At 70.4% G+C, this 56,498-nt stretch carries 53 protein-coding genes and 2 pseudogenes (1 of these 55 only partly in view); 41 read left to right on the top strand and 14 right to left on the bottom strand.

Annotated elements, in window-relative coordinates; all coding sequences use genetic code 11:
• The 6 genes from leuS to QMK30_RS24015 all read left to right on the top strand — a co-directional run.
• Positions 1-1,001, top strand: partial view of a leucine--tRNA ligase gene (leuS, locus tag QMK30_RS24040; RefSeq protein ID WP_283520383.1) — the end only. 1,876 nt of this gene lie to the left of the window's left edge; 1,001 of the gene's 2,877 nt are visible here — the last part of the coding sequence; its start codon lies off the left edge, out of view; it ends in the stop codon at positions 999-1,001.
• A 175-nt stretch (positions 1,002-1,176) separates the two neighbouring features.
• Positions 1,177-1,965, top strand: coding sequence for a hypothetical protein (locus QMK30_RS24035; RefSeq protein ID WP_283520382.1), 789 nt, complete (start codon positions 1,177-1,179; stop codon positions 1,963-1,965).
• A gap of 370 nt (positions 1,966-2,335) precedes the next feature.
• Complete coding sequence (locus tag QMK30_RS24030) at positions 2,336-3,181, top strand: DegV family protein (RefSeq protein ID WP_283520381.1); 846 nt, start codon at positions 2,336-2,338, stop codon at positions 3,179-3,181.
• 151 nt (positions 3,182-3,332) lie between these two features.
• Positions 3,333-4,490: a ComEA family DNA-binding protein gene (locus tag QMK30_RS24025; protein WP_283520380.1), complete on the top strand. Its 1,158-nt coding sequence runs from the start codon at positions 3,333-3,335 to the stop codon at positions 4,488-4,490.
• The gene (locus QMK30_RS24020; protein ID WP_283520379.1) at positions 4,487-7,003 is read left to right on the top strand and encodes a ComEC/Rec2 family competence protein; all 2,517 of its coding nucleotides are present in this window, start codon (positions 4,487-4,489) and stop codon (positions 7,001-7,003) included. Before QMK30_RS24025 ends, QMK30_RS24020 begins: the two co-directional genes overlap by 4 nt.
• A 169-nt stretch (positions 7,004-7,172) precedes the next feature.
• Positions 7,173-7,994, top strand: a complete 822-nt coding sequence (locus QMK30_RS24015) for an arylamine N-acetyltransferase family protein (RefSeq protein WP_283520378.1) — start codon at positions 7,173-7,175, stop codon at positions 7,992-7,994.
• A 42-nt stretch (positions 7,995-8,036) separates the two neighbouring features.
• Here QMK30_RS24015 and QMK30_RS24010 read toward each other — a convergent pair whose 3' ends face one another.
• Complete coding sequence (locus QMK30_RS24010) at positions 8,037-8,282, bottom strand: hypothetical protein (RefSeq protein ID WP_283520377.1); 246 nt, start codon at positions 8,280-8,282, stop codon at positions 8,037-8,039.
• Between the two features lie 180 nt (positions 8,283-8,462).
• Here QMK30_RS24010 and holA point away from each other — a divergent pair, with 180 nt between their 5' ends.
• Positions 8,463-9,446 (top strand): DNA polymerase III subunit delta, encoded by a 984-nt coding sequence (gene holA / locus QMK30_RS24005; RefSeq protein ID WP_283520376.1) that lies wholly within the window; start codon positions 8,463-8,465, stop codon positions 9,444-9,446.
• A gap of 255 nt (positions 9,447-9,701) precedes the next feature.
• Here holA and rpsT read toward each other — a convergent pair whose 3' ends face one another.
• Positions 9,702-9,968: a 30S ribosomal protein S20 gene (gene rpsT / locus QMK30_RS24000; protein WP_283520375.1), complete on the bottom strand. Its 267-nt coding sequence runs from the start codon at positions 9,966-9,968 to the stop codon at positions 9,702-9,704.
• A 215-nt stretch (positions 9,969-10,183) separates the two neighbouring features.
• On the opposite strand from rpsT, the gene lepA reads away from it, so the two are divergent.
• The 4 genes from lepA (at position 10,184) to hemW (ending at position 15,709) form a co-directional block, all read left to right on the top strand.
• On the top strand, positions 10,184-12,058 hold the full coding sequence (gene lepA, locus QMK30_RS23995) for a translation elongation factor 4 (RefSeq protein WP_283520374.1): 1,875 nt from the start codon (positions 10,184-10,186) through the stop codon (positions 12,056-12,058).
• A gap of 281 nt (positions 12,059-12,339) precedes the next feature.
• The gene (locus tag QMK30_RS23990; RefSeq protein WP_283520373.1) at positions 12,340-14,229 is read left to right on the top strand and encodes an AMP-dependent synthetase/ligase; all 1,890 of its coding nucleotides are present in this window, start codon (positions 12,340-12,342) and stop codon (positions 14,227-14,229) included.
• A gap of 10 nt (positions 14,230-14,239) precedes the next feature.
• The gene (locus QMK30_RS23985) at positions 14,240-14,395 is read left to right on the top strand and encodes a hypothetical protein (RefSeq protein ID WP_283520372.1); all 156 of its coding nucleotides are present in this window, start codon (positions 14,240-14,242) and stop codon (positions 14,393-14,395) included.
• An 81-nt stretch (positions 14,396-14,476) separates the two neighbouring features.
• Positions 14,477-15,709, top strand: a complete 1,233-nt coding sequence (hemW, locus tag QMK30_RS23980; RefSeq protein ID WP_283520371.1) for a radical SAM family heme chaperone HemW — start codon at positions 14,477-14,479, stop codon at positions 15,707-15,709.
• 270 nt (positions 15,710-15,979) lie between these two features.
• On the opposite strand, the gene QMK30_RS23975 is transcribed toward hemW, so the two are convergent.
• Positions 15,980-16,813, bottom strand: coding sequence for a DUF3097 domain-containing protein (locus QMK30_RS23975; RefSeq protein WP_283520370.1), 834 nt, complete (start codon positions 16,811-16,813; stop codon positions 15,980-15,982).
• 38 nt (positions 16,814-16,851) lie between these two features.
• On the bottom strand, positions 16,852-17,574 hold the full coding sequence (locus QMK30_RS23970) for an MBL fold metallo-hydrolase (RefSeq protein WP_283520369.1): 723 nt from the start codon (positions 17,572-17,574) through the stop codon (positions 16,852-16,854).
• Positions 17,575-17,759: 185 nt separating this feature from the next.
• Between QMK30_RS23970 and hrcA the strand changes: the two genes are divergently transcribed.
• The 16 genes from hrcA to QMK30_RS23890 all read left to right on the top strand — a co-directional run bounded on the left by hrcA (position 17,760) and on the right by QMK30_RS23890 (position 32,815).
• On the top strand, positions 17,760-18,776 hold the full coding sequence (gene hrcA, locus QMK30_RS23965) for a heat-inducible transcriptional repressor HrcA (RefSeq protein ID WP_283520368.1): 1,017 nt from the start codon (positions 17,760-17,762) through the stop codon (positions 18,774-18,776).
• A complete protein-coding gene (gene dnaJ / locus QMK30_RS23960) occupies positions 18,777-19,910 on the top strand; it encodes a molecular chaperone DnaJ (RefSeq protein WP_283520367.1) in 1,134 nt (377 codons plus the stop codon).
• A 270-nt stretch (positions 19,911-20,180) separates the two neighbouring features.
• Entirely contained in the window at positions 20,181-21,281 is a 1,101-nt protein-coding gene (locus tag QMK30_RS23955) for a nitronate monooxygenase (protein ID WP_283520366.1), read from the top strand.
• Complete coding sequence (locus QMK30_RS23950) at positions 21,278-22,027, top strand: 16S rRNA (uracil(1498)-N(3))-methyltransferase (protein WP_283520365.1); 750 nt, start codon at positions 21,278-21,280, stop codon at positions 22,025-22,027. Before QMK30_RS23955 ends, QMK30_RS23950 begins: the two co-directional genes overlap by 4 nt.
• A gap of 56 nt (positions 22,028-22,083) precedes the next feature.
• Entirely contained in the window at positions 22,084-22,476 is a 393-nt protein-coding gene (locus QMK30_RS23945) for a VOC family protein (RefSeq protein WP_283520364.1), read from the top strand.
• A 102-nt stretch (positions 22,477-22,578) separates the two neighbouring features.
• On the top strand, positions 22,579-23,190 hold the full coding sequence (locus tag QMK30_RS23940) for a hypothetical protein (protein ID WP_283520363.1): 612 nt from the start codon (positions 22,579-22,581) through the stop codon (positions 23,188-23,190).
• Between the two features lie 327 nt (positions 23,191-23,517).
• Positions 23,518-24,318 carry a P-loop NTPase family protein gene (locus QMK30_RS23935; protein WP_283520362.1) on the top strand — a complete coding sequence of 267 codons (801 nt, stop codon included), beginning with the start codon at positions 23,518-23,520 and terminating at the stop codon, positions 24,316-24,318.
• A 119-nt stretch (positions 24,319-24,437) separates the two neighbouring features.
• Entirely contained in the window at positions 24,438-24,797 is a 360-nt protein-coding gene (locus tag QMK30_RS23930; RefSeq protein WP_283520361.1) for a histidine triad nucleotide-binding protein, read from the top strand.
• A 10-nt stretch (positions 24,798-24,807) separates the two neighbouring features.
• Entirely contained in the window at positions 24,808-25,716 is a 909-nt protein-coding gene (locus QMK30_RS23925; RefSeq protein ID WP_283520360.1) for a ribonuclease Z, read from the top strand.
• A gap of 44 nt (positions 25,717-25,760) precedes the next feature.
• A complete protein-coding gene (locus tag QMK30_RS23920; RefSeq protein WP_283520359.1) occupies positions 25,761-26,750 on the top strand; it encodes an adenosine deaminase in 990 nt (329 codons plus the stop codon).
• Positions 26,751-26,870: 120 nt separating this feature from the next.
• A complete protein-coding gene (locus QMK30_RS23915) occupies positions 26,871-28,172 on the top strand; it encodes a glucarate dehydratase family protein (protein ID WP_283520358.1) in 1,302 nt (433 codons plus the stop codon).
• 124 nt (positions 28,173-28,296) lie between these two features.
• Positions 28,297-29,430, top strand: coding sequence for a carbohydrate kinase family protein (locus tag QMK30_RS23910; RefSeq protein WP_283520357.1), 1,134 nt, complete (start codon positions 28,297-28,299; stop codon positions 29,428-29,430).
• Positions 29,431-29,640: 210 nt separating this feature from the next.
• Positions 29,641-30,672: a PhoH family protein gene (locus QMK30_RS23905; RefSeq protein WP_283520356.1), complete on the top strand. Its 1,032-nt coding sequence runs from the start codon at positions 29,641-29,643 to the stop codon at positions 30,670-30,672.
• 12 nt (positions 30,673-30,684) lie between these two features.
• On the top strand, positions 30,685-31,182 hold the full coding sequence (gene ybeY, locus QMK30_RS23900) for an rRNA maturation RNase YbeY (protein WP_283520355.1): 498 nt from the start codon (positions 30,685-30,687) through the stop codon (positions 31,180-31,182).
• Positions 31,179-32,465 carry a hemolysin family protein gene (locus tag QMK30_RS23895; protein WP_283520354.1) on the top strand — a complete coding sequence of 429 codons (1,287 nt, stop codon included), beginning with the start codon at positions 31,179-31,181 and terminating at the stop codon, positions 32,463-32,465. Before ybeY ends, QMK30_RS23895 begins: the two co-directional genes overlap by 4 nt.
• Positions 32,462-32,815 (top strand): MmcQ/YjbR family DNA-binding protein, encoded by a 354-nt coding sequence (locus QMK30_RS23890; RefSeq protein WP_283520353.1) that lies wholly within the window; start codon positions 32,462-32,464, stop codon positions 32,813-32,815. Before QMK30_RS23895 ends, QMK30_RS23890 begins: the two co-directional genes overlap by 4 nt.
• Before the next feature lie 10 nt (positions 32,816-32,825).
• On the opposite strand, the gene QMK30_RS23885 is transcribed toward QMK30_RS23890, so the two are convergent.
• A complete protein-coding gene (locus QMK30_RS23885) occupies positions 32,826-33,023 on the bottom strand; it encodes a hypothetical protein (protein WP_283520389.1) in 198 nt (65 codons plus the stop codon).
• Here QMK30_RS23885 and QMK30_RS23880 point away from each other — a divergent pair.
• The 4 genes and pseudogenes from QMK30_RS23880 to QMK30_RS23865 all read left to right on the top strand — a co-directional run.
• Positions 32,977-33,093: pseudogene (locus QMK30_RS23880) on the top strand (XRE family transcriptional regulator); the annotation flags it as partial. The gene QMK30_RS23885 and the pseudogene QMK30_RS23880 sit on opposite strands and share 47 nt — an antisense overlap.
• A gap of 189 nt (positions 33,094-33,282) precedes the next feature.
• Positions 33,283-33,639 (top strand): cytidine deaminase-like protein, encoded by a 357-nt coding sequence (locus tag QMK30_RS23875; RefSeq protein WP_283520352.1) that lies wholly within the window; start codon positions 33,283-33,285, stop codon positions 33,637-33,639.
• Between the two features lie 426 nt (positions 33,640-34,065).
• Positions 34,066-35,016 carry a GTPase Era gene (era, locus tag QMK30_RS23870; protein ID WP_502963211.1) on the top strand — a complete coding sequence of 317 codons (951 nt, stop codon included), beginning with the start codon at positions 34,066-34,068 and terminating at the stop codon, positions 35,014-35,016.
• Between the two features lie 47 nt (positions 35,017-35,063).
• Entirely contained in the window at positions 35,064-35,513 is a 450-nt protein-coding gene (locus QMK30_RS23865) for a DUF4279 domain-containing protein (protein WP_283520350.1), read from the top strand.
• Between the two features lie 20 nt (positions 35,514-35,533).
• Here the strand turns inward: QMK30_RS23865 and QMK30_RS23860 are convergent, their stop codons facing one another.
• Genes QMK30_RS23860 through QMK30_RS23850 form a run of 3 tightly spaced genes read right to left on the bottom strand, consistent with a single transcriptional unit; the run spans position 35,534 to position 37,754 of the window.
• Positions 35,534-36,373, bottom strand: coding sequence for a GNAT family N-acetyltransferase (locus QMK30_RS23860; RefSeq protein ID WP_283520349.1), 840 nt, complete (start codon positions 36,371-36,373; stop codon positions 35,534-35,536).
• 27 nt (positions 36,374-36,400) lie between these two features.
• Positions 36,401-36,667 carry a protealysin inhibitor emfourin gene (locus QMK30_RS23855; RefSeq protein ID WP_283520348.1) on the bottom strand — a complete coding sequence of 89 codons (267 nt, stop codon included), beginning with the start codon at positions 36,665-36,667 and terminating at the stop codon, positions 36,401-36,403.
• Between the two features lie 25 nt (positions 36,668-36,692).
• Positions 36,693-37,754, bottom strand: a complete 1,062-nt coding sequence (locus tag QMK30_RS23850; RefSeq protein WP_283520347.1) for a M4 family metallopeptidase — start codon at positions 37,752-37,754, stop codon at positions 36,693-36,695.
• 292 nt (positions 37,755-38,046) lie between these two features.
• Here QMK30_RS23850 and leuA point away from each other — a divergent pair, with 292 nt between their 5' ends.
• From leuA to QMK30_RS23835, 3 genes and pseudogenes are all read left to right on the top strand, one after another.
• Positions 38,047-39,813, top strand: a complete 1,767-nt coding sequence (gene leuA, locus QMK30_RS23845; protein WP_283520346.1) for a 2-isopropylmalate synthase — start codon at positions 38,047-38,049, stop codon at positions 39,811-39,813.
• A gap of 238 nt (positions 39,814-40,051) precedes the next feature.
• On the top strand, positions 40,052-40,717 hold the full coding sequence (locus QMK30_RS23840; protein WP_283520388.1) for a TerB family tellurite resistance protein: 666 nt from the start codon (positions 40,052-40,054) through the stop codon (positions 40,715-40,717).
• Between the two features lie 158 nt (positions 40,718-40,875).
• Positions 40,876-41,444: pseudogene (locus QMK30_RS23835) on the top strand (LuxR C-terminal-related transcriptional regulator); the annotation flags it as partial.
• Between the two features lie 10 nt (positions 41,445-41,454).
• Here QMK30_RS23835 and QMK30_RS23830 read toward each other — a convergent pair.
• Positions 41,455-42,822 (bottom strand): FAD-dependent oxidoreductase, encoded by a 1,368-nt coding sequence (locus QMK30_RS23830; protein ID WP_283520345.1) that lies wholly within the window; start codon positions 42,820-42,822, stop codon positions 41,455-41,457.
• Positions 42,823-43,066: 244 nt separating this feature from the next.
• Here QMK30_RS23830 and recO point away from each other — a divergent pair, with 244 nt between their 5' ends.
• Together recO and QMK30_RS23820 are read left to right on the top strand one after the other, a co-directional pair.
• Positions 43,067-43,813: a DNA repair protein RecO gene (recO, locus tag QMK30_RS23825; RefSeq protein WP_283520344.1), complete on the top strand. Its 747-nt coding sequence runs from the start codon at positions 43,067-43,069 to the stop codon at positions 43,811-43,813.
• A 53-nt stretch (positions 43,814-43,866) separates the two neighbouring features.
• A complete protein-coding gene (locus QMK30_RS23820) occupies positions 43,867-44,718 on the top strand; it encodes an isoprenyl transferase (RefSeq protein WP_283520343.1) in 852 nt (283 codons plus the stop codon).
• Between the two features lie 74 nt (positions 44,719-44,792).
• Here QMK30_RS23820 and QMK30_RS23815 read toward each other — a convergent pair whose 3' ends face one another.
• Genes QMK30_RS23815 through QMK30_RS23800 form a run of 4 tightly spaced genes read right to left on the bottom strand, consistent with a single transcriptional unit; the run spans position 44,793 to position 48,008 of the window.
• Positions 44,793-45,260: a Fur family transcriptional regulator gene (locus QMK30_RS23815; RefSeq protein WP_283520342.1), complete on the bottom strand. Its 468-nt coding sequence runs from the start codon at positions 45,258-45,260 to the stop codon at positions 44,793-44,795.
• A gap of 26 nt (positions 45,261-45,286) precedes the next feature.
• On the bottom strand, positions 45,287-46,216 hold the full coding sequence (locus QMK30_RS23810; RefSeq protein ID WP_283520341.1) for a metal ABC transporter permease: 930 nt from the start codon (positions 46,214-46,216) through the stop codon (positions 45,287-45,289).
• Between the two features lie 2 nt (positions 46,217-46,218).
• On the bottom strand, positions 46,219-46,992 hold the full coding sequence (locus tag QMK30_RS23805) for a metal ABC transporter ATP-binding protein (protein WP_283520340.1): 774 nt from the start codon (positions 46,990-46,992) through the stop codon (positions 46,219-46,221).
• A 50-nt stretch (positions 46,993-47,042) separates the two neighbouring features.
• The gene (locus tag QMK30_RS23800) at positions 47,043-48,008 is read right to left on the bottom strand and encodes a metal ABC transporter substrate-binding protein (protein ID WP_283520339.1); all 966 of its coding nucleotides are present in this window, start codon (positions 48,006-48,008) and stop codon (positions 47,043-47,045) included.
• 212 nt (positions 48,009-48,220) lie between these two features.
• Between QMK30_RS23800 and QMK30_RS23795 the strand changes: the two genes are divergently transcribed.
• The 3 genes from QMK30_RS23795 (at position 48,221) to QMK30_RS23785 (ending at position 50,538) form a co-directional block, all read left to right on the top strand.
• Positions 48,221-49,606 (top strand): glycine--tRNA ligase, encoded by a 1,386-nt coding sequence (locus tag QMK30_RS23795; RefSeq protein ID WP_283520338.1) that lies wholly within the window; start codon positions 48,221-48,223, stop codon positions 49,604-49,606.
• Positions 49,607-49,876: 270 nt separating this feature from the next.
• A complete protein-coding gene (locus tag QMK30_RS23790) occupies positions 49,877-50,089 on the top strand; it encodes a hypothetical protein (RefSeq protein WP_283520337.1) in 213 nt (70 codons plus the stop codon).
• A 206-nt stretch (positions 50,090-50,295) separates the two neighbouring features.
• Entirely contained in the window at positions 50,296-50,538 is a 243-nt protein-coding gene (locus tag QMK30_RS23785) for a DUF6243 family protein (protein WP_283520336.1), read from the top strand.
• 39 nt (positions 50,539-50,577) lie between these two features.
• Here QMK30_RS23785 and QMK30_RS23780 read toward each other — a convergent pair whose 3' ends face one another.
• Entirely contained in the window at positions 50,578-52,056 is a 1,479-nt protein-coding gene (locus tag QMK30_RS23780; RefSeq protein ID WP_283520335.1) for an MFS transporter, read from the bottom strand.
• An 84-nt stretch (positions 52,057-52,140) separates the two neighbouring features.
• Between QMK30_RS23780 and dusB the strand changes: the two genes are divergently transcribed.
• Complete coding sequence (gene dusB / locus QMK30_RS23775) at positions 52,141-53,268, top strand: tRNA dihydrouridine synthase DusB (protein ID WP_283520334.1); 1,128 nt, start codon at positions 52,141-52,143, stop codon at positions 53,266-53,268.
• A 411-nt stretch (positions 53,269-53,679) separates the two neighbouring features.
• Complete coding sequence (ppdK, locus tag QMK30_RS23770; protein WP_283520333.1) at positions 53,680-56,397, top strand: pyruvate, phosphate dikinase; 2,718 nt, start codon at positions 53,680-53,682, stop codon at positions 56,395-56,397.
• Positions 56,398-56,498: the final 101 nt, after the last annotated feature.

The following is a 56,498-nucleotide window of genomic DNA, read 5'->3' as shown; positions in this document are numbered from 1 at the left end:
TCGACCCGGCCATCGAGCGGTACTGGATGGGCCCGCGCGAGGGCATGCCGCACGGCGGTGTCGACTTGTACGTCGGCGGCGCCGAGCACGCCGTACTGCACCTGCTGTACGCGCGGTTCTGGTCGAAGGTGCTGTTCGACCTGGGGCACGTCTCGTCGTCCGAGCCGTTCCACAAGCTGTACAACCAGGGCATGATCCAGGCCTTCGTCTACCGGGACAGCCGTGGCATCGCGGTGCCCGCGGCGGAGGTCGAGGAGCGCGACGGCGCGTACTACTTCCAGGGCGAGAAGGTCAGCCGCGTCCTGGGCAAGATGGGCAAGTCCCTGAAGAACGCCGTCACTCCTGACGAGATCTCCGCCGAGTACGGCACGGACACTCTGCGCCTGTACGAGATGGCGATGGGTCCCCTGGACGTCTCGCGGCCGTGGGACACGCGCGCGGTGGTCGGCCAGTACCGGCTGCTGCAGCGGCTGTGGCGCAATGTCGTCGACGAGACGACCGGTGACGTCACCGTCGTGGACTCCGAGCCGGTCGAGGACACGCTGCGTGCCCTGCACAAGGCGATCGACGGCGTCGGCCAGGACCTGGCCGGGCTGCGCTTCAACACCGCCATCGCCAAGATCACCGAGCTGAACAACCACCTGACCAAGGTGGGCGGCCCGGTGTCGCGGTCGGTGGCCGAGCGGCTGGTGCTGCTGGTCGCGCCGCTGGCCCCGCACGTCGCCGAGGAGCTGTGGCGCAAGCTGGGACACACCGATTCCGTGGTGCACCATGACTTCCCGGTGGCCGACCTGGCGTATGTCGTGGACGAGACCGTGACCTGCGTCGTGCAGATCAAGGGCAAGGTCAAGGCGCGCCTGGAGATCTCCCCGTCGATCGGTGACGAGGAGCTGGAGAAGCTGGCCCTTGGCGACCCCGCGGTGGTCGCGGCGCTGGGCGGCGGCGGCATCCGCAAGGTGATCGTGCGGGCGCCCAAGCTGGTCAACATCGTCCCTGCCTAAGGACATCGCCGCCGGGGAAAGGTGGCGGGATTCGCGGGCATGGGTGCTTTCCCCTACGGGCAGGTTGGGGGTTCCGATGGAACCCTCGGCCTGCCCGCTCCGTTTACGGTGGAGAGACACGCATACCGAGTGGATCGACTACCGACTACCGACTACCGAGGACGGAAGGGCGCTCATGGAGGCCGTGATCGTGATCCTGATGCTGCTCTTCGTGTCATTCGTGGTGCTGGGGGTGTACGTGGGGGTGAAGGCCGTCGGTGCGGCGAAGCGCGGCGTCGACCGCACCCTCACCCAGGCCCGGCGCACCGTCGAGGACACCAGCCTGCGGGCGAAGAGCCTCGGGCAGCCCGGCGTCGCCGGGGAGCTGGCGCAGCTGAGGCTCTCACTGCGTACGTCGATGAGGGCCACCCAGGAAGCACTGCGCAGGGGCGTGGCCCAGGACGCCTCGCTCTCGGAGTCGATCGGGCTCTTCGACCGGCTCAGTGAGCACGGGCACGAGCTGGACGATGAGCTGAAGCGCCTGGAGCGCGAGCCGGACAAGGCACGCGTCTCCACGCTGGTGCCGGACCTGCGGGAGCGCACGGAGCGGGTGACGCACGCCGCGGACTCGCTGCGGTGGGCGGCGCGGGACCGGGCGCGCCAGTTCGCCGACGACGACCTTGCGGCGCTGAGCGCGCAGATCGATGTGGAGTCGGGTGCGCTGCGGCACTGGGAGAAGGAGCCCGGCGCGGACACCTCCTGGCCCGCCCCGGAACCGGCTGCGGGGACTGCCCCGGCGCAGACCTGGCAGGACGAGTCCGACGGCAGGGCGGAAGCCGCCGAAGCCGCCGAAGCGGCGGAGGCCGCGGGCTCTGCGGGGGAATCGGGCCGGGCTGCAGGGCCGCAGGCCATCACCGCCCGCGACCCACAGCGGCAGACCACCTACCCGTGGCAGAAGACGGCCCGCCCGGAGGGAACGGTCTGATCCGGCGGAGGATGCGCCCCCTGCCGGTGGAGGCGGCCGCCCTTGATCGGGAAGGCGGAGTGGGGAGTGCCGTCCGATCCGGGAGGGCGCAGCGCCATCCGACTCGCGACGGCGTAGTGCCATCCGATCCGGTGGAGGATGTGTTCTGCGATCCGGTCCGTCAAATGGGGGATTTGCCCTGCGATTCGGTGGGGGATGCGCTCTGTGATCCGCTAGCGGGATGCGCCGTTCGGTCCGACGGTCCGTCGGTCCGTCGGTCCGTCGGACCGGAGCCGGCGGGTCCGGAGCGGTGCGTCTGCGCGCCGCTCGCCCGGACCGCTGCGAGAGGCCGGGCTGCCGCCGGGCGCCCTCGGCGGGTAATCTCCCGCTCATGTCCCGCCATGTCGCGATCGTCACCGATTCAACGGCCTACCTGCCTCCGCAGGCGATGGAGCGGCACAGCATCACCGCGGTGCCGCTGACCGTCGTCCTCGGCGATCAGGCCTACGAGGAGGGCACCGAGATCTCGGCCCGCTCGCTGGCCCTGGCGCTCCAGAAGCGGCGGTCCGTCACGACATCCAGACCGAGCCCGGAGGTCTTTGCCGCCGCCTACCGTGCGGCCGCGGAGGCCGGTGCGACCGCGATCGTCTCGCTTCATCTGTCGGCCGAGTTCTCCGGCACCTACGACGCCGCCGTGCTCGCCGCGCAGGACGCGCCTGTGCCGGTACGGGTGGTGGACACCGGGATGGTCGCGATGGCCCTGGGATTCTGCGCCCTGTCGGCGGCCGAGGTCGCCGACACGGGCGGCTCGGTGGACGAGGCGGTGGCCGCCGCGGAGAAGCGCGCCGAGGAGACCTCCGCGTACTTCTATGTGGACACCCTGGACTACTTGCGCAGGGGTGGCCGCATCGGCGCGGCCCAGGCACTGCTTGGCTCTGCGCTCGCGGTGAAGCCGCTGCTCGAGCTGGACGGTGGGCGGATCGAGATGCTGGAGAAGGTCCGTACGGCGTCCAAGGCCATTGCCCGGCTGGAGGAGATCGTGGTCGAGCGGGCGGGGACGCGGCGCGTCGACATCGCGGTGCATCACCTGGCTGCTCCGGAGCGGGCCGACCGCCTGGCGGAGCGGCTGCGTGAGCGGGTGCCGGGGCTGGCCGACCTGCACGTCAGTGAGGTGGGCGCGGTGATTGGGGCGCACACCGGGCCCGGGCTGCTGGGGGCTGTGGTCTCGCCCCGCTGATGGCCGGAGGGTGATCGCCGGAGCGCGATGGTCGGAGCGTGATGCTCGGCCCCGCTTCGAGCGGTGGCCGAGTTATCCACAACCGGCTGGTTTTCCACCGGAATTGACCTTGATCAGCGGTGTCGACCGGATGTGTCTACCGTCTCGTGGCATGGCTCTTCGATCACACTCCGCAACCAGTGGCCCGGGTCGCGCCCCGGCCTCGGACGTCCGCACCCGACACGGCCACGGACGCCGTCGGCGGCTGCGCCGCCCGGACCTGGAGACTCCCGCCGCGATGGCGCTGCGCCGCCGCGCGGAGGCGCTCTTCGAGGCCGACCCGTCGCCTGCTCCAGGTGCCTCGACGGTGGGTGGTGCGAGTCGTTCGGTGCTTCCCGCGCCGAGTCCTGAGTTCCGGGAGCCGGGTCCTCCCCGTAGGCCCAGTTGGGCGCGTCGGCCCGGGGCGGGGCCGCAGGCGGGCGGCGGCGACTCGGCTTCGCGGGGCAGGGGCGTCCCGTCGGCGGTGCCGGGTCCGGATGCGGCCGACGCGCGGGACGACCGTTCCGACGTGGATCCGGAGGCGGGTGCGGCTGCGGGTGTGGCGCGGGGTGCGCGCCTGCGGATGGCGCTGCGGGAGCGGCTGCCGGTGTGGGTGCAGTCGCGCTGTGGGCTCGAACCTAGGTCGCTGGCCGCTCTGGTCGTCGTTCTCGTCGTGGCGGCGATCTTTGCCGCCCAGCACTTCTGGGCGGGGCGGCCGGACCAGGTAAGGCCGCCGGAAAGGGTGGGGGAGGGACAGTCGGCGGTGGAGCCGGGACCCGCGCCGGGTCTGCCGCCGACTGCCCCCACCGGGGCATCCGGGTCCACCGGGTCATCCGGGCCGCCCGGCACGCGCGTCGTCGTCGATGTCAGTGGCAAGGTCAGGCAGCCGGGCGTGCGCCGGTTGCCTGCGGGGTCACGGGTAGCCGACGCGCTGCGGGCCGCGGGTGGCGCCAAAGACGGCGCGAACACCACGGGGCTCAATCGGGCACGCCTGCTCATCGACGGAGAACAGGTGGTGGTGGGTGCCTCAGCCCCGCCCAGCGCCCCTGCTGCCCCCGGGACCGTCGGCGCACCGGTCGCCGACGGCGCGACCGGGGCCGGTCCGATCACTCTCAGCACCGCCACCGTCGAGCAGCTTGAAACTCTCCCCGGGGTCGGCCCCGTGCTGGCCCAGCACATCGTCGACTACCGCACGCAGCACGGCGGTTTCCGTTCCATCGGCGAGCTGCGCGAGGTCAATGGGATCGGCGACCGCCGGTTCGCGGACATCCAGCCGCTGGTACGACCATGACGCGACCGGCGGCTGACGCCCGACCCGCTGCGCACACCGATTCCGGTCACCGGCTCGGCGCTTCCGACCCCAGGCAGGAGGGCCCCGTCGATCTGAGGCTGGTGCCGCCCGCGCTGGCCGCGTGGGCCGCGGCGGCGGTCGCAGTGGGGGCGTCGGGCCGCTGGGTGGCGGGGTTCGCCGGGGCATGCCTGGCCGTTGGGGGCGTGCTGTTGGCGTTCGGGGCCGTCCGGACGGCTGCCCCGCAACGCAGGCTGAACGCCACCGCCGGCGGCGCGGCGCTCCTGTGCGCGGCAGCAGCCGCCGTCTCGGCCGGGCTGCACGCAGCCGACCTCCACCGGGGCCCGGTCCCGGAGCTGGCACATCGGTACGCCGAGGTGACAGTGGAGCTGACGGTGACATCGGACCCGCGCCCGACCAGGCCGCGGGTACGGGGTGATCACACCGCGGCGAGGCCGCTCATGTTCAATGCCGACCTCACGCGCGTCGTTCGGGCAACCGGCGCGGACCGAGCGGCCACCACAGTTCGTACGCCGGTCCTGGTGATCGCACCTGCCCGCGGGCCCACCGCAAGGTGGCAGCGGCTCCTGCCCTCCACCCAACTCCGGCTGTCCGTACCGCTCGCGCCGCCCTCGCCCGGTGGCGGCGGCGACCGGATCGCCGCCGTTGTGCGAGTGCGGGGCACCGCGCCGCCCGAGGTCATCGGCCCGCCGACTGCCTTGCAGCGCATGGCCGGAGACCTCCGGGCGGGGCTGCGTGAGGCGACCGACGGGCTCGATCCCGACGCGCGGGCGCTGCTGCCGGGGCTGGTCGTCGGGGACACGTCGCGGGTGCCGCCGGAGCTGCACGAGGCTTTCGAAGCCACCGACCTCACACACCTGCTCGCCGTCTCCGGGAGCAACCTCACCATTGTGCTGATCCTCCTGGTTGGGCCGCCCGGCACCGCCCTGCGGGCCGAGCGCGGCGGGCTCGCTCCTCGGCTCGGCATCCCGCTGCGCGCGACCGCGTTGCTCGGCGGAGCGCTCACGCTGGCCTTCGTGGTGGTCTGCCGACCGGAGCCGAGCGTGCTGCGGGCCGCCGCGTGCGGCCTCATCACCCTGCTCGCGATCGGTACGGGCCGGCGCAGGCAGCTGATCCCCGCCCTGGCCGCCGCCGTCCTGCTGCTAGTCCTGTACGACCCGTGGCTCGCCCGCAGCTACGGCTTCGTCCTCTCCGTCCTGGCCACGGGCGCCCTGCTCACGATCGGCCCGCGCTGGAGCGCCGCACTGCTACGCCGTGGCGTACCGCCCCGCCTCGCCGAGGTGCTGGCCGCGGCGGCTGCCGCCCAGGCCGTGTGCGCGCCCGTTGTGGCGATGATGGCGGCACGGGTCAGCCTGGTGGCGATCCCGTGCAATCTGCTCGCCGAGTTCGCGGTGGCGCCGGCCACCGTGCTCGGCTTCGCGGCGCTGGCGGCGGCCCCGCTGGCGATGCCCGTGGCCGAGGCGCTGGCCGGGTGCGCGGGGTGGCCGGCCGGGTGGATCGCCTCCGTCGCCCGCACCGGAGCGGCTCTGCCCGGGGCGGAGGCCGCCTGGCCGGACGGTTGGCGCGGTGGGCTGCTGCTCGCAGCCGTGACGGCCGTCGCTGTGCTTTCCGCACGCCGGGTGTTGAACCGTCCCTGGCTGAACGCCACCATTGTGCTGGTCCTGCTGCTCGTGGTCCTGCGGCCCGCGCCGCTCACCAGGTTCGTCACCGGATGGCCGCCGCCGGGCTGGTCGTTCGCGATGTGCGACATCGGCCAGGGCGATGCCTCGGTCCTCGCGGCCGGTGACGGCACGGCCGTGGTCGTGGACGCGGGCCCCGACCCGCGCCGCGTCGACCGCTGTCTGCGGGAGCTCGGTGTCACCCGCGTTCCTCTCGTCGTACTTACCCACTTTCACGCCGACCACGTGGCGGGGCTGCCCGGCGTGCTGCGCGGCCGGTCTGTGGGGGAGATCCGTACGACCACGCTTCAAGAGCCGCTGGAGCAGAGCGCGTTCGTACGCAGGACGGCAACTGCGGCCCGGGTGCCCGTCCTCACCACCTGGCCGGGTGAGCAGCGCCGTATCGGGGCGCTGTCCTGGCGCACGCTGTGGCCGCCTCCCGCACCGGCCTTGACGCGCGAAGAGGCGAACGACGCCAGCGTCACGCTTCTCGTCCGTTCCGCGGACCTCACGCTGCTGCTCCTCGGCGACCTCGAACCACCCGCTCAACGGGGCCTGTTGAGGAATCATCCGGCACTCCCACCGGTGGATGTACTCAAGGTCGCGCACCACGGCTCGGCACACCAGGACCCGGCCCTGCTCGCCCGCGCGAGCCCCCGGCTGGCTCTGGTCTCCTGCGGGCGTGGAAACACCTACGGGCATCCCTCGCCCCGCACGGTCGCCGCCCTCCGCGCCGGGGGCGCCACCGTCCTGCGCACGGACACGGACGGGGCGATCGCGGTGACCGGCGCAGGTCCGACCCTGCGCGCCATGCCTGCGGGCCCGGACATGCCATGAGGTAAGCCGGACATGCCATGAGGCCCGACACGCGAGGAGGCCCGACACGTCACGAGGCCGGGCACACTGCCTGAGGCAGGCCGGCATGCCATGAGGTCCTATGTCGCTCCGGGCCTGATGACTTACGGCGCTTCATGGTGGAGGGCCGCCTCCGCGCCAGACTTTGGGTATGGACCTTGAACTGACCGACGCCTATCTCCGCCGCATCGGAGCCGCCAGACCGGCGGAGCCTGACGCCGAAGCCCTGCGGGACCTGCAACTTCGGCATTTGCGGAGCGTTCCCTTCGAGAACCTCTCCATCCATCTCGGCGAGGACATCGTGCTCACCGAGAAGCCGCTCATCGACAAGATCGTGACGGCTCGCCGCGGTGGCTTCTGCTACGAAATGAACGGCGCCTTCGCCGCGTTGCTCAGCTCGCTCGGCTTCGGAGTGACCCTGATCCAGGCCCGTGTCATCGGCCCCGAGGGCGAGCTGGGTATCCCGTACGACCACCTGGTCCTGCGCGTCGAAACCAGCGACCGCGTAGCCAGCGCAAGTGCCAGTTCCGGAACCGGTCCCTGGCTCGCCGATGTCGGGTTCGGAGACCACAGCCACCACCCGCTTGCCCTCGACGAGCGGGGCGACCAGCGGGATCCTCGCGGTACGTTCCGGATCGTGGAGGGCCCCGACGGCGACCTCGACGTCTTCCGGGACGGCACGCCGCAGTACCGACTCGACATGCGCCCCCGGGTCCTGGCCGACTTCACGGCGGGTTCCTGGTGGCACCGCACCTCGCCCGCCTCCCACTTCACCCGGTCCCTCGTCTGCTCCCGCCTCGCCGATGACGGGAGTGCCCGCCTCACGCTCAGTGGCCGCAGGCTCGTCACCACCGTGGACGGTGAGCGTACCGAACAGCCCCTCGCCACCGACGCCGAAGTTCTCGCCGCCTACCGCGACCACTTCGGCATCGCCCTCGACCGGGTGCCCGTGGTGCGCACGCCGGCCGATTGACCCCGGGGCCTCGCAGGAAGAGCCGACCGCCGGTGCGGCCGGTCAGGGTGCTTCGAGCCACCCGCCGTACTCCGCGGCGAACGCGTCCAGCGCCCCGGCGTCCAGTCGGCCTCCGGGGTCTTCCACCACGACCAGCCACTGAGCGTCTTCGGCGTCGTCCTCACCGGCGAGCGCGTCCCGTACGAGCTGGGGCTCCTCGCCGACGCCGAAGCGGTCGGCCAGCTCTCCGGCGACCTCGTCGGCGGCGTCGCGGTCGGGCAGGACCAGTACATGGCGCACATCGTTCACCCGCACATTCTCCGGCACGGTTCCCCCGCCCGGTTCTCCGGCACGGTTCCCCCTGCCCGGTTCTCCGGCACGGTTCCCCCTGCCCGGTTCTCCGGCACGGCCCTCCGGGCGAACGACAGCGGACGTGCTGCCGAAGCACCGTCGCAGCGCTGTCAGTGGCTCATGGGATGCTGGACCACGATGGCCACCAGGAAGAATTCGACCGACGATCCGCTCGCCCCCCTGACCCTCGCCGTGGGGCAGGAGGACCTGCTGCTCGACCGCGCCGTGCAGCAGGTGGTGGCGGCGGCCCGCGCCTCCGACGCCGACACCGATGTGCGCGACCTCGCATCCGACCAGCTCCATCCCGGCACCCTGGCCGAGCTGACCAGCCCCTCGCTCTTCGCCGAGCGAAAGGTCGTCATCGTGCGCAATGCGCACGACCTCGCGGCCGACACGATCAAGGACGTGAAGTCCTACCTCGACGCGCCCGCCGAGGAGATCACCCTTGTCCTCCTGCACGCGGGAGGGGTCAAGGGCAAGGGGCTGCTGGACGCCGCCCGCAAGGCGGGCGCCCGCGAGGTGGCCTGCCCCAAGACGACCAAGCCTGCCGAGCGCCTGTCGTTCGTGCGCTCGGAATTCCGCGCTCTGGGCCGTTCGGCGACCCCCGAGGCGGGCCAGGCCCTGGTCGACTCCATCGGCAGCGACCTGCGCGAGCTGGCCGCGGCCGTCTCGCAGCTCGTCGCGGACGTCGAGGGCACGATCGACGAGTCCGTCGTCGCCCGCTACTACACGGGTCGCGCCGAGGCCTCCAGCTTCACGGTCGCCGACCGCGCGGTGGAGGGCAGGGCCGCCGAGGCGCTGGAGGCGCTGCGCTGGTCGCTGTCCACCGGCGTTGCCCCCGTCCTGATCACCAGCGCCCTCGCCCAGGGCGTCAGGGCCATCGGTAAGCTGTCGTCGGCCCGCGGTGGCCGTCCCGCCGACCTCGCGCGTGAGCTGGGCATGCCGCCCTGGAAGATCGACCGCGTCCGGCAGCAGATGCGCGGCTGGACGCCGGACGGTGTCGCCCTGGCGATCAGGGCCATCGCCGAGGCCGACGCGGGCGTCAAGGGCGGCGGTGACGACCCGGAGTACGCGCTGGAGAAGGCCGTGGTCGCGGTCGCCCGAGCCGCCCGCGACACGTAACCCCGAAGGCCCGCAGCACGTAGCCCCGGTAGGGCCCCGCAACACGCAGCGTCTGAACGAAGAGCAAAAAACGACAAAGGCCCCGACCACCGTCCTGTGAAGGACGGGAGGTCGGGGCCTTTGCCGGAAGCCTGTGAAAGCTTGGTGCACCGCACGCGCGTGGCGAACGCGTCCGTGTGCGGCGCGGAGGTGCCGGATCAGGAGCGGAAGAGAGGGCCCGCTGAGTCCCTACCGGCGGTCATGCGAAGAAAGTGCTCAGCCCTGCAGGGTGGCAACCTTGGACGCCAGCGCCGACTTCTTGTTGGCGGCGGCGTTCTTGTGGATGACACCCTTGGAAACGGCCTTGTCGAGCTTCTGCGACGCTTCACGGACGGCCACATTGGCCTTGTCCACGTCACCGGCTACGAGGGCCTCGCGGGCCTTGCGGACAGCGGTCTTGAGCGAAGACTTGACGGCCTTGTTACGCAGGCGCGCCTTCTCGTTCGTCTTGTTCCGCTTGATCTGGGACTTGATGTTCGCCACGAAAGAGCCTCTACAGGTTCGTTGGATCCTCGATGAGTACCTCGCCACCTGAGACGGTCACGAGGCACAGCTGCCCAGAGTACCAGTGGCCCACCAGGCGGCCCAAACCGAGCACCGGCCCCGGTCCGTGGGACCATGGGAGCTACGTATCGATCCCCATCTCGATCCACATCGACCGAGCGAGACGCCCGGCGTCTCAAGAATCAGGACCCTGCGTGCCCGCGACTCCTCTCCACGTGCCCGAGCCGAGCCGTACCGACCCGGCGCTGATCCGCAATTTCTGCATCATCGCGCACATCGATCACGGCAAGTCCACGCTCGCCGACCGGATGCTCCAGCTGACCGGCGTCGTCGATGCGCGGCAGATGCGTGCTCAGTACCTCGACCGGATGGACATCGAGCGCGAGCGTGGCATCACGATCAAGTCCCAGGCCGTACGGCTGCCCTGGGCGACCACCGAGGGTGGGGACATGGGCAAGACCCATGTCCTCAACATGATCGACACCCCCGGCCACGTGGACTTCACGTACGAGGTCTCGCGTTCGCTCGCGGCCTGCGAGGGCACGGTCCTCCTGGTCGACGCCGCGCAGGGCATCGAGGCGCAGACCCTCGCCAACCTCTACCTGGCGATGGAGAACGACCTCACCATCGTCCCGGTGCTCAACAAGATCGACCTGCCGGCCGCCCAGCCCGAGAAGTTCTCCGAGGAGCTGGCGAACCTCATCGGCTGCCAGCCGGAGGACGTCCTGAAGGTCTCCGCGAAGACCGGCGTCGGCGTGGACGCGCTCCTCAACCGTGTGGTGCGTGACGTGCCGGCCCCGATCGGCGACGCCGATGCCCCGGCCCGCGCGATGATCTTCGACTCGGTGTACGACGCGTACCGCGGCGTCGTCACCTATGTCCGAGTCATCGACGGCCAGCTCAACAAGCGTGAGCGCATCAGGATGATGTCGACCAACGCCACCCACGAGCTGCTGGAGATCGGTGTCTCCTCCCCGGAGATGACCCCGTCCGACGGCATCGGCGTCGGCGAGGTGGGCTACATCATCACCGGCGTGAAGGACGTCCGTCAGTCCAAGGTCGGTGACACGATCACCTCCCTGCACAAGGGCGCGACCCAGGCACTCGGCGGGTACAAGGAACCGAAGCCGATGGTCTTCTCGGGCCTGTACCCGATGGACGGCTCGGACTACCCGGAGCTGCGCGAGGCCCTCGACAAGCTCCAGCTCAACGACGCCGCCCTGGTGTACGAGCCGGAGACCTCCGCGGCGCTGGGCTTCGGCTTCCGCGTCGGCTTCCTTGGCCTGCTCCACCTCGACGTGGTCCGCGAGCGTCTTGAGCGCGAGTTCGGCCTTGAGCTCATCGCCACCGCGCCCAACGTGGTGTACCGGGTGGAGATGGAGGACGGCACCGAGTACATCGTCACCAACCCGAGCGAGTTCCCCGAGGGCAAGATCGACAAGGTGCACGAGCCGGTCGTACGGGCCACGGTCCTCGCCCCCAGCGAGTTCATCGGCGCGATCATGGAGCTCTGCCAGAACCGCCGCGGCACGCTGCTCGGCATGGATTACCTCTCCGAGGACCGCGTCGAGATCCGCTACACGCTGCCGCTCGCGGAGATCGTCTTCGACTTCTTCGACAACCTGAAGTCCAAGACCCGCGGCTACGCCTCGCTCGACTACGAGCCCACCGGCGAGCAGGCCGCGTCGCTCGTCAAGGTCGACATCCTGCTGCACGGCGACAAGGTCGACGCCTTCTCCGCCGTCACGCACAAGGACAAGGCCTACGCGTACGGCGTACGACTCGTCGCCAAGCTGCAGAAGCTCATCCCCCGGCAGAACTTCGAGGTGCCGATCCAGGCGGCCATCGGCTCGCGGGTCATCGCCCGTGAGACCGTGCGGGCCATCCGCAAGGACGTCCTCGCCAAGTGCTACGGCGGCGACATCTCCCGTAAGCGCAAGCTGCTGGAGAAGCAGAAGGAAGGCAAGAAGCGGATGAAGATGGTCGGCAACGTGGAGGTCCCGCAGGACGCCTTCATCATGGTGCTGTCGACCGACGACTCCGCGGGGGACAGCAAGGCCAAGAAGTAGCCCCGCCGTCCAGCGGAAGCGCCCTCCGGCTCCGGGGGGCGCTTTTCGCGTGCATGGCGAGGCGGGCGGCATGGCGAATGTCACGGTGTGAGTCACCGTGGCCGCCCATGAGGAGTGCCCCGTGGCGTCGAGCCGCAACGGGTCCGTTCTGTTATGAAAGCTACGACCCGCAGCCTCTTACGCCCCGAACGCGAGCGCCTTACTCTGATCACGACTCGAAGGTTACTCGCCAGTTAAACAAGCCAGCCGTCATGCAAGATGCCGCAGGCCCGGAGGACGTCGTGAGCGACACACAGACCTTGATCGAGAACCGGCCGCCGTCCGTGGCGACCCTCTTCATTGAGCGCGTTGGCGCCACGCCCGACGCCGAGGCCTACAGGTATCCGGTACCTGCCGCTTCCGGGCAGGGGCCGGACAGCTGGAAGTCGCTCAGCTGGGGCCAGGCCGCCGTGCGGGTGTACGCGATCGCGGCCGGGCTGATCGAGCTGGGCGTCGGCCCTGAGGAACGGGTCGCGCTCGCCTCCAACACCCGCGTCGAGTGGATCCTCGCCGACCTCGGCGTAATGTGCGCCGGGGCCGCGACGACGACGGTCTACCCGTCGACCAAGGCCGAGGAGTCGGCGTACGTCCTGGCCGACTCCGAGAGCCGGGTGCTGATCGCTGAGGACGCGACGCAGCTGGCCAAGGCGCGCGAGAAGCGGGCCGACCTGCCGAACCTCGCCCATGTCGTGGTCATCGACGCCGAGGGTGTGGAGCCCGTCGAGGGCGACCCCGACGGCTGGGTGCTCTCGCTCGCGGACCTGGAGGCGCGCGGGGCGGCGTACCTGGAGAAGAACCCGCAGGCCGTCACGGACCGGGTGGCCGCGATCAACGCCGACCAGCTCGCGACGCTCATCTACACCTCGGGCACCACGGGCCGCCCCAAGGGCGTACGGCTGCCGCACGACTGCTGGTCGTACATGGCCAAGGCCACGGTCGCGACCGGCCTGATCACCGCGACGGACGTGCAGTACCTCTGGCTGCCGCTCGCGCACGTCTTCGGCAAGGTGCTGACCTCCGGGCAGATCGAGGTGGGGCACGTCACCGCCGTGGACGGCCGGATCGACAAGATCATCGAGAATCTGCCGATCGTGCAGCCGACGTACATGGCCGCGGTGCCGCGGATCTTCGAGAAGGTCTACAACGGGGTCGCAGCCAAGGCGCGGGCCGGTGGTGGCGCCAAGTACAAGATCTTCCTGTGGGCGGCCGGTGTCGCCCGCGAGTACGCCAAGGTCACCCAGGACAACTTCCGACGTACGGGCACGGCATCGGCGCCCTTCGCGCTGACCGCCAAGCACAAGGTCGCCGACACGCTCGTCTTCGCCAAGATCCGCGAGGCCTTCGGCGGCAATCTGCGCGCCTGCGTCTCGGGCTCGGCGGCGCTCGCGCCCGACATCGGCTTCTTCTTCTCCGGCGCCGGCATCCACATCCTGGAGGGGTACGGGCTCACCGAGACCAGCGCCGCCTCCTTCGTGAATCCGGGCGAGGCGTACCGCACCGGCACGGTCGGCAAGCCGTTGCCCGGCACGGAGGTGCGCATCGCGGACGACGGCGAGATCCTGCTGCGCGGCCCCGGCGTCATGCAGGGCTACCACGGGCTGCCCGAGAAGACCGCCGAAGTGCTTGAGCCCGACGGCTGGTTCCATACGGGGGACATCGGCGAGCTGTCCGTGGACGGGTACCTGAAGATCACGGACCGTAAGAAGGACCTGATCAAGACGTCGGGCGGCAAGTACATCGCGCCGGCCGAGGTCGAGGGCCAGTTCAAGGCGGTGTGTCCGTTCGTCTCCAACATCCTGGTGCACGGCGCCGACCGGAACTTCTGCACCGCGCTGATCTCCCTCGACGAGCCGACGATCCTCGGCTGGGCCGAGGAGAACGGCATGAAGGGCAAGTCGTATGCCGATGTGGTCGCCTCCAAGGAGGTCCTGGAGCTGATCGACGGCTATGTGAAGCGGCTCAACGAGGGCCTGCAGCGCTGGCAGACGATCAAGAAGTTCCGGCTGCTGCCGCGCGACCTGGACATCGAGCACGGCGAACTGACGCCCAGCCTCAAGCTGAAGAGGCCGGTTGTCGAGCGTGAGTACAAGAACCTGATCGAGGACATGTACGCGGGGTCGCGGGAGGCCTGAGGGGCGGCGGATGTTCGACGACGGGGACGGGCTCGCGGCGGCGCTGGGGCGGTGCGCGGGGCTCAGCGCGCAGGGGATCGTCGAGCGGATCATGCGCGAGGTGTACGACTTCTCGCCGGTGCCGCTCGACGACGATGTGGCGCTGCTGGTGCTTCAGGCGCTGTGAGGGACTGCCCCCGGCCTCATGCGCGCCCCCGTCCCTGGCCGGGCGGCGCCGGGACCTGCGGCGGCCTGGGACACTGGGGGAATGCCTTCCGTACTGCCCGATGGTGAGCCCGTGCCCGACGACGGGGCGCTGCCTCTCCATGCCCTGGACGGTGCGCGGGAGCGACCGCTCGGCTTCTACCTGCATGTTCCGTACTGTGCGACCCGCTGCGGCTACTGCGACTTCAACACCTACACGGCGACCGAGCTGCGCGGCTCCGGCGGTGCGCTGGCCTCCCGGGACAACTACGCAGACACGCTGATCGACGAGATCCGCCTCGCCCGGAAGGTGCTGGGCGACGACCCCCGGCCGGTACGGACCCTGTTCGTGGGCGGGGGTACGCCGACCCTGCTGGCGGCGGGTGATCTCGTACGGATGCTGGGGGCAGTCCGGGACGAGTTCGGGCTGGCCGACGACGCCGAGATCACGACCGAGGCGAACCCGGATTCGGTGGACCCGGCGTATCTGGCGGCCCTGCGGGAGGGTGGCTTCAACCGGGTCTCGTTCGGGATGCAGAGCGCGAAGCAGCACGTGCTGAAGGTCCTGGACCGTACGCACACCCCTGGGCGCCCCGAGGCGTGTGTCGCGGAGGCCAGGGCGGCGGGCTTCGAGCATGTGAACCTGGACCTGATCTACGGCACGCCGGGGGAGTCCGACGCGGACTGGCAGGCGTCGCTGGACGCGGCGATCGGGGCCGGGCCCGACCACGTCAGTGCCTACGCGCTGATCGTGGAGGAAGGGACCCAGCTGGCGCGGCGGATCCGCCGGGGTGAGGTCCCCATGACGGACGACGATGTGCACGCCGACCGGTATCTGATGACGGAGTCGGCGCTGTCCGCGGCCGGTTTCGAGTGGTACGAGGTGTCGAACTGGGCCACTTCGGAGGCCGCGCGGTGCCTGCACAACGAGCTGTACTGGCGCGGCGCGGACTGGTGGGGCGCGGGACCCGGCGCGCACAGCCATGTGGGCGGTGTGCGGTGGTGGAACGTCAAGCACCCCGGCGCGTACGCGCAGGCGCTGGGGGAGGGCCGGTCGCCCGGGGCGGGGCGCGAGGTGCTCCCGGCGGAGGACCGGCGCGTCGAGCGGATTCTGCTGGAGCTGCGGCTGGTCGACGGCTGCCCGGTCTCGCTGCTCGCCCCCGCGGGGCTGGCCGCGGCGGAGCGGGCGGTAAGGGACGGGCTCCTGGAGGCCGCCCCTTACACGGCCGGGCGGGCCGTGCTGACGCTCCGGGGGCGGTTGCTGGCGGACGCGGTGGTTCGGGACCTGGTGGACTGACCTCTTCGCGGAGTGCGCGGGTGTGGGGGCCGGTGCCTGCGCTGCGGCGGGGCGAGGTGCGGGGTCGGGGTGCGGGTCGCCTGCGGTGCTGATCCCCTTCCCGCCCCTTCCCCAAACCGGGGGCTCCACCCCCGGACCCCCGCTCCTCAAGCGCCGGAGGGGCTGGATTTTCGGCTCGGCAAGGGCTGGGACGGCAGGGGGTCGGGTGCGCTTCCTGGCCCGTCGCGACGGGCCAGCTGTCCCAGCCGGCCATCCTCGCCGGCTCCGCCCCTACGGCGTGGGCGCCGTGACGAAGTCGATCAGTTCTTCCACTCTGCCCAGCAATTCCGGCTCCAGGTCCCTGTACGAGTGGACCGACGCCAGGATGCGCTGCCACGCCGCCCCCGTGTTCTCCGGCCAGCCCAGCGACCGGCACACGCCCGTCTTCCAGTCCTGGCCGCGCGGCACCCTCGGCCAGGCGGGGATCGCTACCGCGGAGGGCTTCACGGCCTCCCACACGTCGATGTACGGGTGGCCGACGACCAACACGCTCGCGTCCGAGACCTGCGCCGCGATGCGTGACTCCTTCGAACCCGGGACCAGGTGGTCGACCAGGATGCCCAGTCGGGCGTCTGGAGCCGGGGCGAAGGCCTCGACGATTGCCGGGAGGTCGTCGATTCCCTCCAGGTACTCCACGACCACGCCCTCGATGCGCAGGTCGTCGCCCCAGACCCGCTCGACGAGTTCCGCGTCGTGGCGGCCCTCCACATAAATGCGCCCGGCGCGCGCGACCCTGGCGCGTGCCCCCGGCACCGCGACCGAGCCCGACGCCGTGCGGGTGGGGCGGGAGGGGACGGGGGTCGCCGCGCCGGGGCGTACCAGCGTGACCGGGCGGCCCTCCAGGAGGAAGCCGCGCGGCTCCATCGGGAACACCCGGTGCTTGCCGTGGCGGTCCTCCAGGGTGACCGTCGGGCCCTGTGCCGTCTTCTCGCAGCGGACCACCGCACCGCAGAAGCCCGTGGTGACCTCCTCCACGACAAGCTCGTGCTCGGCGGCCACTTCGGGAGCGGGGGCGGTCTTCTTCCACGGCGGGGTGAGATCGGGCCCGTACTGTCGACTGCGCATTGGCCGACGATATCCCCGGGTCCCGCTCAGGGGTGACGTCAGGACACGCCGAAGCGGGCCGCCAGAGTGTCCCGCTGGGCGCGTACGAAGGCCGCGTCGACGACCGCCCCGTGCCCCGGCACGTACACGGCGTTCTCGCCGCCCAGCGCGAGCAGCCGGTCCAGCGCGGCCGGCCACCGGGACGGGTGCGCGTCCGAACCGGCCTGCGGCTCGCCCGACTCCTCGACCAGATCGCCGCAGAAGACGACCTGGGGGCTGCCGGGCACCAGGACCGCCAGGTCGTGACCGCTGTGCCCCGGGCCCACGTTCACCAGGAGCACCTGCCGGCCGCCGCCCAGGTCCAGCGTCCAGTCGCCGCAGACGGTGTGCTGCGGCGCGACCAGCAGGTCGGCCGCCTCCGCGGCCTCGGCCGCCGCGACGCCGTGACGCACCGCACTGTCGCGCACCGCGTCCCGGCTCCGCCCGAGGAACTCGTCCAGGCCCGCCGCCCCGAACACCTCGGCGCCCGAGAACACCGCCGTGCCCAGCACATGATCGAAGTGGGAATGGGTCAGCGCGACATGCGTCACCCGGTGACCCAGCAGGGACTGCGCCTGGGTGCGCAGCTCGGCGCCCTCCCTGAGGGTCGAGCCGCTGTCGATCATCAGGGCCCTGCCGGTGCCCGCGACCAGCCCGACCGTCGCGTCCCACCCGGGCATGCGCCGCCGCCCCACCCCCGGTGCGACCCGCTCCCACCCTGCCTCTTCCCAACTCACGTCCATACCGCGACGCTAGACCCACCCGGGCCCATTCCGCCCGCTGAACAGCGCCGTCGTGCGACATCGTGACCGGCCGCCCTTGCTAGGGGCGTACCTCCCCGCCGTACACTGGCCAGGGAGATTTGCTGGCACTCACCCGCAGCGAGTGCCAAGTAGAAGCCGACGACCGACAGCTGGAGGTGTGCGCCATGCTCAGCGAACGCAGACTCGAGGTGCTGCGCGCCATCGTCCAGGACTATGTGGGCACCGAGGAGCCGGTGGGCTCCAAGGCGCTCACCCAGCGGCACAAGCTCGGTGTCTCCCCGGCCACGGTCCGCAATGACATGGCCGCCCTGGAGGACGAGGGTTTCATCGCCCAGCCGCACACCAGCGCGGGGCGGATTCCGACGGACAAGGGGTACCGCCTGTTCGTGGACCGGCTCGCGGGGGTCAAGCCCCTGTCGACGCCCGAGCGCCGCGCGATCCACAGCTTCCTGGACGAAGCACTGGACCTCGACGACGTGGTGGCCCGCACGGTCCGGCTGCTCGCGCAGCTGACCCGGCAGGTCGCCGTCGTGCAGTACCCGTCGCTCACCCGCTCGACGGTGCGCCACGTGGAATTGCTCGCACTGGTCCCCGCCCGCCTGATGCTCGTGCTGATCACGGACACCGGACGGGTCGAGCAGCGCATGATCGACTGCCCGGCGCCCTTCGGGGAGGCCTCGCTGGCCGATCTGCGCGCCCGGCTCAACAGCCGGGTCGTCGGGCGCCGTTTCGCGGACGTACCGCAACTGGTGCAGGATCTCCCGGAATCCTTCGACACGGACGACAGAGGAACCGTTTCGACAGTTCTGTCCTCTCTCCTGGAGACTCTGGTCGAGGAGACCGAGGAGCGGCTGATGATCGGCGGCACCGCCAATCTCACCCGATTCGGACATGATTTTCCTCTCACCATCCGGCCGGTGCTGGAAGCACTTGAGGAGCAGGTCGTCCTCCTCAAGCTGCTGGGTGAGGCAACAGATTCGACCATGACCGTACGAATCGGTCATGAGAACGCCCATGAGGGGCTGAGTTCCACGTCCGTCGTCGCAGTCGGCTACGGTTCGGGCGACGAGGCAGTCGCCAAACTCGGCGTGGTCGGACCGACCCGCATGGACTACCCCGGAACGATGGGAGCGGTACGCGCAGTGGCACGTTACGTCGGACAGATCCTGGCGGAGTCGTAAGTGGCCACGGACTACTACGCCGTACTCGGCGTGCGCCGCGACGCTTCCCAGGACGAGATCAAGAAGGCATTCCGTCGGCTCGCCCGCGAGCTGCACCCGGATGTCAATCCTGACCCCAAGACACAAGAACGCTTCAAGGAGATCAACGCCGCCTACGAGGTGTTGTCGGACCCGCAGAAGAAGCAGGTCTACGACCTCGGTGGCGACCCGCTCTCGCAGGCGGGCGGCGGAGCCGGCGGCTTCGGCCAGGGCGGCTTCGGGAACTTCTCGGACATCATGGACGCTTTCTTCGGAACGGCGTCCCAGCGCGGGCCGAGGTCGCGGACGCGGCGCGGCCAGGACGCGATGATCCGGCTGGAGATCGACCTCAATGAGGCGGCCTTCGGCACGACCAAGGAAATTCAGGTCGACACGGCCATCGTGTGCACGACCTGCAGCGGTGAGGGCGCCGCGCCGGGCACCTCCGCGCAGACCTGTGACATGTGTCGCGGTCGTGGCGAGGTGTCGCAGGTCACCCGGTCCTTCCTGGGCCAGGTCATGACCTCGCGGCCGTGCCCCCAGTGCCAGGGCTTCGGCACGGTCGTGCCGACGCCGTGCCCGGAGTGCGCGGGCGACGGCCGGGTGCGGTCCCGCCGCACGCTCACGGTCAAGATCCCGGCCGGTGTCGACAACGGCACCAGGATCCAGCTGGCCGGCGAGGGCGAAGTCGGCCCCGGCGGCGGCCCGGCGGGCGATCTGTACGTCGAGATCCACGAGCTGCCGCACGCGGTGTTCCAGCGGCGCGGCGACGATCTCCACTGCACGGTCACCATCCCGATGACGGCGGCGGCGCTCGGCACGAAGGTGCCGCTGGAGTCGCTGGACGGCATCGAGGAGATCGACATCCGGCCCGGTTCGCAGTCGGGCCAGTCGATCCCGCTGCACGGGCGTGGCATCACGCATCTGCGGGGTGGTGGCCGGGGCGACCTGATCGTGCACGTCGAGGTGCTGACCCCGCAGAAGCTGGACCCGCAGCAGGAGGACCTGCTGCGCCAGTTCGCGAAGCTGCGCGGCGAGGAACGCCCCATCGGGCAGTTCCAGCCCGGGCAGCAGGGGTTGTTCTCCCGGCTGAAGGACGCGTTCAACGGCCGCTGACGCGGCTCGTGGCCGGGGGTCCGGGGGTTCCCCCCGGGGGGACTCAGTCAGCCCGGGCAGCAGGGGTTGTTCTCCCGGCTGAAGGACGCGTTCAACGGCCGCTGACGCGGCTCGTGGCCGGGTCGGCCGGGGGGCTGGGTATCGCCCCCGGCCGACCCGGCCGACGCCCGTCGGCCCTGCCGCAGGTTGCGCTCCGCCGTCGGCGTCGTGCGCCTCGCGGGGCGCACGGCCGGATTCGGCGGAGTGCGGAGGACATGAAACGATGCGTTCATGTCCTCCGCACTGACCGATCTCTGTCGCTTTCCGATCGTGCAGGCCCCCATGGCGGGCGGCGCATCGTGTCCTCAGCTGGTCGCAGCGGTCTCCGAGGCCGGTGGTCTCGGTTTCCTGGCCGCCGGTTACAAGACCGCCGACGGCATGTACGAGGAGATCAAGCAGCTGCGGGGGCTGACGACCCGGCCCTTCGGCGTCAACCTCTTCATGCCGCAGCCCAACTACGCCGACCCGGCCTCCATCGAGGTGTACCGCCATCAGCTCGCGGGCGAGGCCGGCTGGTACGAGACCCCTCTCGGCGAGACCGACGGCGGCTCCGACGACGGCTACGAGGCGAAGCTAGCCATCCTCCTCGACGATCCCGTCCCCATCATCTCCTTCACCTTCGGCTGCCCCGCCCGTCCCGTACTCGACTCCTTCGCCAAGGTCGGCACCTTCACCGTCGTGACGGTCACCACCCCCGAAGAGGCCCAGGCCGCGCAGTGGTCCGGCGCCGACGCCGTGTGTGTGCAGGGCATCGAGGCCGGCGGCCACCAGGGCACGCACCGCGACGACCCGCAGAGCGACGGCACCGGGATCGGCCTGCTGTCCCTGATCACGCAGGTCCGCGAGACCATACAGCTGCCGATCATCGCGGCGGGCGGCCTGATGCGCGGCGCGCAGATCGCGGCGGTTCTCGCGCTGGGCGCGGAGGCCGCGCAGCTCGGTACGGCGTTCCTGGTCTGTCCCGAGTCAGGCGCCAACGCCCTGCACAAGCAGGCCATGACGAATCCGCTGTTCGTACGCACGGAACTGACCCGCGCCTTCTCCGGCCGCCCCGCCCGCGGCCTCGTCAACCGCTTCATGCGCGAGCACGGCCCGTACGCCCCCGCCGCCTACCCCCAGGTGCACCACATCACCTCCGGCCTGCGCAAGGCCGCGGCCAAGGCGGGCGACGCCCAGGGCATGGCCCTGTGGGCCGGCCAGGGGCACCGGATGGCGCGCGAGATGCCCGCAGGACAGCTGGTCGAGGTCCTGGCGGCGGAGACCGACGCCGCGCGGGCCGAGCTGGCCCTGCGGGACGTCTCGGCGCCGGTGAAGCGCGGCGAGGCGTCATGACGGCGCCGGTCTTCGTCGTCGACAAGCTGGCTTCGGGGCCCGGAGGCAGGTTTGTGCTGGACGGGCCCGAGGGGCGGCACGCCGTCACCGTGAAGCGGCTGCACGCCGGTGAGGACGTCGTCCTGACGGACGGCCGCGGCAGCTGGGCGGAGTGCGTCGTACTGGCGACCGAGGACAAGGACCGGCTGGTGGTCCAGCTGGACTCGGTGTCCGAGGAGCCAACACCCGCGCCCCGCCTCACCGTTGTCCAGGCCCTCCCCAAGGGCGACCGCGGCGAAGTGGCCGTCGAGACCATGACGGAGACCGGGGTCGACGCGATCGTGCCGTGGCACGCGTCCCGCTGCATCACGCAGTGGAGGGGCGACCGCGGCCTCAAGGCCCTGGCCAAGTGGCGCGCGACGGCCCGCGAGGCGGGCAAGCAGTCGCGCCGGGTGCGCTTCCCCGAGGTTGCCGATGTCATGAGCACCAAGCAGGTGGGCGCACTTCTGGCCACCGCCGACTTCGCGGCCGTCCTGCACGAGGACCCTTCGGTGGGCAGCGAGGCCCTGGCCACCGCCCAACTCCCCGACGCGGGAACGATCGTGCTGGTCGTCGGCCCCGAAGGGGGCGTTTCCCCGGACGAGCTGGCGCTCTTCGCGCAGGCCGGGGCCGAGCCGTACCGGCTGGGTCCGAGTGTGCTGCGTACCTCCACCGCCGGAACCGCCGCCGCCGCGCTGCTCCTCGGGCGCACCGGCCGCTGGTCCTGACCCGGTCCGTCGCCAGGATCCTTCCCGAGGATCCGTCCCCCAGGAAGGACACTGTGATGGAACTCGCCCAGGTCCGGCTGCTCGTCTCGGACTTTCCCGCCTGCTACCGCTTCTACGGCGAAGTGCTCGGCCTGACACCGCAGTCGGGCTTCGCGAGCGGCCCGTACGAGAAGTTCTCGCCACCCGGGGGCTCCGCCGGGATCGCTCTCCAGGACCGCGCCATGATGGCCGAGGTCCTCGGTGAGCTGGCCGACGTGCCGGACGGCCACCGCTCGCTCGTGGTGCTGCGCGTCGATGACCTCGACCGTTACTGCCAGGAGATCGCCGGCCGCGGCGCCGACCTCGTGCACGGGCCCGCCCCGCTGACCGACCGGATGCGCGTGGCGCACCTGAAGGACCCCGAGGGCAACCTCGTGGAGCTTCAGGAGTGGCTGCTGATGCAAGGCTGACCTACGCCGGTCCGGGCTGATCGAGGCCGGTCGACCGGGCGCGCGAGGACGTGGCCGCAACCTGTCTTTTCCATCCGGCCGACGGGTGGGAGGCTGGCGACCATGGGGGCATTGAGGCGAATACGGCACCGGCACACCCTGGCGGCAATCGGCCTCGCCGGTGCGGCAGTTGTGGCGGTCCCGGCCTGCGAGCCGGGAGTGGACGGGATGAGCTCGGTGGCCGTGGCCATGACCACCGACCAGACCGGCACGCGCACGCTGGAGCGCGCCGGGGTCGATGTGCGGTGGATGAGCTGCACGGCGACCGTCGGCGAGGGCCGCAGGGTCGACACGAGCACCACGGCCCCGACCAGCTCCGCCCGCAGTGTCGCGTCCGTCAAGTGCGAGGGCGAGACCAAAGGCGGGCAGGAGATCCGTATCGAGGGCAAGGTGACCGAGGAGCGCGACGGGCGCTGCGTGCGCGGCGACCTGACTGCCAGGGTCGGCACCAAAACCGTCTTCCAGGCCAATGTCCTCGGCAACTGCGAAGCCGCGCCGACCACCAGGAATCCGACGCCGCCCATCACGTACGAGCCGACGCGGACCTCGGCCCCGCCGACCACCACCCCGGCCCCGCGTCCGCCGAGCGACGACCAGCCCCGGCCCAGCGTGACCGTCACGACCACCGTCACCGCGGACCCGGAGCCCACCTGCGACTGCCCCTCGACGAAGTGACGCGGTGACGCGGTGACGCGGTGAGGTGTGCCGGGGGAACAGTAGGAGGATTGCGAGGGGAAGGGGAGCGACCGCTAACGACCTCGGGGGCAATGGAGTGTGGATCAGCGAGTGGCGTCCTGCGGCTTCGCGTCCTAGGCGGAGGAGGGAGGCGACGCGGAGCGTCGTCGGCCGACGACAACGCCGGAGGCGGAGTCGCAGGGCGCCGGGAGCCCGCGCGCTATTGCCCCCGAGGTCGTAAGTGAGTCGATACGGCGACCACCCTGACAGCCGGTGACCACGCTCCTAGTTTGGGGAGTTGGCCGGTGTCGAGCGGATGGGGCAGGCATGTCGGAATCGGGCTGGCGCTGGCAGCGGACTGACCTCCCGAGCGAGATGACGAGCTTTGTCGGCCGGGAGCCCGAAATCGAATTGGTACGCACGCTGTTCGGCAGCGCCCGCATGGTCACGCTCCTTGGGCCCGGCGGTGTCGGCGAGAGCCGGATCGCGGTGCGCGCCGCGGCCTCGCTCGCGGACCGGTTCCGTGGCGGCGTAAGGATGGTGGACCCGTCCACCACGGCGACCTCGCCGCCTGCGGCGCCGCCGCGCGGGTCCCGCACGCCGTCGCGGCCTCCCTGCACGCCGCGTCGACACCGGGGCCCGACCCCACGGACGTCGTGCTGCGGCTGCTCGCCGGCCGGCGCGGTCTGCTCGTACTGGACACCTGTGAGCACGTACGGTCCGGGCGTGCTGCTGGCCGCGCGCAGCCTGCGTGCGACCGAACCGCAGCAGCTGTACGGGAGCCTGTGCACCCCGGGCGAGCGGTTCGACGTACTGATACACGGTCCGAAGGCGCCCGCCAGGCACCGTTCCCTGCTCAACGCGATCGAGTGGAGCCACGACCTGTGCGGCCGCGTCGAGCGGCTGCTGTGGGCCCGGCTCTCCTCGTTCACCGGCAGTTTCACCGGCGACCAGGTCAGGACGGTCTTCACCGGCGGCGCCGAACTGGCCTCGCTCGTCGACGCGTCGGTGGTGCTGCGCGAGGACGCCGGGACGTACCGGCTGCCGCTGGCGCACCGGGAGTACGGGCAGGTCCGGCTGGCTGGACTCGGCGGCCCGCAGGCACGGACAGAGGGAAGCGGCTGCTGAGTGGGCGGCTCCGCCGACGGCCGGTGGGAGTCGACGGTTCCGGGGGTACCGGATCAGACATACTTGATCGGTACATCCTGATCGGCACGTCCTGACCGGAACCGAGGAGGCCACGGACCATGGCGGGAGAACGACAGGCGGACTGCCTGTTCTGCAAGATCGTCGCGGGTGAGGTGCCCGCGACCGTCGTCCGCGAGACGGAAACCACCGTCGCGTTCCGCGACATCAACCCCCAGGCCCCGACCCACGTCCTGGTCATCCCCAAGGTGCACCACCCGGACAGCGCCTCGCTCGCCGCCGCGGAGCCGCAGATCGCGGCGGACGTGCTGCGCGAGGCGGGCGCCGTCGCGGCCGACGAGAAGATCGAGGCCACCGGCTACCGGGTCATCTTCAACACCGGCAGCGGCGCGGGCCAGACCGTCTTCCACGCGCACGCCCATGTGCTCGGCGGGCGCGGTCTCAACTGGCCGCCCGGATAGGGCAGAACCCGTGTCCGCACGAGAACTGGTGGTCCTCGGCACCGCCAGTCAGGTCCCCACCCGGCACCGCAACCACAACGGCTATCTGCTGCGCTGGGACGGCGAGGGCATCCTCTTCGATCCCGGCGAGGGCACCCAGCGCCAGATGCTGCGCGCCGGAGTCGCCGCGCACGACCTGAACCGGATCTGCGTCACGCACTTCCACGGCGACCACTCGCTGGGCCTCGCCGGAGTGATCCAGCGCATCAACCTCGACCGGGTCCCGCACCCCGTCACCGCGCACTACCCGGCGAGCGGCCGGCACTTCTTCGACCGGCTGCGGTACGCCACCGCCTACCGCGAGACGGTGAAGCTGACCGAGGCGCCGGTCGACGCCGACGGGGTACTGGCCACCGCGCCGACGTACGTCCTCGACGCCCACAAGCTCTCGCACCCCGTCGAGTCGTACGGCTACCGCCTCACCGAGCCGGACGGGCGCCGCATGCTGCCCGCGCTGCTCGCCGAGCACGGCATCTCGGGGCCGGACGTCGGCCTCCTGCAGCGCGACGGTGAGCTGCGCGGCGTCACGCTCGACCAGGTCAGCGAGGCGCGGCCAGGACAGCGCTTCGCGTTCGTCATGGACACCCGGCTGTGCGACGGCGTGTACGCGCTCGCCGAGGGCTGCGACATGCTCGTCATCGAGTCGACCTTCCTCGACGAGGACGAGAAGCTGGCCGTCGACCACGGCCACCTGACCGCCGGCCAGGCCGGGCGGGTGGCACGCGGGGCGGGCGTACGCCACCTCGTCCTGACCCATTTCTCGCAGCGCTACAGCGACCCCGACGCCTTCGAACGCCAGGCCCGCGCGGCCGGGTTCGACGGCGAACTGACCGTCGCCGCCGACCTGTTGAGAGTGCCGCTGCCCAAGCGCAGCCCCTGAACCACCACACCGCCCTTCGATCGACCCCGACGAGAAGAACCCTCATGCACCTCCCCAAGGCCGAACTGCACCTCCACATCGAAGGAACCCTCGAGCCAGAGCTGGCCTTCGCGCTCGCCGAGCGGAACGGGGTGAAGCTGCCCCACGCCGACACCGAGGAGCTGCGCCGCGCCTACCTCTTCGACGACCTCCAGACCTTCCTCGACCTGTACTACGCGCTGATGGCCGTGCTGCGCACCGAGGAGGACTTCGAGGAGCTCGCCGACGCCTATCTGGCGCGCGCCGCGCAGCAGGGGGTGCGGCACGCGGAGATCTTCTTCGACCCGCAGGCGCACACCGCGCGCGGTGTGGAGATCGCCACCGTGATCGACGGGCTGTCCCGCGCGCTGGACAACAGCGAGGAGCGGCACGGCATCTCCACCCGGCTGATCATGTGCTTCCTGCGCGACGAGAGTGCCGAATCGGCGCTGGCGACGCTGGCGGACGCCAAGCCGCATCTGCACCGGATCGCCGCCGTCGGCCTGGACTCGGCGGAGGTCGGGCACCCGCCGTCGAAGTTCCGTGAGGTGTACGAGGAGGCCGCCGCCCTCGGGCTGCGCAGGGTCGCGCACGCGGGCGAGGAGGGCCCGCCGGCGTACATCTGGGAGGCCCTGGACATCCTGGGAGTCGAGCGCGTCGACCACGGGCTGCGGTCCATGGAGGACCCGGAGCTGGTGGAGCGGCTGGTGCGGGACCGGGTGCCACTGACGCTGTGCCCGCTCTCGAACGTACGGCTGCGGACCATCGACATCCTGGAACAGCATCCGCTGCGGGAGATGATGGCGGCCGGCCTGCTCGTGACGGTGAACTCCGACGACCCGGCCTACTTCGGCGGTTACGTCGGCGACACCTTCCACGCTGTCCACGAGGCGCTCGGGCTCGGCCACGAGCAGCTGCGCGAGCTGGCCCGCAACTCCTTCCTGGCGGCCTTCCTCGACGACGACGAGGAGCGCCGCGCCCGGTATCTCGCCGAGGTCGACGCGCACGTCTTCTGACGGCCCCGGCACAACGGTCGTGCCCCGACCGTTGTGCCGGGGCCGTTGACGCACTTCGGTGCGCCTCCTTACGCTGCATCTTCATACATGGACGTCGTTTACATACGGAGATGACTAGCTGTGGCGGACCTGACCATCACCGAAGTCCGGCTGACCCCTGTTCTCATCTCTGACCCACCCCTGCTCAATGTCCAAGGGGTGCACCAGCCGTACACCCCCCGCCTGGTCGTCGAGGTGGTCACGGCGGACGGGATCGCCGGAGTCGGCGAGACCTACGGCGACACCAAGTACCTGGAGTTGGCCCGGCCGTACGCCGATCTGCTGCCCGGCCACGACGCGGCCGACCTCAACGGCCTGTTCACCCTCGCGCAGCGGGTCGGTGTCGACCACGCGCGCGAGGACCACGCCATCGACGTCGGCGGGCTGCGCGGCGTCCAGACCGCCGACAAGTTGCGGCTGTCCGTCGTCTCCGCCTTCGAGGTGGCCTGCCTGGACATCCTGGGCAAGGCGTACGGGCAGCCCGTGCACACCCTCCTCGGCGGTAAGGTCCGCGACCACGTCGAGTACAGCGCGTACCTCTTCTACCGCTGGGCCGAGCACCCCGGCGGCGCGGGCGAGAGCGACGACTGGGGCGCGGCGCTCGACCCGGCCGGCATCGTGGAGCAGGCCCGGCGCTTCGTACGCGAACACGGCTTCGGCTCCTTCAAGCTCAAGGGCGGCGTCTTCGAGCCCGAGCAGGAGATCGCCGCCGTGCGGGCACTCGCCGAGGCCTTCCCCGGCCACCCGCTGCGGCTGGACCCCAACGGCGCCTGGACGACCGAGACCTCCCTGACGGTCGCCAAGGAGCTCGCCGGCGTCCTCGAATACCTGGAGGACCCGGCGCCCGGCACCCCCGCCATGGCCGAGGTGTCCGCCGGGACGGACGTGCCGCTCGCCACCAACATGTGCGTGACGACCTTCCCCGAGATCCGCGAGGCTTTCCGCACCAACGCCGTTCAGGTGATCCTCTCCGACCACCACTACTGGGGCGGACTGCGCAACACCCGTGAACTGGCCGCGATCTGCCGGACCTTCGGCGTCGGCCTGTCCATGCACTCCAACACCCACATGGGTATCAGCCTCGCCGCGATGACCCATGTCGCCGCCACCGTCCCCAACCTGGACCACTCCTGCGACAGCCACTACCCGTGGCAGACCGAGGACGTCATCACCCGGCGCCACACCTTCGACGAGGGCCGGCTGACGGTGTCCGACGCCCCCGGCCTCGGCGTCGAGCTCGACCGGGACGCCCTGGAGCGCCTGCACCGCCGCTGGCTCGACGAGACGGCGTACGGCGCGATGCGCGACCGCGACGACGCCGCCGCGATGCGCGGGGCCGACGGGTACGAGCAGTGGACGGCGCCGCCGCTGCCGCGCTGGTGACGCGAGGCGTGCGCCGAGGAGACCGTTCACATCACTGACGCATTGCCGCGAGCCCCTCTGGACGCGTAGTCGGGCACACTGGCCTGAATCCGCACCACCAGGCACCACCCCAGGGGAGCGCACGGTGAGAACGCACGCAGCCAGCAGTGACCACTCCGGACAGTCCGGCGGATCGAGCAGCCTCGATCCGCTGGACGGGCTGCGCTCCCCGGACGGCCCGTGCTGCGACGTCTTCCTCACCGGCACGGTCTTCCTCGACATCATCTTCACCGGCCTGGACAGCGCCCCGGTGCGCGGCACCGAGTCCTGGGCGCGCGGCATGGGCTCCAGCCCCGGCGGCGTCGCCAACATGGCGACCGCCCTGGCCCGGCTCGGCCTGCGCACCTCACTCGCCGCGGCCTTCGGCGACGACCACTACGGCGAGTACTGCTGGGATGCCCTCGCGCAGGGCGAGGGCATTGACCTGGGCATGTCACGCACGGTGCCCGGCTGGCACTCACCGGTGACCGTGTCCATGGCGTACGAGGGCGAACGGACCATGGTGTCCCACGGCCACGAGGCCCCGCCCCCCGCGGGCCCAGGACCCTTCCCGCAGTGCCCGCCACGCGCGCGTGGCGCCATCGCAGCCCTGGCCCCCGGCCGCAGCGAGGAGTGGATCGCCGCAGCCGCGCGCAGTGGCGCCAAGGTGTTCGCCGACGTCGGCTGGGACGACACGGGCCGCTGGGACCTGACGGGCCTCACGGACCTGGAGCACTGCGAGGCGTTCCTGCCCAACGCCGAGGAGGCGATGCGCTACACCCGCACCGACTGCCCGCGCGCCGCGGCCCGCGCGCTGGCCGAGAAGGTGCCGGTCGCCGTCGTCACCCTGGGCGCGGAGGGCGCGTACGCCGTGGACGGCTCGACGGGGGAGACCGCGCAGGTCCCCGCCATCGCCGTCGATGCGCTCGACCCGACCGGCGCGGGCGATGTCTTCGTCGCCGGCTTCGTCACCGGCACGCTCGCCGGCTGGCCGCTGGCGGACCGGCTCGCCTTCGCGGGGCTGACGGCCGCCCTGTCGGTCCAGGAGTTCGGCGGCTCGCTGTCGGCGCCCGGCTGGTCGGAGATCGCGGCCTGGTGGCGGAAGGTGCAGGCGTGCGAAGCGCAGGACCCGCAGGCGCTGCGGCGGTACGCGTTCCTGGAGGACCTGCTGCCCGCGGCGGGCCGGCCCTGGCCGCTGCGCCGGGCGGTGCCGACGATCGGCTTCCGCACGCCCGCGTAGAGAGCCGCCCGCCCAGAGCCGCCCGCCCAGAGACACACCCGCGTAGTAGAGCCGCCGCGGGCCCAGGCGCGGCGCGCGCAGGCCGCGCAAGGTGCCGCGAGGAAAAGGCCTCGGCCTTGTCAGTGCGCAGACGTACGCTTGGTGTTCCAGAGGTTGTCGAGCAGCGAGAACCCTGCAGCGGGAGGTATGTGCAGGCCTTTGTGCCGGCCCATGACTCAGACATCTGAAGCTCCAGACCCAGCCGCCCCCGCGCCGGGGCAGGCACGAGCCCACTTCTCGGTCCCCGCCATGCACCCCATGGTGACCGTCCTGGGCTCCGGTGACGCCCTACTGCGCGTCATCGAGAAGGCGTTCCCGGACGTCGACATCCATGTCCGGGGCAACCAGGTGAGCGTGCTCGGTCACGAGGTGGAAGTCGCCCTGATCCAGCGCCTTTTCGACGAGATGATGCTGGTGCTCCGCACCGGGCAGCCGATGACGGAGGATGCTGTGGAACGTTCGATCGCCATGCTCAAGGCCGACGGAAACGGCAACGGCACGGCGACCACCGAGACCCCCGCCGAGGTCCTCACGCAGAACATCCTCTCCAGCCGCGGCCGCACCATCCGCCCCAAGACGGTCAACCAGAAGCGGTACGTCGACGCCATCGACAAGCACACCATCGTCTTCGGCATCGGCCCCGCGGGCACCGGCAAGACGTATCTCGCCATGGCCAAGGCGGTCCAGGCCCTGCAGTCCCACCAGGTCAACCGGATCATCCTGACCAGGCCGGCCGTCGAGGCGGGCGAGCGGCTCGGCTTCCTGCCCGGCACGCTCTACGAGAAGATCGACCCGTATCTGCGCCCGCTCTACGACGCGCTGCACGACATGCTCGACCCGGAGACGATCCCGCGGCTGATGGCGGCGGGGACGATCGAGGTGGCGCCGCTGGCATACATGCGAGGCAGGACCCTTAATGATGCGTTTATCATCCTGGACGAGGCGCAGAACACCAGCGCCGAGCAGATGAAGATGTTCCTGACCCGGCTGGGCTTCGACTCCCAGATCGTCATCACGGGCGACGTCACCCAGGTCGACCTGCCGAGCGGGACCCAGAGCGGTCTGCGTCAGGTCCAGGACATCCTGGAGGGCCTCGACGACGTCCACTTCTCCCGGCTCACCTCCCAGGATGTCGTCCGGCACAAGCTGGTCGGCCGTATCGTCGACGCGTACGAGCAGTACGACAGCCGCAACGGGAAGTAGTAACCCAGCACCATGTCGATCGATGTCAACAACGAGTCCGGAACCGAGGTCGACGAGCGGGCGATCCTCGACATCGCCCGCTACGCGCTCACCCGGATGCGTATCCACCCGCTCTCCGAGCTCTCGGTGATCGTCGTGGACACCGCCGCCATGGAGCAGCTGCACATCCAGTGGATGGACCTGCCGGGTCCGACCGACGTCATGTCCTTCCCGATGGACGAGCTGCGTCCGCCGGTCAAGGACGACGAAGAGCCCCCGCAGGGCCTGCTCGGTGACATCGTGCTCTGCCCGGAGATCGCCAAGTCCCAGGGTGAGGAAGCCGAGACGCAGCACTCCATGGACGAGGAGCTTCAGCTCCTGACCGTCCATGGTGTGCTGCACCTGCTCGGTTACGACCACGAGGAGCCGGACGAGAAGGCCGAGATGTTCGGCCTCCAGGCCGCGATCGTCGACGGCTGGCGCTCGGACCAGGGAATGACCGGCCCGTCGCCCGCGCCGACCGTTTCATGACCGCGCAACTGATCACCGGCGCGGTCCTGCTGGTCGTCGTCGCCTGGCTCGCCGCGTGCGCGGAGGCGGGCATCGCCCGCGTCTCCACGTTCCGCGCCGACGAGGCGGCCCGCGCGGGCCGCCGCGGCAGCGCCAAGCTGGCGCAGGTCGCCGCCGACCCGGTCCGCTATCTGAATGTCGCGCTGCTGGTGCGGGTCGCCTGCGAGATGGCGGCCGGGGTCCTCGTCACATATGTCTGCCTGCGCGAGTTCGACGAGACCTGGGAGGCGCTGGCCATCGCCATCGCGGTGATGGTCCTCGTCAGCTATGTCGCCGTCGGGGTGTCGCCGCGCACCATCGGCCGCCAGCACCCGCTGAACACGGCGACCGCGTCGGCGTACGTTCTGCTGCCGTTGGCCCGGATCATGGGCCCCATCCCGCAACTGCTGATCCTCATCGGCAACGCGCTGACGCCCGGCAAGGGTTTCCGCAAGGGCCCCTTCGCCAGCGAGGCGGAGCTGCGCGCGATGGTCGACCTGGCCGAGCAGGAGTCCCTGATCGAGGACGACGAGCGCCGCATGGTGCACTCGGTCTTCGAGCTCGGCGACACACTCGTACGCGAGGTCATGGTCCCCAGGACCGACCTGATCTCCATCGAGCGCTACAAGACGATCCGCCAGACCCTCACCCTCGCCCTGCGCTCCGGCTTCTCCCGCATCCCGGTGACCGGCGAGAACGAGGACGACATCGTCGGCATCGTCTATCTCAAGGACCTGGTCAGGAAGACGCACATCAACCGCGACTCCGAGTCCGACCTGGTCTCCACCGCGATGCGCTCCGCCGTCTTCGTCCCCGACACGAAGAACGCCGGGGACCTGCTGCGCGAGATGCAGCAGGAGCGCAATCACGTCGCCGTCGTCATCGACGAGTACGGCGGCACGGCCGGCATCGTCACCATCGAGGACATCCTGGAAGAGATCGTCGGCGAGATCACCGACGAGTACGACCGTGAACTGCCGCCCGTCGACGACTTGGGCGAAGGCTGTTACCGCGTCACCGCCCGCCTCGACATCGGCGACCTCGGCGAGCTCTACGGCCTCGATGAACTCGACGACGAGGACGTGGAGACCGTCGGCGGACTCCTGGCGAAGTCGCTCGGACGCGTCCCCATCGCGGGCGCTTCCGCCGTCGTCGACCTGCCGGACGGCCGCGCCCTGCGGCTCACCGCGGAGTCCCCGGCGGGCCGCCGCAACAAGATCGTCACAGTGCTCGTCGAGCCGACCGAAGAGAAAGCGACGAAATGACCCCGCAGGAGCTGAGGGCGTTCTGCCTGGAATTCAACGCGGCGGTCGAAGAGTTCCCGTTCGGCCCGGAGACCTCGGTCTTCAAGGTCCTCGGCAAGCTCTTCGCCCTCAGCTCACTGGACGGTGAGCCCCTGAAGGTCAACCTCAAGTGCGAGCCGGAGATCGCGGTCCGGCTGCGCGAGGAGCACCCGGCGATCGCCCCCGGCTGGCACATGAACAAGCGCCACTGGAACACGGTCACCGTCGGCGGCCTCCCGGACCGGACGGTCCGTGAGCTGATCGAGGACTCGTACGACCTGGTGGTGGCCGGTCTGCCCAAGGCGGAGCGCCTGCGGCTCGACCGGCCCTGAACCACCTGTCTCAACGCCGCTGCCGGGTGCGCCCGGCGAGCAGTCCCGCCGCGACCGGACCCGCGGCGGCCAGCAGGATCACCGCGTCCACGGCCGGCGCCGTCCGCACGCCGTCGAAGAGTTCACCCTGCGTCGCTGCCAGCACGCCGAGCAGCGGGACGCCGGACCTGTCGATCGTCCTGCGCACCCCGCTCCCTGAGGCGGACACGGCGGCCAAGCTGGAGTGGCCGGCGTCGCCCGAAGGCCGGCGCGGCTCGATGTACCCGGTCGCGGGCTGAGCGCGCCCGCTCCTTACGACCTGGGGGGCAATAGTGCGCGGGCTCCCGGCGCCCTGCGGCTCCGCCTCCGGCGTTGTCGTCGGTCGACGACGCTCCGCGTCGCCTCCCTCCTCCGCCTAAGATGCGAAGCCGCAGGACGCCGCTCGCTGATCCACGCTCCATTGCCCCCCAGGTCGTTATGCTCGGGTCATGACGACGCAGAACACCGAGCTCGGCCCCGAGGACCGCAAGATCATCACGCTGGCGCGCAGTGCCCGTACCCGCAACGGGGTCGCGGAGGGTGCGGCCGTGCGCGACGAGACCGGGCGGACGTACGTCGCCGGGACCGTGGAGCTGGACTCGCTGAAGCTCAGTGCCCTGCGGACCGCCGTCGCGATGGCCGTCGCCAGTGGCGCGAAGTCGCTGGAGGCCGCGGCCGTGGTCACCGAGGCGCGGAGCGCGTCGGACGAGGACCGCGCGGCGGTACGTGACCTGGGCGGACCCGCGGCGCCGGTGCTGGTGGCCGGCCCGGACGGGGAGCTGCGCGCGACGGTCACCGCGGGTTGAGCAGGCCCCCGCACCACCCCCGCACCACCTCCGGACGAGTTGGGCGACGTCACCCCGATCCCACTCGTCCAAAAGTCGACCTCGTCGACCTCGTCGACCTCGGGGCCGAGATCTCCTTCCCCGTGTAGGCCGCCCTCCAGCGGGCTGAAGAAGATCCCCGCCGAGCCGCTGCCCGATCGGCAGGTGCGCCCGGGGAAGCCCCGGGCGGGAGTGCCCCGACTCGCATGGGGCGAGGTCAGGCTCCCGACGGCCGTCGGGACCGGCGCGACGCGCGAGAGAGCCGCCGTCCGCTTCTCCGTCCCGCCCCGGCCGCTCGCCGTGGCACCGGCGCCGGGCCGCGACGGGAGCCGCCGGGGGGCGCGTACGCCGCCGTGCGCGCTGTGCTTCTCGGGCCTCTGGTCAGCGCGGCGCGGGCGATCGGGGAGAATGGGCCCCATGAGCGCTAGCACCCACGCATCCGAAGCCCCCCACAGAGCCGGCTTCGCCTGCTTCGTCGGTCGCCCCAACGCGGGCAAGTCCACCCTGACGAACGCTCTGGTCGGCCAGAAGGTGGCCATCACCTCCAGCCGTCCGCAGACCACCCGCCACACCGTGCGCGGCATCGTGCACCGGCCCGAGGCGCAGCTGATCCTGGTCGACACCCCTGGGCTGCACAAGCCGCGCACCCTGCTGGGCGAGCGGCTCAACGACGTCGTACGCACCACCTGGGCCCAGGTCGACGTGATCGGCTTCTGCCTGCCCGCCGACCAGAAGCTCGGCCCCGGTGACAAGTTCATCGTCAAGGAACTCGCAGGGATCAAGAAGACCCCGAAGATCGCGATCGTCACCAAGACGGACCTGGTCGACTCGCGGCAGCTCGCGGAGCAGCTCATCGCTCTCGATCAGCTCTCCAAGGAGCTCGGCTTCGAGTGGCAGGAGATCGTTCCGGTCTCGGCCGTCGGCGGCGAGCAGGTCGGCCTGCTCGCCGATCTGCTGATCCCGCTGCTGCCGGAGAGCCCGCCGCTGTACCCGGAGGGCGACCTCACCGACGAGCCCGAGATGGTCATGATCGCGGAGCTGATCCGTGAGGCGGCGCTGGAGGGTGTGCGCGACGAGCTGCCGCACTCCATCGCGGTGGTCGTCGAGGAGATGCTGCCGCGCGAGGGGCGGCCCGCGGACCGGCCGCTGCTGGACATTCACGCGAATGTGTTCATCGAGCGTCCGAGCCAGAAGGGCATCATCATCGGCCCGAAGGGTCAGCGCCTGAAGGACGTCGGGACGAAGTCCCGCAAGCACATCGAGGCGCTGCTGGGTACGCCGGTCTTCCTCGACCTGCACGTCAAGGTCGCGAAGGACTGGCAGCGCGACCCGAAGCAGCTGCGGAAGCTCGGCTTCTAGGCCTCAGGGGTCGAGGGCGTGACCGTGCCAACGGGTACGGTCACGCGATGCACCTCGATCAGTACGTCTACTTCGCTCTGTACAGCAAGGAGACGACCGCGGACGCGATGACGGCCCGGCTCGGCCTCACCCCCGACGGGACCTCGGTCCGCGGCAGCGAGTTCCCGGAACACGATGTGCCCAGGCACCACCGATGGGTCGTCGAGTGCCGGGACCCCGACCTCCCTGTCGACGAGCAGATGGAGCGGGTCCTGGGCCGGCTGCTGATCTACCGGGACGAGATCGCCGCCCTCGCCGCCCAACTCGCGAAAGAAGAGGGCGAGGACGGCGGGGCGGTCCTTCAAGTGGTGCGCGAGTACCGGAACTCGGCCACCGAGGTCGCGACGCACGGCTGGCTGGTGTCCACGGAGATGCTGCGTTTCCTCGTCGACACCGGGGCCGACCTGGCCGTGGACGAGTACGACTTCACAGGACCCGAGGGCGAAGCCGGGGTCTGAGGCCCGCCCGGGGCCGCGGGCTACTCCGCGACCGCCGCCTCCATCGACGTCCCGATGTGCCGGAAGCCGACCCGCGAGTAGATCCGCGCCACCGCTTCGTCCGTGGCCGTCAGGAAGATCGTGTCGATGCCGCGCGACCGCGCGTCCGAGGTCAGCGCCGCCGTGACCGAGACGGCCAGCCCGCGGCGCCGCGCCGTCGGCAGCGTGCCGATGCCGACGATCTCGCTGACCGTGCCGACCGGGAGGTACTGGCCCGAGCACAGCACCACACCGCCATCGACGGCCGCGGCCACCACGGACTGCCCGGCCCCGATCCGGCCGGCGATCCGCTCCACCGAGCCGTCGCCCCGCTGGGAGGCGATCATGGCGGCCAGCTCGTCGGCGCCCGCGGCCCCCACCGCCGTGCCGAGTTCGGCGAAGGCCAGATGCGGCACGGCGAGCGCGCCGGGCAGGGCCGGGTCGTCGGCCCGCAGCAGGCGCACCAGCGGATGCGGCGCCGGGGCCGCGCCCCTGTCGTCCAGGAGCATCAGCCAACGTTTCCGCACCGCGAGCCCGCTCTCCTCCAGAGCCGGGCGCAGGGCCGGTGTCGTCTCCGGCACCCACTCGAACGTCTCGGGCACGCCGAGATCCCGCTGCCGCGCCCTGACCCGCTCCACCGCCTCGGCGGTCACCGGGGCGCCGGTCCAGCCCAGTGTGGGCCGGGCGTAGTAGGGAAAGCCCGCGCCGTCGGGGTCGCGTACGAACAGGGTCAGCGGACCGAAGCCCTCGGCGCGCGCGGCGGAGCGCGGTACGGCGTCGTAATAGCGCTCGAAGTCGGCGAGCGCGGCAGCATCGGAAGCGTCGGTCGTCACAAGGGTCATACCGCGCATCAGATCACTGGAGGTCCGCTACACGCCTTCTTTCAGGACCCGCGAGATGAGCCGGCGCTGCGCCTCGCCCAACCGTGGGTCCGCGCAGTAGACGGTCTTGCCGTCGATGGTGATCCGGTAGCTGAATCCGTCCGGCACCCCGAGCGGCGGCGTGCTCCGGCCGGAGGCCACCGCCTCGTCGGCCAGGGCGTGCCACTCACCGGCATCGGGCCGTCCCGAGGTCTCCACCTCGGCATGGCGCTCGATGCCGGCGAATCCTCCCGTGCGCCGCACTTGAATACGCATGGGTCCTGTCTAGTACGGATACGGCTCAGCCGGTAGGCACCCCGACCTGGGACCACGCCTTCAGCAGCGCTCCGTGCTCCTCTCCGTCGCCGAAACGCGCGTGCGCGGCGGCCACGGAGACCCGGGCGAAGTCGGCGAAGCTCGCGTCGACCTGGAGCTCCCCGCTGGTGATCGTGTCGTACCAGATCCGTCCCGCCCGCTCCCACGCCTTGCCGCCGAGAGCCTCGGCGAGCAGGTAGAAGGCACGGTTCGGGATGCCGGAGTTGATGTGGACACCACCGTTGTCCCGGCCGGTACGGACGTACTCGTCCATCGTCGCGGGCTGCGGGTCCTTGCCGAGCACGTCGTCGTCGTACGCCGTGCCGGGGGCCTTCATGGAGCGCAGGGCCACTCCGTTGACGCGTTCGGCCAGCAGGCCCGCGCCGATCAGCCAGTCGGCCTGGTCGGCGGTCTGGTCGTTGACGTACTGCTTGACCAGGGAGCCGAAGACGTCCGAGACGGACTCGTTGAGCGCGCCGGGCTGGCCGAAGTACGTGAAGTTGGCCGTGTACTGGGTCAGGCCGTGGGCCAGCTCGTGGGCGATGACGTCCACCGGGAGGGTGAAATCGAGGAAGATCTCGCCGTCGCCGTCGCCGAAGACCATCTGGGTGCCGTCCCAGAAGGCGTTCCCGTACTGCTCGTCGAAGTGGACGGTCCCGATGAGCGGCAGCCCGCTGTCGTCGATCGAATTGCGCGAGAAGGCCTTGTTCAGCAGCTCGTAGGTGGCGCCGAGGCCCGCGTACGCGCGGTTGACGGTCGCGTCTTTGCCGGGTTTGTCGCCCTCGCCGCGGACTTTGTGGCCGGGCAGGTCGGTCTTGTTCTTCGCGTCGTGGATGGTCCGCTGGGGCTTGCCCTCGGCGGCGCCCATGGGCGCCGCGACCGGCGGCGAGCCGAGGACCGTGGTCAGTCGGCGGTGGGTGCGCCGGGCGGCGTCCGCTTCGAGGGTGCGGCGGGCGGGGCCTGCGAGCGCGGGGTCCTCGGCCTGGGCCAGCTTGTCGAGGACATGCGGCGGGATGATGGTGCAGAAAGCGGGATGGAAGACGTTCATGGCGGCAATGTGGCACCGGGTCATGCCGCTGTCACTAGTTGCCACCATGATTGGTGAAATCGAGTGAAGGGTCACTGTTCTACCGTTACGGATGCTTGATATCGCATACTGATACGGGCCCGCGCCCTCGGCGCCCCTGAGCTAGGCTGCGGAACATCATGCGTTACGGGCTGCTCCTCCTTAGCTGCCGCGGCGAGGGTCTGTAGTACAGGCCGACCCCCTCCCCGCGGAGTCTGGTGCTGCAGCGACACAGTCGGCCGTCCCACCGCTGGACACCGAGGAGCCCTACGCCATGAACAGCCCCGCCGGCCGCCCCACGCCGGTCACCAACGCCACGCACACCCAGCAGCCGTCCGGCATGCCCATCGGCAAGTACGGCCCGTACGACGCCGTGGACATCGCCGACCGCAGCTGGCCCAACGGGCGCATCACCAAGGCGCCGCGCTGGCTCTCGACCGACCTGCGCGACGGCAACCAGGCGCTGATCGACCCCATGTCGCCGACCCGCAAGCGCGAGATGTTCGACCTGCTGGTGCGCATGGGCTACAAGGAGATCGAGGTCGGTTTCCCGTCCTCCGGCGAGACCGACTTCAACTTCGTACGCTCCATCATCGAAGAGGGCGCGATCCCCGACGACGTGACGATCTCGGTCCTCACCCAGGCCCGCGAAGAGCTGATCGAGCGCACCGTCGAGTCGCTGCGCGGCGCCCACCGGGCCACCGTCCACCTGTACAACGCGACGGCGCCGACCTTCCGCCGGGTTGTCTTCCGCGGCTCCAAGGAGCAGGTCAAGCAGATCGCCGTGGACGGTACGCGGCTGGTCGTCGAGTACGCCGAGAAGCTGCTGGGCCCGGAGACCGTGTTCGGCTACCAGTACAGCCCGGAGATCTTCACCGACACCGAGCTGGACTTCGCGCTGGAGGTCTGCGAGGGCGTCATGGACGTCTGGCAGCCGGAGGCGGGCCGGGAGATCATCCTGAACCTGCCCGCCACCGTGGAGCGCTCCACGCCGTCCACGCACGCCGACCGCTTCGAGTGGATGTCGCGCCGGCTGTCGCGCCGCGAGTTCATCGCGCTGTCGGTCCACCCGCACAACGACCGCGGCACCGCCGTCGCCGCCGCCGAGCTGGCGATCATGGCCGGCGCGGACCGCGTCGAGGGCTGCCTGTTCGGACAGGGCGAGCGCACCGGCAACGTCGACCTGGTCACCCTGGGCATGAACCTCTTCAGCCAGGGCGTCGACCCGCAGATCGACTTCTCGCAGATCGACGACATCCGCCGCACCTCCGAGTACTGCAACCAGATGGAGATCCACCCCCGCCACCCCTACGCGGGCGACCTGGTCTACACCGCCTTCTCCGGCTCCCACCAGGACGCCATCAAGAAGGGCTTCGACGCCATGGAGGCCGACGCGGCCGCCCAGGGCAAGACGGTGGACGAGATCGAGTGGGCGGTGCCCTACCTGCCCATCGACCCCAAGGACGTGGGCCGCTCCTACGAGGCGGTCATCCGGGTCAACTCGCAGTCCGGCAAGGGCGGCATCGCGTACGTCCTGAAGAACGACCACAAGCTGGACCTGCCGCGCCGCATGCAGATCGACTTCTCCCGGATCATCCAGGCGAAGACGGACGCGGAGGGCGGCGAGGTCACACCCAAGGCGATCTGGTCGGCCTTCCAGGACGAGTACCTGCCCAGCCCGGAGGACACGACGGCCCGCTGGGGGCGCGTCCAGCTGCGCTCGGGCCAGACCACCACCGACACCGACGGCGTCGACACCCTGACTGTCGAGGCGGTCGTCGACGGCACGGACACCGTGCTGACCGGCACCGGCAATGGTCCGATCTCGGCCTTCTTCGACGCGCTGGCCGCCGTCGGCGTGGACGCCAGGCTGCTCGACTACCAGGAGCACACGATGAGCGAGGGAGCGAGCGCCCAGGCCGCCTCGTACATCGAGTGCGCGATCGACGGCCAGGTGCTGTGGGGCATCGGTATCGACGCCAACACCACGCGCGCGTCGCTGAAGGCGGTCGTCTCCGCAGTGAACAGGGCGGCCCGCTGAGGGGGTTTGCGCCAGGGCGACTTCATCTTGTGTTCGAGTCGCCACCGACTCGGCCGACGCCCTTTGACCTGAGGTTTTTCCGGCCCCGCGCACCCGCGACGGTGTGCGGGGCCCGCTCGTGCGGTGACAGGGTGCTGACGCCGCATCACTGATGTGGCTAACATCACGTCAATGCGGCAGTGTTGCCGGAGCGTTACGGAGGTGCGACGTGCTGCCAGCCCATGGCCGAAAACTGAGTATGTGGGGCGTTCGCACCGCTTGGACCACTGTCGGTGACGGTGAGTTCTTCTGTCCCGATTGCGGTGGTGACCGCAACTTCCGCCGTCGCACCGGCCGCCGCCGTTTCGCCGTGCTCGGCATTCCACTGCTGCCGCGCGGCTACGCCGGCCCGGTCGTCGAATGCGCCGCCTGCCAGAACCACTTCGGCACCGACGCTCTCGACCACCCCACCACCGTGCGCTTCTCCGCGATGCTCCGCGACGCCGTCCACACGGTCGCGCTCGCCGTGCTGGCCGCGGGCGGCACCGATTCCCGTGCGGTCCGCAGAACGGCCGTCACCGCGGTCCGCGCCGCCGGATACGAGGACTGCACCGAGGACCAGCTCACCACCCTCATCGAGGCCCTGGCCGCCGACACCGGACGCCTCCCCGGCGCGTGCGAGGGGACGTCCGAACCCTGCGGCGCCGCGCTCGCCATCGAACTGCACGAGGCACTCGAACCGCTCGCCCCGCACCTCGCCCCGGTCGGCCGGGAGGCCATCCTGCTCCAGGGCGCCAGGATCGCCCTGGCGGACGGCCCGTACAGCCCGTCCGAGCGCGAGGTCCTGACGATCGTCGGCGGCGCACTGCTGATCTGCCCGGACGACACGGCCCGCCTGCTCGCGGCGGCGCGCACGCCGTCCTGACGCACCCCTTACGACCTCCCCCGCGATGCGGAGCGGGCTCCCGGCCGCCGGGGAGGTCGTTACTCCCGGGGGAGTGGCGAAGCCCCCCCCACCGCCTCCGGCAGTACCGCCCAACTCGCCCGTACGTGCGACGAATCGCGCCCCTTCCGGCAGGACCCGGTGCGAGCCGCGAGGCCGTCGAACTGGCCCGGAGCGCCCGCGCGGACCTCGTCGTGATGGACATCCGGATGCCGGACCTCGACGGTATCGAGGCGACCCGGCTGATCGCCGCCGACGACAACCTGGCCGGCGTGCGCGTCCTGATCCTCACCACGTACGACACCGACGAGCACATCGTCGACGCGCTGCGGGCGGCGCGTCCGGCTTCCTGGTGAAGGACGTCAGACCCGCCGAACTGCTCGACGGCATCCGCACGGTCGCGGCCGGCGAGTCCCTGCTGTCCCCGGGCCCGACGGCCCGGCTGATCGCCCGCGCACTGAGCGCCCCCGAACCCCCGGCGCTCGGCGGCGGCGCCGGACCCGGCAGCCTCTCCGACCGCGAGCGTCAAGTGCTGGCCCTCGTCGCCCGCGGCCTCAACAACACGGAGATCGCCGAGACGCTCGGCCTTTCGCCGCTCACGGCCAAGACCCATGTGAGCCGCATCATGGGCAAGCTCGGCGCCCGGGACCGCACCCAACTGGTGATCGTCGCGTACGAGTCGGGTCTGGTGGTCCCGGGCGGACCGTAGGGAGCCGTGGTCAGTCCTGCGCGGCGCTCGCCCGGACCATCGCCTCACGCTCGACGATTTTCACGCGCTCACGGCCCTCAGCCTCGCCCAGCGCCTTCTCCGCGCCGTCCAGGCGGCCCCAGCCCTCCCACGTCGTGTACGGGACGCCCTTGGCCTCCAGGAAGCCCACCACGGCGTCCTGGTCGGGGGTGGCGGGGGTGCTCAGACGGCTGTTGGTGTGGTCGTCGAGCAGGTTGGCGACCGTTTCGTTGGCGTCGCCCTTGGTGTGGCCGATGAGGCCGACCGGGCCGCGCTTGATCCAGCCGGTGACGTACGTCGACTTCAGGTGCTCGCCGTTCTCGAGGACCCGGCCGCCCTCGTGCGGGACTGTGCCGGTCAGGAAGTCGAACGGCAGCTTGGGCAGCTCGTCGGAGAGATAGCCGACCGCCCGGTACACGGACTGCACGTCCCAGGTGCGCATCTCGCCGGTGCCCTTGACGTTGCCCGTGCCGTCGAGCTGAGTGCGCTCGGTGCGCAGCCCCACGACCTTGCCGTCCTCGCCGACGATCTCGGTGGGGGACTCGAAGAAGTGCAGGAACAGCTTGTGCGGGCGCTCGCCCACATCGCGGATCGCCCAGTTCTCCAGCGTGGAGGCGACCATGTTGGCCTGCTTGTTGGCCCGGCGGGTCGCGATGGAGCCGTCGTCGTAGTCGATGTCCTCGGGGTTCACGATGACTTCGATGTTCGGGGAGTGGTCCAGCTCGCGCAGTTCCATCGGGCTGAACTTGGCCTGCGCTGGGCCGCGCCGCCCGAAGACGTGGACCTCAAGGGCCTTGTTGGCGACCAGGCCCGCGTGGACGTTCGGCGGGATCTCGGTCGGCAGCAGTTCCTCGGCGGTCTTCGCGAGGATGCGGGCCACGTCCAGGGCCACATTGCCGACGCCGAGCACCGCGACCTTCTCGGCCTCCAGCGGCCAGCCGCGCGGCACGTCCGGGTGGCCGTCGTACCAGGACACGAAGTCCGCGGCCCCGTAGGAGCCCTCAAGCTCGATGCCGGGGATGTCCAGCGCCCGGTCCGCGTCCGCGCCGGTGGAGAAGATCACCGCGTCGTAGAACTCGTGCAGGTCGTCGAGGCTGATGTCGGACGGGTAGTCGACATTTCCGAAGAGACGTATCTGCGGCTTGCTGAGGACCTGGTGGAGGGCGGTGACGATGCCCTTGATGCGGGGGTGGTCGGGCGCGACGCCGTACCGGATCAGCCCGAACGGGGCGGGCATCCGCTCGAAGAGGTCGATGGAGAGACCGGGCTCGGATGCGGCATCGGACTTCAGCAGTGCGTCGGCGGCGTAGATCCCGGCGGGGCCGGCACCGACGATCGCGACCCGCAGGGGGCGGGGCATGGGCGGTTCCCTTCGAACGAGCGGGTCCCACCGGGGGCAGGTGCCGGCGGGCGAGGCACGGTGATCGGGCGCCTCGGGAGCAACAGGTGCGGCGACAGCGCTGTCTCATCCGCAACTTTGGCAAGGCTACCCTCAGCCCGGTACCCGTCTTGCGGCTATGCCCCCATAAATATGATCTATGGGTCCGAAAGTCCGCTTCCCCCGCGCGCACGGCGGCCCACGCGCGTACGGGACAATGAACCCCATGAGCCTGTACCGCGACGACGGCATCGTGCTGCGGACTCAGAAGCTGGGTGAGGCCGACCGCATCATCACGCTCCTGACCCGCGGCCACGGGCGGGTGCGCGCCGTCGCCCGCGGGGTACGGCGTACGAAGTCCAAATTCGGTGCCCGCCTCGAACCCTTCTCCCACGTCGACGTGCAGTTCTTCTCACGCGGCAGCGAGCTCGTCGGACGCGGACTGCCGCTGTGCACCCAGGGCGAGATCATCGCCCCTTACGGCAGCGGAATCGTCACGGACTACACCCGCTACACCGCGGGCACCGCGATGCTGGAGACCGCCGAGCGGTTCACCGACCACGAGGGCGAGCCGGCCGTGCAGCAGTACCTGCTGCTCGTCGGCGCCCTGCGCACCCTCTCCCGCGGCGAGCACGCGCCCAACCTCATCCTGGACGCCTTCCTGCTGCGCTCGCTCGCCGTCAACGGCTACGCGCCCAGCTTCGTCGACTGCGCGCGGTGCGGCCTCGACGGGCCGAACCGGTTCTTCTCGGTCGCGGCGGGCGGCGTCATATGCGGCGACTGCCGGGTGCCCGGAAGCGTCGTACCCTCGGCGGAGGCCGTCGGCCTGCTCAGCGCGCTGCTCACCGGGGACTGGGTGACCGCGGACAGCTGCGAGCCGCGGCATGTCCGGGAGGGCGGCGGGCTGGTGTCGGCCTATCTGCACTGGCACTTGGAGCGCGGACTGCGCTCGCTGCGGTACGTGGAGAAGTAGGACCGGCCGGTCGGAGAGAGCCGGCCGGTTCGAGAAAGAGGAGACGAAAGCTCATGGCACGACGCGGGATCCTGGGCCGAAACCGGCGCGACTACAAGACACCGGAGCCGCACCCGTCCGGCGCGCGCCCTCCGCGCATCCAGAGTGAGCTGGTCCCCGAGCACGTGGCGATCGTCATGGACGGCAACGGCCGCTGGGCCAAGGAGCGCGGGCTGCCGCGCACCGAGGGCCACAAGGTCGGCGAGGGCGTCGTCATGGACGTGCTCAAGGGCTGCATCGAGATGGGCGTCAAGAACCTCTCGCTGTACGCCTTTTCCACCGAGAACTGGAAGCGTTCGCCCGACGAGGTCCGCTTCCTGATGAACTTCAACCGCGATGTCATCCGCCGCCGCCGCGACGAGATGGACGAGCTGGGCATCCGCATCCGCTGGACGGGCCGCATGCCCAAGCTGTGGAAGTCCGTCGTCGAGGAGCTCCAGGTCGCCCAGGAGCAGACCAAGGACAACGACGCGATGACGCTGTACTTCTGCGTCAACTACGGCGGGCGCGCGGAGATCGCGGACGCGGCGGCCGCCATGGCGGTCGATGTGAAGGCGGGGAAGCTCGACCCGTCGAAGATCAATGAGAAGACCCTCGCGAAGTATCTCTACTACCCGGACATGCCGGACGTCGACCTGTTCGTCCGCCCGAGCGGTGAGCAGCGCACGTCCAACTACCTGATCTGGCAGAGCGCGTACGCCGAGATGGTCTTCCAGGACGTCCTGTGGCCGGACTTCGACCGCCGCAATCTGTGGGACGCCTGCCACGAATTCGCTTCCCGCGACCGCAGGTTCGGCGGCGCACTGCCCAACGACGGCTCCGCGGGCGGCAATGGCGCCGCGGCCAACGACGAAGCCTCCGCCTGACGGGCGGAGGTCTGCGCTGAGGGGCTGGGGAGACCCTGCCCCTCCATGGGGTCGTGCGGGGGCCTCCCGGGCCCTCAGGTGGCGGAGGGGGCCGCGGCGCACTCCGCGCAGGTCCCGAAGATCTCCACCGTGTGGGCGACGTTCACATAGCCGTGCTGGGCGGCGATCTGTTCCGCCCACGACTCGACGGCAGGCCCCTCGACCTCGACCGCCTTGCCGCACATCCGGCACACCAGGTGGTGATGGTGGTCGCCGGTCGAGCAGCGCCGGTACACCGCCTCGCCCTCGCTGGTGCGCAGCACATCCACCTCGCCCGCGTCGGCGAGGGACTGCAGGGTGCGGTAGACCGTCGTCAGCCCCACCGAGTCACCCCGGTGCTTGAGCATGTCGTGAAGATCCTGCGCGCTGCGGAACTCGGCCACCTCGTCGAGCGCGGCCGCTACGGCGGCCCGCTGCCGGGTGGACCGGCCACGCACCGGGGATGGGGTTCCCGCAGTCGTCACAGGTGCCTCCTCTGGTCGCCCGTACGTATGTCGGGCCATTCTGTCAGGTCGCCCCGGGCTCCCGGTCAGACCAGTGTGCCGTCAGCGGGCCGACGCGCGGCGGGCAGGCCCGCCGGCTGCGCGTCCGCCGCCTCGACACCGCACTCGGCCGCGTCCTGCGGGCCCACCTCGCGCAGGGCCCGTGCCCGTCGTCTCGCGAGTGGCGTGGCCAGCGCGGTCAGTGCGACGAAGACCCCGATGGCCAGCAGCACGATCGTCGCGCCGGGCGGCACGTCGTACTCGTACGAGGTCACCGTGCCCGCCAGAGTCACGGCCGTACCGATGGCCACCGCCAGCACGAACGTCACCAGGAAGCTCCGCGAGATCTGCTGCGCCGCGGCCACCGGCACCACCATCAGCGCGCTGACCAGCAGTAGCCCGACGACGCGCATCGCGACGGTGACGGTGACCGCCGCCGTGACGGCGATCAGCAGGTTGAGCACCCGCACCGGCAGCCCGGTGACCCGGGCGAACTCCTCGTCCTGGCTGACGGCGAAGAGATGGCGCCGCAGCCCGAGCGTGACCAGCATCACAAAGGCGGCCAGCGCGCAGATCGCGATCACGTCCGCGTCCGAGACCGTCGCGAGCGAGCCGAAGAGGTACGAGGAAAGATTGGCGTTGGAGCCGGTCGGCGCCAGATTGATCAGCAGCACACCGCCCGCCATGCCGCCGTAGAAGAGCATGGCCAGCGCCAGGTCGCCGCGCATGCGCCCGTACCAGCGGATCAGTTCCATCGCGACGGCGCCGACGATCGATACGAGCGTGGCCATCCACACCGGGTTGCTGTTCAGCAGGAAGCCCAGGCCGACGCCGGTCATCGCGACATGTCCGATGCCGTCGCCCATCAGGGCCTGGCGGCGCTGCACCAGGTAGATGCCGACGGCCGGGGCCGTGATGCCGACCAGGACGGCGGCGAGCAGCGCCCGCTGCATGAAGGCTGTTTCGAAGATCTCCATGATCAGGTCAGCAGTCCCGTCCGGACGGGCTCGGAAGCCGCATGGGGGTGTACGTGGTCGTGGCCCGGCAGCGCGTGCTGGCCAAGCGCCTCGGGGGGCGGCCCGTCGTGGGTGACGCAGCCGTCGCGCAGCACCACCGCGCGGTCGATCAGCGGCTCCAGTGGGCCGAGTTCATGCAGGACGAGCAGCACGGTCGTGCCGGCGGCGACCTGGCCCCGCAGCGTTTCGGCGAGGATCTCCTGGCTGGCCAGGTCCACGCCCGCCATCGGCTCGTCCATGATCAGCAGGTCCGGCTCGGAGGCGAGCGCCCGCGCGATGAGGACGCGCTGGTGCTGGCCGCCGGAGAGGGCGTTCACGGAGTCCTTGGCCCGGTCCGCGAGCCCGACGAGCCCGATGGCGCGGTGCACGGCGGCGCGGTCGGCCTTCGACGGCCAGCGCAGCTTCGAACGGGAGAGACGCCCCGAGGAGACGACCTCGTAGACGGTCGCGGGCACACCACTGGCGGCGGTGGTGCGCTGCGGTACGTAACCGATGCGCGCCCACGCGCGGAAGCGGCGCAGTGGCGTACCGAACAGGTCGATGCTGCCGTCGGTGAGCGGCACCTGGCCGATCACCGCGCGCACGGCCGTCGACTTGCCCGAGCCGTTGGCGCCGAGCAGCGCGACGACCTCACCGCGGTGCACGGTGAGGTCGATCCCGCGCAGCACGGGGCGCGAGCCGAGGGTGGCCGCCGCCGCGCGAAGGGAAATGACGGGCTCGGGCTTGATGGCCTTCATGGCGCGCGCCTCCGATGCTGACGGGTCCGATGCTGCGGGGATTGCGGGGGTCACTTCGCGCCGAGGGCCTTCTGCAGCGCGGTGAGGTTGGACTCCATGACCGCGAGGTAGTCAGCGCCCTTCGACCGGTCCGTAATTCCCTCCAGCGGGTCCAGGACGTCGGTCTTCAGGCCGGTGTCGCCGGCCAGGGTCTTGGCGGTCTTGTCGCTGACGAGGGTCTCGAAGAAGACCGTGGAGACCTTCTCCTGCTTGGCGATCTTCTGGAGGTCCTTCATACGGGCCGGGCTGGGCTCGGAGTCGGGGTCGAGGCCGCTGATGCCCTCCTGCTCCAGGCCGTAGCGCTCGGCGAGGTAGCCGAAGGCGGAGTGCGTGGTGATGAAGGTCCTGGTCGTGGTGTTCTTCAAGCCGTTCTCGAACTTCGTGTTCAAGCCGCCGAGCTTGCCGACCAGGGTCTTGGTGTTCTTCTGGTACGCCGCCGCGTTGTCCGGGTCGGCCTTCTCCAGGGCCTTGCCGACACCCTTGGCGACCTCGGCGTACTTCACCGGGTCCAGCCAGATGTGGGGGTCGCCCGCGGCCTCGCCGTGGTCGTGCCCTTCTTCTTCCCTGGCGTGCTCCTCGTGGCCGACCTCGGTGCCGTGCTCTTCGAGGTGGGTGAGGGCGGCGGCGTCGGCGGTGTTCTTCACGCCGGACTGCTCGACGGCCTCGTCGACGGCTGGCTGCAGGCCCTTGAGGTAGACGATGAAGTCCGCCTCGCCGAGCTGCGCGGCCTGCTTGGGGCTGAGCTCCAGGTCGTGCGGCTCTACACCCGGCTTGGTCAGGGTCGATACGGCGACGTGCTCGCCGCCTATCTGCTCGGCCAGGAACTGCATGGGGTAGAACGACGCCACCACGTCGAGCTTGCCGTTGCTGTTCTTGTCGGCGGCGTTGGACGAGGAGCAGGCGCTGAGGGTCATCAGACCGAGCGCGAGCGCTCCGGCGGCGGCGGTGGTGGGTATCAGGCGTCGTCTTACGTTCATGATACTCATTTTCAACAAAAGTGGAAACGATTGTCAACAATGCGGGATGTGATCCCGCTCCCGGTGACGCTCCCGACCCGCTCCCGGGCTCGCGCCGGCTTCCGGTCCGCCCGCTGCCGAGTCTCTGTCAGGTACCGATTTGATCCGGGGGGTACGGGCGCCGGTAATCTGAAGCATTCGCCGTTCGTCGTCGTCGTAATGAAGAGAGCACCGTGGCCGCCGACAAGATCGACACCATCGTCAGCCTGAGCAAGCGCCGTGGCTTCGTCTACCCGTGCAGTGAGATCTACGGCGGCTCCAAGGCCGCCTGGGACTACGGACCGCTGGGTGTCGAACTGAAGGAAAACATCAAGCGTCAGTGGTGGCGCTCCATGGTCATCGCACGCGAGGACGTGGTCGGTCTCGACTCCTCGGTGATCCTGGCCCCCGAGGTGTGGGAGGCGTCCGGTCACCTCGCGACGTTCTCCGACCCGCTGACCGAGTGCACCGCCTGTCACAAGCGGCACCGCGCGGACCACTTGACCGAGGCGTACGAGGCCAAGCACAACGGCCGCGCCCCGGAGAACGGCCTTGCCGACGTCAACTGTCCGAACTGCGGTACCAAGGGCCAGTTCACCGAGCCCAAGCAGTTCTCCGGCATGCTGGAGACGCACCTCGGCCCGACCCAGGACACCGGCTCGCGGGCCTTCCTGCGACCCGAGACCGCGCAGGGCATTTTCACCAACTTCGCCCAGGTGCAGCAGACTTCGCGCAAGAAGCCGCCGTTCGGCATCGCGCAGATGGGCAAGTCCTTCCGGAACGAGATCACTCCGGGCAACTTCATCTTCCGCACCCGCGAGTTCGAGCAGATGGAGATGGAGTTCTTCGTCAAGCCGGGCGAGGACGAGCAGTGGCAGGAATACTGGATGGAGCAGCGCTGGAGCTGGTACCGCGAGCTCGGTCTCCGCGAGGAGAACATGCGGTGGTTCGAGCACCCGGCGGAGAAGCTGTCCCACTATTCGAAGCGCACCGCCGACATCGAGTACCGCTTCAACTTCGGTGGCAATGAGTTCTCCGAGCTCGAAGGCGTCGCCAACCGCACCGACTTCGACCTCAAGGCGCACTCCAAGGCCTCCGGCCAGGACCTGTCGTTCTTCGACCAGGAGGCCGGCGAGCGCTGGACTCCGTACGTCATCGAGCCGGCGGCAGGCGTGAACCGCGCCATGCTCGCCTTCATGCTCGACGCGTACATCGAGGACGAGGCGCCCAACGCCAAGGGCGTCATGGAGAAGCGCACCGTGATGCGCCTCGACCCGCGCCTGGCGCCGGTCAAGGTCGCGGTGCTTCCGCTGTCGCGCAACCCGGACCTGTCGCCGAAGGCCAAGGGCCTGGCGACCGACCTGCGCAAGAACTGGAACATCGAGTTCGACGACGCGGGCGCCATCGGCCGCCGCTACCGTCGTCAGGACGAGATCGGTACGCCGTTCTGCGTCACCGTCGACTTCGACACCCTCGACGACAACGCGGTGACGGTGCGCGACCGCGACACCATGAAGCAGGAGCGCGTCTCGCTGGACCAGATCCAGTCGTACCTCGGTGGCCGTCTCCTCGGCTGCTGATGTCTTAGGGGGTGTCCGGCCCGATCTCCGTGGCGTCGCGGGGTCCGGCACGCACATCCGCGGCGTTGTCGTCGGTCACCGACGCTCCGCGTCGACTCCCTCCTGCGCCTCGCGGCTCCCACGCACCAGCCCCCGCTCCTTCACCCACGGAGATCGGCCGGACACCCCCTAGGCGTTCCAAGCACCGACTGAGCCCCCGGTCCGATTTTCGGACCGGGGGCTTCGTGCACACTGAGCGGACGCGTTCCGAAGGCGTTCCAGGGAGGCACGATGCCGTCGACGACCGCCGGCGAAGTGAGCAGATGGGATCAGCACGGCCGTGAGCACGTGGTCCGCGTCCAGCGGTCCGGAATACAGCGGATGCTCACCTGCGACACGTGCGGCTGGCGCAAGGGAGCGCAGTTCCTGCCCTGGCTCAAGGCCGAGGAACACCTCACGGAGGCCCACCAAGCGACCGTTGACCCGGGCGGCGCCGGGAGCTGAGTGGACGGTCGCCGCGACCCCGGCCGACCGGTCGCCGGGACCTCGGTGCGCCGGGGCCGGACGAAAAATGGACGCCGGGCCCCGTACGGCCCGGTAAAGTTGCGTGCATGTTCTTCCAGATCTACGAGTGAGAGCGCGGCGGACTCCACCTCCGCCCCCCACCAGACAATTCCGCAGATCACTTCTCAACCTTTCCGGGAGAACCCGTGGCAAAGAGCCGCAACAACCTGCTCGGCGTAGGCGGACAGCGCAAGAGGATGTCCCGCGCCGAAGTCGCGGACAACGGTCCCACGCGCAACGCCGACCGCAGGGGCGCCGCAGAGCAGAAGGACGAGCTGGTGCGCAAGATGCGCGAGCGCGCCGCCGCCACCCAGGAGGAGAACAGCGAGGCGACGGCGCAGGACGAGCCGGCGCAGGGCAAGAAGGCCGAGAAGCCCAAGAAGGCCTGACGCTCCGCCCCGCGGCACATCAGGACCGGTGGGCCCGGATCACCTCAGGTGGTCAGGGCCCACGCCCTTGTCCGCATGCGCCGGGGTCCGGTCCTCGGCCGGCTCCCGGAGCCGGTCCGCCGTGCGCAAGGCCGACTCCCTGGCCCATGGGCCGCTGGTCAGCGCTCCCACCACGAGCACGCAGAGCCCGCATCCGGCGATGATCCACCAGGCGGGCCTGCTCGCGGCCACGAAGCCGTCCTCGTACGAGCTGCCGTGCGCCCCGGCGGCCAGCACGGCGCCGATCACGGCGACGCCCAGGGTCTGGCCGATCTGCCGGCTGGTGGAGGCGACGGCCGCCGCGACGCCCGCCTGGGCCCGTGGCATCCCGGAGACGGCGGTATTGGTGATCGGCGCGTTCACCATGCCGAAGCCCAGGCCGAAGAGCACGTACCCGGTGAACAGCAGCGGCGTGGACGTCTCCGCCCCGAACGCCGCGAACAGCACGCCGCTCGCCGCCATCGCGACGCCCGCCACCAGCAACGGGAGCCGCGGCCCGCGACTGCCCACCAGCCGCCCCGAGAGCGGCGCGCACACGAAGGTCAGCGCCGCCATCGGCAGCATGAACAGACCGGCGTGCAGCGCGGACAGTCCCCGTACGTCCTGGAGATACAGGGTGTTCAGGAACAGGAAGCCGCCGAGCGCCGCGAACGCGCACACCGCGATCACCGTCGCGCCGCTGAACGGCGCGCTGTGGAAGAACCGCAGGTCGATCAGTGGCTCCGCCCGCCTGGGCTCGTACACGAGCAGCCCGACGAGCGAGGCCGCGGCCAGCGCGGCGAAGGACAGGATCAGCGGCGATGTCCAGCCGGCCGCGGGCGCCTCGATGATCGCGTACGTCAGCGAGCCGAGCAGCGCGATGATCAGCAGCTGGCCGACCGGGTCGGGCCGGCGCGGCTTCGGAGCGCGCGACTCGGGCACGTACCGAAGGGTCAGCAGCAGCGCGGCGATGCCCACCGGCAGATTGACCCAGAAGATGGACCGCCACCCCACGGTGTCCACCAGCAGGCCGCCGATCAGCGGTCCCGCGGCCATCGAGATCCCGACGACCCCGCCCCACACCCCGATGGCGCGGGCGCGCTCACGCGGGTCCGTGAAGGTGTTGGTGATGATCGACATCGCGACGGGGTTGAGCATGGAGCCGCCGACGGCCTGGACCATCCGGAAGGCGACGAGCGCTTCGAGGTTCGGCGCGAGTGAGCACAGCAGCGACCCCAGCGTGAAGACGACCAGACCGGCCACGAAGACCTTGCGGCGCCCGATCCGGTCGGCGGTGGAGCCCGCGAGCATCAGCAGGGAGGCGAGGACGAGGGTGTACGCGTCGATCGTCCACTGCATCCCGGCGACGCCGACGTCCAGCTCCTCGCGCATGGAGGGCAGGGCGACGTTGAGGACCGTGTTGTCGAGGCTGACGATCAGCAGGCTCATGCAGCAAATGCCCAGCACAAGCAGCCGCCGCCTATGACTGGGCTCGGGCATGAACCGACGCTACCTCCGGTGCGGGACAATGGTTGCCTCACCCTGTCCCGCACGCCCGGCCTTCACGTACGAGGTACCTCGCAGATGACGCAGTTGAAGATCGGTCCGCACGTGGTGCGGCCGCCCGTGGTGCTCGCTCCCATGGCGGGCATCACCAATGCGCCGTTCCGGACCCTGTGCAGGGAGTTCTCGGGCGGCAAGGGCCTGTTCGTCAGCGAGATGATCACGACGCGGGCGCTGGTCGAGCGCAACGAGAAGACCATGCAGCTCATCCGCTTCGACGACACCGAGCGCCCGCGCTCGATGCAGCTGTACGGCGTGGACCCGGTCACCGTCGGCAAGGCCGTCCGCATGATCGTGGACGAGGACCTGGCCGACCACATCGACCTGAACTTCGGCTGCCCGGTGCCCAAGGTGACCCGCAAGGGCGGCGGCTCCGCGCTCCCCTTCAAGCGGCCACTGCTGCGGGCGATCCTGAACGAGGCCGTCGCGAACGCGGGCGCGCTGCCCGTGACCATGAAAATGCGCAAGGGCATCAACGACGAGCACCTCACCTACCTCGACGCCGGGCGCATCGCGGTCGAGGAGGGTGTGACGGCCATCGCGCTGCACGGCAGGACCGCGGCCCAGCACTACGGCGGTACGGCGGACTGGGACGCGATCGCGCGGCTCAAGGAGCATGTGCCCGAGATCCCGGTCCTCGGCAACGGCGACATCTGGTCGGCCGACGACGCCCTGCGGATGATGCGTGAGACGGGCTGTGACGGCGTCGTCGTGGGCCGTGGGTGCCTGGGGCGGCCGTGGCTGTTCGGGGACCTCGTGGCCGGGTTCGAGGGCACGGACGCGTACGCCGCCCCGCCGCTGCGCGAGGTCGCCAAGGTCATGCGGCGGCACGCGGAGCTGCTGGGGGAGTGGATCGGGGACGAGGCGCGTGGGGTCATTGACTTCCGTAAGCACGTCGCCTGGTACCTCAAGGGCTTCTCGGTCGGCTCGGAGATGCGCAGGAAGCTCGCGATCTCCTCATCTTTGGCCGAAATGGACGCTCACCTGAGCGAGCTGGATCTGGACCAGGCATGGCCCGAGGGGGCCGACGGGCCGCGTGGGCGCACGTCGGGCAACGGCCGGGTGGTTCTGCCGGACGGCTGGTTGAAGGATCCGTACGACTGCTCGGGCTTGAGCGCGGACGCTGAGCTGGACACTTCCGGAGGCTGAGAGCCCGGAGGGGACAAACCGTCCACGCGGGGGTCTGGATCGTGAGATTCGGGCCCGGACAGGGACGTGATTCTCGCCACGCCTGATAGGGGTGTCGCTCAGATGAGCGACAGACGCAGGGGTCCATCTCTCAAAAGGTGGCACTGGGTGCCACCCTGTTTTTCTTCGTTTCCCGTACGCAACAGTGACTCTTGGGTGATCCTGGCGGCCCATTTCGCCACTTTCGATCATCATGTCTACGACTCTTGAACACATGTCGAGGGTGGGCTCCGGAGTACGATCACTTTCGATCTGCTGGCGGACGAGTGGTTAAGACCGCATGACGGTCAAGTGGACGTACCCAGACACCTTCGATCTGGGTATGTTCCTCGCCGTCAGGGCAGCCACCGCGTCCTCGAGGAGTCGAGACCCGTGTCGGAAAAAAAAGATCTCCCGAAGTTCGTCTACGACTTCACCGAGGGCAACAAGAACCTCAAAGACCTGCTCGGCGGCAAGGGTGCGAACCTGGCCGAGATGACCAACCTCGGGCTGCCCGTCCCTCCGGGCTTCACCATCACCACCGAGGCGTGCAAGGTCTACCTCGCCAGCGGCGAGGCGCCGGAGGCGCTGCGGGCCGAGGTCAGCGCGTACCTCGAAGCTCTTGAGCAGAAGATGGGCAAGAAGCTCGGCCAGGCCGACGACCCGCTGCTCGTCTCCGTCCGCTCGGGCGCCAAGTTCTCCATGCCCGGCATGATGGACACCGTCCTGAACATCGGGCTCTCCGACAAGTCCGTCACCGGGCTCGCCAAGCAGGTCGGCGGCGACGAGCGCTTCGCGTGGGACTCCTACCGCCGCCTCATCCAGATGTTCGGCAAGACCGTGCTCGGCGTCGATGGCGACCTCTTCGAGGAAGCGCTGGAGGAGGCCAAGCAGGCCAAGAAGGTCGTGATCGACACCGACCTCGAAGCGGCCGACCTCAAGAAGCTCGTCAAGCGCTTCAAGAAGATCGTCTCCGACCGGGCCGGACGCGACTTCCCGCAGGACCCGCGCGAGCAGATGGACCTCGCCATAAACGCGGTCTTCGACTCGTGGAACACCGACCGCGCCAAGCTCTACCGCCGCCAGGAGCGCATCCCGGGCGACCTCGGCACGGCCGTCAACGTCTGCTCGATGGTCTTCGGCAACCTCGGCCCCGACTCCGGCACCGGCGTCGCCTTCACCCGTGACCCGGCCAGCGGCCACCAGGGCGTCTACGGTGACTACCTGCAGAACGCGCAGGGCGAGGACGTCGTCGCCGGCATCCGCAACACGGTGCCGCTCGCCGACCTCGAAAACATCGACAAGGCTTCGTACGACCAGCTCATGCAGATCATGGAGACGCTGGAGACCCACTACAAGGATCTCTGCGACATCGAGTTCACCATCGAGCGCGGTCAGCTGTGGATGCTCCAGACCCGCGTCGGCAAGCGCACCGCGGGCGCCGCGTTCCGCATCGCCACGCAGCTCGTCGACCAGGGCCTGATCGACGAGGCCGAGGCGCTCCAGCGCGTCAACGGCGCGCAGCTCGCGCAGCTGATGTTCCCGCGCTTCGACGACGAGGCGAAGACGGAGAAGCTCGGCCGTGGCATCGCCGCGTCGCCGGGCGCGGCCGTGGGCAAGGCCGTCTTCGACTCGTACACCGCGGTCAAGTGGTCGCGCTCCGGCGAGAAGGTCATCCTCATCCGCCGTGAGACCAACCCCGACGACCTCAACGGCATGATCGCCGCCGAGGGCATCCTGACCTCCCGCGGCGGCAAGACCTCGCACGCCGCCGTCGTCGCGCGCGGCATGGGCAAGACCTGTGTCTGCGGCGCCGAGGAGCTCGAAGTCGACACGAAGCGCCGCCGGATGACGGCGCCCGGCGGCATCGTCATCGAAGAGGGCGACGTCGTATCGATCGACGGCTCCACCGGCAAGGTGTACCTCGGCGAGGTACCCGTCGTACCGTCCCCGGTCGTCGAGTACTTCGAGGGCCGCATGCACGCGGGCGCCGACGACGCCAACGAGCTGGTCGCCGCCGTGCACCGGATCATGGCTTACGCCGACCGGGTGCGCCGGCTGCGGGTGCGCGCCAACGCCGACAACGCCGAGGACGCCCTGCGGGCACGCCGCTTCGGGGCCCAGGGCATCGGCCTGTGCCGCACCGAGCACATGTTCCTCGGCGAGCGCCGCGAGATGGTCGAGAAGCTGATCCTCGCGGACACCGACGACGAGCGCGAGACCGCGCTCGCCACGCTGCTGCCGCTCCAGAAGGCCGACTTCATCGAGCTGTTCGAGGCGATGGACGGCCTGCCCGTCACCGTGCGGCTGCTCGACCCGCCCCTGCACGAGTTCCTGCCGGACATCACTGAGCTGTCGGTGCGCGTGGCCCTCGCGGAGTCCCGCAAGGACGCCAACGAGAACGACCTGCGCCTCCTGCAGGCCGTGCACAAGCTGCACGAGCAGAACCCGATGCTCGGCCTGCGCGGTGTACGTCTGGGCCTGGTCATCCCCGGCCTGTTCGCGATGCAGGTCCGCGCCATCGCGGAGGCGGCCGCGCAGCGCAAGAACGCCAAGGGCGACCCGCGCGCCGAGATCATGATTCCGCTCGTCGGCACCGTCCAGGAGCTGGAGATCGTCCGCGACGAGGCCGACCTGGTCATCGCCGAGGTCGAGGCCGCCACCGGCACCAAGCTGAAGCTGACCATCGGCACGATGATCGAGCTGCCGCGCGCCGCGCTCACGGCGGGCCAGATCGCCGAGGCCGCCGAGTTCTTCTCCTTCGGTACGAACGACCTCACCCAGACCGTCTGGGGCTTCTCCCGCGACGACGTCGAGGCGAGCTTCTTCACGGCGTACCTGGAGAAGGGCATCTTCGGGGTCTCCCCGTTCGAGACCATCGACCGCGACGGTGTGGGCGCGCTCGTCCGCTCCGCCTGCGAGGCGGGCCGTGCCACGCGCCCCGACCTCAAGCTCGGCGTGTGCGGCGAGCACGGCGGCGACCCGGAGTCGGTGCACTTCTTCCACGAGGTGGGCCTGGACTACGTGTCCTGCTCGCCGTTCCGGATTCCGGTGGCCCGCCTGGAGGCGGGCCGCGCGGCGGCGCAGGCCTCGGCCAGCGACTCGCGCTGACCGCGAAGCCGACCGGGTCCACCGGCCGGCACAGCCCGGGTCCGCCGGCCGGACCGGACCGGACCGACCCGGCACGTACCACCGGAGCCGTCTTCGGCTCA

This window comes from Streptomyces sp. H27-C3 (assembly GCF_030063415.1).
Taxonomy (GTDB): Bacteria; Actinomycetota; Actinomycetes; order Streptomycetales; family Streptomycetaceae; genus Streptomyces.
This window is presented reverse-complemented; position numbering and strand designations above follow the sequence as displayed.

Bases quoted from the DNA above. Each gene is read 5' to 3' on its own strand.
- QMK30_RS24035 (WP_283520382.1), top strand. From the start codon at position 1,177: ATGGAGGCCGTGATCGTGATCCTGATGCTGCTCTTCGTGTCATTCGTG.
- QMK30_RS24030 (WP_283520381.1), top strand. From the start codon at position 2,336: ATGTCCCGCCATGTCGCGATCGTCACCGATTCAACGGCCTACCTGCCT.
- QMK30_RS24025 (WP_283520380.1), top strand. From the start codon at position 3,333: ATGGCTCTTCGATCACACTCCGCAACCAGTGGCCCGGGTCGCGCCCCG.
- QMK30_RS24020 (WP_283520379.1), top strand. From the start codon at position 4,487: ATGACGCGACCGGCGGCTGACGCCCGACCCGCTGCGCACACCGATTCC.
- QMK30_RS24015 (WP_283520378.1), top strand. From the start codon at position 7,173: ATGGACCTTGAACTGACCGACGCCTATCTCCGCCGCATCGGAGCCGCC.
- holA (WP_283520376.1), top strand. From the start codon at position 8,463: ATGGCCACCAGGAAGAATTCGACCGACGATCCGCTCGCCCCCCTGACC.
- QMK30_RS23985 (WP_283520372.1), top strand. From the start codon at position 14,240: ATGTTCGACGACGGGGACGGGCTCGCGGCGGCGCTGGGGCGGTGCGCG.
- hemW (WP_283520371.1), top strand. From the start codon at position 14,477: ATGCCTTCCGTACTGCCCGATGGTGAGCCCGTGCCCGACGACGGGGCG.
- QMK30_RS23975 (WP_283520370.1), bottom strand. From the start codon at position 16,813: ATGCGCAGTCGACAGTACGGGCCCGATCTCACCCCGCCGTGGAAGAAG.
- QMK30_RS23970 (WP_283520369.1), bottom strand. From the start codon at position 17,574: ATGGACGTGAGTTGGGAAGAGGCAGGGTGGGAGCGGGTCGCACCGGGG.
- hrcA (WP_283520368.1), top strand. From the start codon at position 17,760: ATGCTCAGCGAACGCAGACTCGAGGTGCTGCGCGCCATCGTCCAGGAC.
- QMK30_RS23955 (WP_283520366.1), top strand. From the start codon at position 20,181: ATGTCCTCCGCACTGACCGATCTCTGTCGCTTTCCGATCGTGCAGGCC.
- QMK30_RS23950 (WP_283520365.1), top strand. From the start codon at position 21,278: ATGACGGCGCCGGTCTTCGTCGTCGACAAGCTGGCTTCGGGGCCCGGA.
- QMK30_RS23945 (WP_283520364.1), top strand. From the start codon at position 22,084: ATGGAACTCGCCCAGGTCCGGCTGCTCGTCTCGGACTTTCCCGCCTGC.
- QMK30_RS23940 (WP_283520363.1), top strand. From the start codon at position 22,579: ATGGGGGCATTGAGGCGAATACGGCACCGGCACACCCTGGCGGCAATC.
- QMK30_RS23935 (WP_283520362.1), top strand. From the start codon at position 23,518: ATGTCGGAATCGGGCTGGCGCTGGCAGCGGACTGACCTCCCGAGCGAG.
- QMK30_RS23930 (WP_283520361.1), top strand. From the start codon at position 24,438: ATGGCGGGAGAACGACAGGCGGACTGCCTGTTCTGCAAGATCGTCGCG.
- QMK30_RS23920 (WP_283520359.1), top strand. From the start codon at position 25,761: ATGCACCTCCCCAAGGCCGAACTGCACCTCCACATCGAAGGAACCCTC.
- QMK30_RS23905 (WP_283520356.1), top strand. From the start codon at position 29,641: ATGACTCAGACATCTGAAGCTCCAGACCCAGCCGCCCCCGCGCCGGGG.
- ybeY (WP_283520355.1), top strand. From the start codon at position 30,685: ATGTCGATCGATGTCAACAACGAGTCCGGAACCGAGGTCGACGAGCGG.
- QMK30_RS23895 (WP_283520354.1), top strand. From the start codon at position 31,179: ATGACCGCGCAACTGATCACCGGCGCGGTCCTGCTGGTCGTCGTCGCC.
- QMK30_RS23890 (WP_283520353.1), top strand. From the start codon at position 32,462: ATGACCCCGCAGGAGCTGAGGGCGTTCTGCCTGGAATTCAACGCGGCG.
- QMK30_RS23875 (WP_283520352.1), top strand. From the start codon at position 33,283: ATGACGACGCAGAACACCGAGCTCGGCCCCGAGGACCGCAAGATCATC.
- era (WP_502963211.1), top strand. From the start codon at position 34,066: ATGGGCCCCATGAGCGCTAGCACCCACGCATCCGAAGCCCCCCACAGA.
- QMK30_RS23865 (WP_283520350.1), top strand. From the start codon at position 35,064: ATGCACCTCGATCAGTACGTCTACTTCGCTCTGTACAGCAAGGAGACG.
- QMK30_RS23860 (WP_283520349.1), bottom strand. From the start codon at position 36,373: ATGACCCTTGTGACGACCGACGCTTCCGATGCTGCCGCGCTCGCCGAC.
- QMK30_RS23855 (WP_283520348.1), bottom strand. From the start codon at position 36,667: ATGCGTATTCAAGTGCGGCGCACGGGAGGATTCGCCGGCATCGAGCGC.
- QMK30_RS23850 (WP_283520347.1), bottom strand. From the start codon at position 37,754: ATGAACGTCTTCCATCCCGCTTTCTGCACCATCATCCCGCCGCATGTC.
- leuA (WP_283520346.1), top strand. From the start codon at position 38,047: ATGAACAGCCCCGCCGGCCGCCCCACGCCGGTCACCAACGCCACGCAC.
- QMK30_RS23840 (WP_283520388.1), top strand. From the start codon at position 40,052: ATGTGGGGCGTTCGCACCGCTTGGACCACTGTCGGTGACGGTGAGTTC.
- QMK30_RS23830 (WP_283520345.1), bottom strand. From the start codon at position 42,822: ATGCCCCGCCCCCTGCGGGTCGCGATCGTCGGTGCCGGCCCCGCCGGG.
- recO (WP_283520344.1), top strand. From the start codon at position 43,067: ATGAGCCTGTACCGCGACGACGGCATCGTGCTGCGGACTCAGAAGCTG.
- QMK30_RS23820 (WP_283520343.1), top strand. From the start codon at position 43,867: ATGGCACGACGCGGGATCCTGGGCCGAAACCGGCGCGACTACAAGACA.
- QMK30_RS23815 (WP_283520342.1), bottom strand. From the start codon at position 45,260: ATGGCCCGACATACGTACGGGCGACCAGAGGAGGCACCTGTGACGACT.
- QMK30_RS23810 (WP_283520341.1), bottom strand. From the start codon at position 46,216: ATGGAGATCTTCGAAACAGCCTTCATGCAGCGGGCGCTGCTCGCCGCC.
- QMK30_RS23805 (WP_283520340.1), bottom strand. From the start codon at position 46,992: ATGAAGGCCATCAAGCCCGAGCCCGTCATTTCCCTTCGCGCGGCGGCG.
- QMK30_RS23800 (WP_283520339.1), bottom strand. From the start codon at position 48,008: ATGAACGTAAGACGACGCCTGATACCCACCACCGCCGCCGCCGGAGCG.
- QMK30_RS23790 (WP_283520337.1), top strand. From the start codon at position 49,877: ATGCCGTCGACGACCGCCGGCGAAGTGAGCAGATGGGATCAGCACGGC.
- QMK30_RS23780 (WP_283520335.1), bottom strand. From the start codon at position 52,056: ATGCCCGAGCCCAGTCATAGGCGGCGGCTGCTTGTGCTGGGCATTTGC.
- dusB (WP_283520334.1), top strand. From the start codon at position 52,141: ATGACGCAGTTGAAGATCGGTCCGCACGTGGTGCGGCCGCCCGTGGTG.